The sequence below is a fragment of the Geodermatophilus ruber genome (assembly GCF_900114385.1).
GTDB classification, from domain to species: Bacteria; Actinomycetota; Actinomycetes; order Mycobacteriales; family Geodermatophilaceae; genus Geodermatophilus; species Geodermatophilus ruber.
Map to the genome: position 1 here is coordinate 1 of NZ_FOSW01000017.1, position 55670 is coordinate 55670.

The 55670-nt window shown below is 74.6% G+C and carries 56 protein-coding genes and 1 rRNA gene (1 of these 57 running past the window's edge); 26 read left to right on the plus strand and 31 right to left on the minus strand.

The window, feature by feature from the left end:
* Positions 1–59: 59 nt before the first annotated feature.
* Positions 60–176 (plus strand): 5S ribosomal RNA (gene rrf / locus BMZ50_RS20850).
* Between the two features lie 351 nt (positions 177–527).
* A complete protein-coding gene (locus BMZ50_RS24420) occupies positions 528–827 on the plus strand; it encodes a DUF4333 domain-containing protein (protein ID WP_177212919.1) in 300 nt (99 codons plus the stop codon).
* A 21-nt stretch (positions 828–848) separates the two neighbouring features.
* Here BMZ50_RS24420 and egtE read toward each other — a convergent pair whose 3' ends face one another.
* From egtE to egtA, 9 genes are all read right to left on the minus strand, one after another.
* Positions 849–1979: an ergothioneine biosynthesis PLP-dependent enzyme EgtE gene (egtE, locus tag BMZ50_RS20860; RefSeq protein ID WP_091329099.1), complete on the minus strand. Its 1131-nt coding sequence runs from the start codon at positions 1977–1979 to the stop codon at positions 849–851.
* A 23-nt stretch (positions 1980–2002) separates the two neighbouring features.
* Complete coding sequence (locus BMZ50_RS20865) at positions 2003–2740, minus strand: anti-sigma factor (RefSeq protein ID WP_091329101.1); 738 nt, start codon at positions 2738–2740, stop codon at positions 2003–2005.
* Positions 2721–3320, minus strand: a complete 600-nt coding sequence (locus tag BMZ50_RS20870) for an RNA polymerase sigma factor (RefSeq protein ID WP_245753777.1) — start codon at positions 3318–3320, stop codon at positions 2721–2723. The genes BMZ50_RS20865 and BMZ50_RS20870 overlap by 20 nt, the downstream gene beginning before the upstream one ends.
* 38 nt (positions 3321–3358) lie before the next feature.
* Positions 3359–4015: a class F sortase gene (locus BMZ50_RS20875; RefSeq protein WP_091329105.1), complete on the minus strand. Its 657-nt coding sequence runs from the start codon at positions 4013–4015 to the stop codon at positions 3359–3361.
* A 20-nt stretch (positions 4016–4035) separates the two neighbouring features.
* The gene (locus BMZ50_RS20880) at positions 4036–4851 is read right to left on the minus strand and encodes a DUF4397 domain-containing protein (RefSeq protein WP_091329107.1); all 816 of its coding nucleotides are present in this window, start codon (positions 4849–4851) and stop codon (positions 4036–4038) included.
* 193 nt (positions 4852–5044) lie between these two features.
* The gene (egtD, locus tag BMZ50_RS20885) at positions 5045–6013 is read right to left on the minus strand and encodes an L-histidine N(alpha)-methyltransferase (RefSeq protein WP_091329109.1); all 969 of its coding nucleotides are present in this window, start codon (positions 6011–6013) and stop codon (positions 5045–5047) included.
* Between the two features lie 33 nt (positions 6014–6046).
* Complete coding sequence (gene egtC, locus BMZ50_RS20890; RefSeq protein ID WP_091329112.1) at positions 6047–6736, minus strand: ergothioneine biosynthesis protein EgtC; 690 nt, start codon at positions 6734–6736, stop codon at positions 6047–6049.
* Positions 6736–8028, minus strand: coding sequence for an ergothioneine biosynthesis protein EgtB (egtB, locus tag BMZ50_RS20895; RefSeq protein ID WP_091329114.1), 1293 nt, complete (start codon positions 8026–8028; stop codon positions 6736–6738). The genes egtC and egtB overlap by 1 nt, the downstream gene beginning before the upstream one ends.
* Positions 8025–9296, minus strand: a complete 1272-nt coding sequence (gene egtA, locus BMZ50_RS20900) for an ergothioneine biosynthesis glutamate--cysteine ligase EgtA (RefSeq protein ID WP_245753778.1) — start codon at positions 9294–9296, stop codon at positions 8025–8027. Before egtA ends, egtB begins: the two co-directional genes overlap by 4 nt.
* Before the next feature lie 164 nt (positions 9297–9460).
* Between egtA and BMZ50_RS20905 the strand changes: the two genes are divergently transcribed.
* From BMZ50_RS20905 to BMZ50_RS20915, 3 genes are all read left to right on the plus strand, one after another.
* Positions 9461–9955, plus strand: a complete 495-nt coding sequence (locus BMZ50_RS20905; protein WP_091329118.1) for a DUF309 domain-containing protein — start codon at positions 9461–9463, stop codon at positions 9953–9955.
* A gap of 58 nt (positions 9956–10013) precedes the next feature.
* Positions 10014–10454 (plus strand): SRPBCC domain-containing protein, encoded by a 441-nt coding sequence (locus BMZ50_RS20910; protein ID WP_177212920.1) that lies wholly within the window; start codon positions 10014–10016, stop codon positions 10452–10454.
* Positions 10455–10569: 115 nt separating this feature from the next.
* Positions 10570–11424 carry an Fpg/Nei family DNA glycosylase gene (locus BMZ50_RS20915; protein WP_091329122.1) on the plus strand — a complete coding sequence of 285 codons (855 nt, stop codon included), beginning with the start codon at positions 10570–10572 and terminating at the stop codon, positions 11422–11424.
* A 5-nt stretch (positions 11425–11429) separates the two neighbouring features.
* Here the strand turns inward: BMZ50_RS20915 and BMZ50_RS20920 are convergent, their stop codons facing one another.
* Complete coding sequence (locus tag BMZ50_RS20920; RefSeq protein ID WP_245753779.1) at positions 11430–12644, minus strand: MBL fold metallo-hydrolase; 1215 nt, start codon at positions 12642–12644, stop codon at positions 11430–11432.
* A gap of 141 nt (positions 12645–12785) precedes the next feature.
* On the opposite strand from BMZ50_RS20920, the gene BMZ50_RS20925 reads away from it, so the two are divergent.
* The gene (locus BMZ50_RS20925) at positions 12786–12950 is read left to right on the plus strand and encodes a hypothetical protein (protein WP_177212921.1); all 165 of its coding nucleotides are present in this window, start codon (positions 12786–12788) and stop codon (positions 12948–12950) included.
* A 34-nt stretch (positions 12951–12984) separates the two neighbouring features.
* Here BMZ50_RS20925 and BMZ50_RS20930 read toward each other — a convergent pair whose 3' ends face one another.
* Entirely contained in the window at positions 12985–14160 is a 1176-nt protein-coding gene (locus BMZ50_RS20930) for a Rieske 2Fe-2S domain-containing protein (protein ID WP_245753780.1), read from the minus strand.
* Between the two features lie 185 nt (positions 14161–14345).
* Here BMZ50_RS20930 and BMZ50_RS20935 point away from each other — a divergent pair, with 185 nt between their 5' ends.
* The 3 genes from BMZ50_RS20935 to BMZ50_RS20945 all read left to right on the plus strand — a co-directional run bounded on the left by BMZ50_RS20935 (position 14346) and on the right by BMZ50_RS20945 (position 17776).
* Positions 14346–14741 carry a DUF485 domain-containing protein gene (locus tag BMZ50_RS20935; protein ID WP_091329130.1) on the plus strand — a complete coding sequence of 132 codons (396 nt, stop codon included), beginning with the start codon at positions 14346–14348 and terminating at the stop codon, positions 14739–14741.
* Entirely contained in the window at positions 14734–16353 is a 1620-nt protein-coding gene (locus tag BMZ50_RS20940) for a solute symporter family protein (RefSeq protein ID WP_177212922.1), read from the plus strand. Before BMZ50_RS20935 ends, BMZ50_RS20940 begins: the two co-directional genes overlap by 8 nt.
* 121 nt (positions 16354–16474) lie before the next feature.
* A complete protein-coding gene (locus BMZ50_RS20945; RefSeq protein ID WP_091329132.1) occupies positions 16475–17776 on the plus strand; it encodes a glutamate mutase L in 1302 nt (433 codons plus the stop codon).
* On the opposite strand, the gene BMZ50_RS20950 is transcribed toward BMZ50_RS20945, so the two are convergent.
* A complete protein-coding gene (locus tag BMZ50_RS20950; protein ID WP_245753781.1) occupies positions 17727–19151 on the minus strand; it encodes a PH domain-containing protein in 1425 nt (474 codons plus the stop codon). The genes BMZ50_RS20945 and BMZ50_RS20950 overlap by 50 nt on opposite strands.
* Positions 19152–19258: 107 nt before the next feature.
* Positions 19259–19768: a PH domain-containing protein gene (locus tag BMZ50_RS20955; protein ID WP_091329255.1), complete on the minus strand. Its 510-nt coding sequence runs from the start codon at positions 19766–19768 to the stop codon at positions 19259–19261.
* Between the two features lie 57 nt (positions 19769–19825).
* On the opposite strand from BMZ50_RS20955, the gene BMZ50_RS20960 reads away from it, so the two are divergent.
* Positions 19826–20155 carry a rhodanese-like domain-containing protein gene (locus BMZ50_RS20960; protein WP_245753791.1) on the plus strand — a complete coding sequence of 110 codons (330 nt, stop codon included), beginning with the start codon at positions 19826–19828 and terminating at the stop codon, positions 20153–20155.
* Positions 20156–20198: 43 nt separating this feature from the next.
* Here the strand turns inward: BMZ50_RS20960 and BMZ50_RS20965 are convergent, their stop codons facing one another.
* Positions 20199–21815 (minus strand): long-chain fatty acid--CoA ligase, encoded by a 1617-nt coding sequence (locus tag BMZ50_RS20965; protein WP_091329138.1) that lies wholly within the window; start codon positions 21813–21815, stop codon positions 20199–20201.
* Between the two features lie 262 nt (positions 21816–22077).
* Positions 22078–23289: a cytochrome P450 gene (locus tag BMZ50_RS20970; RefSeq protein WP_091329140.1), complete on the minus strand. Its 1212-nt coding sequence runs from the start codon at positions 23287–23289 to the stop codon at positions 22078–22080.
* Between the two features lie 47 nt (positions 23290–23336).
* Here BMZ50_RS20970 and BMZ50_RS20975 point away from each other — a divergent pair, with 47 nt between their 5' ends.
* Positions 23337–24272 (plus strand): DUF5926 family protein, encoded by a 936-nt coding sequence (locus tag BMZ50_RS20975; RefSeq protein ID WP_091329142.1) that lies wholly within the window; start codon positions 23337–23339, stop codon positions 24270–24272.
* A gap of 57 nt (positions 24273–24329) precedes the next feature.
* On the opposite strand, the gene BMZ50_RS20980 is transcribed toward BMZ50_RS20975, so the two are convergent.
* A complete protein-coding gene (locus BMZ50_RS20980) occupies positions 24330–25565 on the minus strand; it encodes an arginine deiminase (protein WP_091329144.1) in 1236 nt (411 codons plus the stop codon).
* 119 nt (positions 25566–25684) lie between these two features.
* Here BMZ50_RS20980 and BMZ50_RS20985 point away from each other — a divergent pair, with 119 nt between their 5' ends.
* A complete protein-coding gene (locus tag BMZ50_RS20985) occupies positions 25685–25975 on the plus strand; it encodes a hypothetical protein (RefSeq protein WP_218146368.1) in 291 nt (96 codons plus the stop codon).
* A gap of 75 nt (positions 25976–26050) precedes the next feature.
* Here the strand turns inward: BMZ50_RS20985 and BMZ50_RS20990 are convergent, their stop codons facing one another.
* Positions 26051–27757, minus strand: a complete 1707-nt coding sequence (locus BMZ50_RS20990) for an FAD-binding oxidoreductase (RefSeq protein ID WP_218146369.1) — start codon at positions 27755–27757, stop codon at positions 26051–26053.
* A gap of 16 nt (positions 27758–27773) precedes the next feature.
* On the opposite strand from BMZ50_RS20990, the gene BMZ50_RS20995 reads away from it, so the two are divergent.
* On the plus strand, positions 27774–29321 hold the full coding sequence (locus BMZ50_RS20995; protein ID WP_218146370.1) for a glycerol-3-phosphate dehydrogenase/oxidase: 1548 nt from the start codon (positions 27774–27776) through the stop codon (positions 29319–29321).
* 49 nt (positions 29322–29370) lie between these two features.
* Positions 29371–30165 (plus strand): class I SAM-dependent methyltransferase, encoded by a 795-nt coding sequence (locus tag BMZ50_RS21000; RefSeq protein ID WP_091329145.1) that lies wholly within the window; start codon positions 29371–29373, stop codon positions 30163–30165.
* A 5-nt stretch (positions 30166–30170) separates the two neighbouring features.
* On the opposite strand, the gene BMZ50_RS21005 is transcribed toward BMZ50_RS21000, so the two are convergent.
* Both BMZ50_RS21005 and BMZ50_RS21010 read right to left on the minus strand, forming a co-directional pair.
* Positions 30171–31262 carry an FUSC family protein gene (locus tag BMZ50_RS21005; protein ID WP_143087243.1) on the minus strand — a complete coding sequence of 364 codons (1092 nt, stop codon included), beginning with the start codon at positions 31260–31262 and terminating at the stop codon, positions 30171–30173.
* A gap of 47 nt (positions 31263–31309) precedes the next feature.
* The gene (locus BMZ50_RS21010; protein ID WP_218146371.1) at positions 31310–32065 is read right to left on the minus strand and encodes a MerR family transcriptional regulator; all 756 of its coding nucleotides are present in this window, start codon (positions 32063–32065) and stop codon (positions 31310–31312) included.
* 336 nt (positions 32066–32401) lie between these two features.
* Between BMZ50_RS21010 and BMZ50_RS21015 the strand changes: the two genes are divergently transcribed.
* The 6 genes from BMZ50_RS21015 to BMZ50_RS21040 are packed head-to-tail and all read left to right on the plus strand — an operon-like array spanning position 32402 to position 37567.
* Positions 32402–33043: an ABC transporter permease gene (locus BMZ50_RS21015; protein ID WP_091329149.1), complete on the plus strand. Its 642-nt coding sequence runs from the start codon at positions 32402–32404 to the stop codon at positions 33041–33043.
* On the plus strand, positions 33036–34217 hold the full coding sequence (locus tag BMZ50_RS21020) for an ABC transporter ATP-binding protein (RefSeq protein WP_218146372.1): 1182 nt from the start codon (positions 33036–33038) through the stop codon (positions 34215–34217). The genes BMZ50_RS21015 and BMZ50_RS21020 overlap by 8 nt, the downstream gene beginning before the upstream one ends.
* Positions 34214–35035, plus strand: a complete 822-nt coding sequence (locus tag BMZ50_RS21025) for an ABC transporter permease (RefSeq protein ID WP_218146373.1) — start codon at positions 34214–34216, stop codon at positions 35033–35035. Before BMZ50_RS21020 ends, BMZ50_RS21025 begins: the two co-directional genes overlap by 4 nt.
* Positions 35035–36021, plus strand: a complete 987-nt coding sequence (locus BMZ50_RS21030) for a glycine betaine ABC transporter substrate-binding protein (protein ID WP_091329265.1) — start codon at positions 35035–35037, stop codon at positions 36019–36021. Before BMZ50_RS21025 ends, BMZ50_RS21030 begins: the two co-directional genes overlap by 1 nt.
* Positions 36022–36074: 53 nt before the next feature.
* The gene (locus BMZ50_RS21035) at positions 36075–36650 is read left to right on the plus strand and encodes a DinB family protein (protein WP_218146374.1); all 576 of its coding nucleotides are present in this window, start codon (positions 36075–36077) and stop codon (positions 36648–36650) included.
* Between the two features lie 11 nt (positions 36651–36661).
* Entirely contained in the window at positions 36662–37567 is a 906-nt protein-coding gene (locus BMZ50_RS21040) for a haloalkane dehalogenase (protein ID WP_091329150.1), read from the plus strand.
* A 51-nt stretch (positions 37568–37618) separates the two neighbouring features.
* On the opposite strand, the gene BMZ50_RS21045 is transcribed toward BMZ50_RS21040, so the two are convergent.
* Genes BMZ50_RS21045 through BMZ50_RS21055 form a run of 3 tightly spaced genes read right to left on the minus strand, consistent with a single transcriptional unit; the run spans position 37619 to position 39835 of the window.
* Positions 37619–38452, minus strand: coding sequence for an ABC transporter permease (locus BMZ50_RS21045; RefSeq protein WP_091329152.1), 834 nt, complete (start codon positions 38450–38452; stop codon positions 37619–37621).
* The gene (locus BMZ50_RS21050; RefSeq protein WP_091329154.1) at positions 38449–39417 is read right to left on the minus strand and encodes an ABC transporter ATP-binding protein; all 969 of its coding nucleotides are present in this window, start codon (positions 39415–39417) and stop codon (positions 38449–38451) included. Before BMZ50_RS21050 ends, BMZ50_RS21045 begins: the two co-directional genes overlap by 4 nt.
* A gap of 40 nt (positions 39418–39457) precedes the next feature.
* Positions 39458–39835 (minus strand): antibiotic biosynthesis monooxygenase family protein, encoded by a 378-nt coding sequence (locus tag BMZ50_RS21055; RefSeq protein WP_091329156.1) that lies wholly within the window; start codon positions 39833–39835, stop codon positions 39458–39460.
* A gap of 86 nt (positions 39836–39921) precedes the next feature.
* Here BMZ50_RS21055 and BMZ50_RS21060 point away from each other — a divergent pair, with 86 nt between their 5' ends.
* Positions 39922–40536 carry a TetR/AcrR family transcriptional regulator gene (locus tag BMZ50_RS21060; RefSeq protein WP_091329158.1) on the plus strand — a complete coding sequence of 205 codons (615 nt, stop codon included), beginning with the start codon at positions 39922–39924 and terminating at the stop codon, positions 40534–40536.
* Here the strand turns inward: BMZ50_RS21060 and BMZ50_RS21065 are convergent.
* Entirely contained in the window at positions 40506–41768 is a 1263-nt protein-coding gene (locus BMZ50_RS21065; protein ID WP_091329160.1) for an Nramp family divalent metal transporter, read from the minus strand. The genes BMZ50_RS21060 and BMZ50_RS21065 overlap by 31 nt on opposite strands.
* 69 nt (positions 41769–41837) lie before the next feature.
* Here BMZ50_RS21065 and BMZ50_RS21070 point away from each other — a divergent pair, with 69 nt between their 5' ends.
* Positions 41838–42554, plus strand: a complete 717-nt coding sequence (locus BMZ50_RS21070; RefSeq protein WP_177212923.1) for a class I SAM-dependent methyltransferase — start codon at positions 41838–41840, stop codon at positions 42552–42554.
* An 85-nt stretch (positions 42555–42639) separates the two neighbouring features.
* Here BMZ50_RS21070 and BMZ50_RS21075 read toward each other — a convergent pair whose 3' ends face one another.
* The 8 genes from BMZ50_RS21075 to BMZ50_RS21110 form a co-directional block, all read right to left on the minus strand.
* Positions 42640–43320: an iron-sulfur cluster assembly protein gene (locus BMZ50_RS21075; RefSeq protein WP_091329162.1), complete on the minus strand. Its 681-nt coding sequence runs from the start codon at positions 43318–43320 to the stop codon at positions 42640–42642.
* Positions 43317–44384, minus strand: coding sequence for an amidohydrolase family protein (locus tag BMZ50_RS21080; protein WP_091329165.1), 1068 nt, complete (start codon positions 44382–44384; stop codon positions 43317–43319). Before BMZ50_RS21080 ends, BMZ50_RS21075 begins: the two co-directional genes overlap by 4 nt.
* 49 nt (positions 44385–44433) lie before the next feature.
* The gene (locus BMZ50_RS21085; RefSeq protein WP_091329166.1) at positions 44434–45459 is read right to left on the minus strand and encodes an NAD(P)-dependent alcohol dehydrogenase; all 1026 of its coding nucleotides are present in this window, start codon (positions 45457–45459) and stop codon (positions 44434–44436) included.
* A 182-nt stretch (positions 45460–45641) separates the two neighbouring features.
* Positions 45642–47327, minus strand: a complete 1686-nt coding sequence (gene groL / locus BMZ50_RS21090) for a chaperonin GroEL (RefSeq protein ID WP_091329168.1) — start codon at positions 47325–47327, stop codon at positions 45642–45644.
* 106 nt (positions 47328–47433) lie between these two features.
* Entirely contained in the window at positions 47434–47841 is a 408-nt protein-coding gene (gene mimD, locus BMZ50_RS21095; RefSeq protein ID WP_091329170.1) for a propane 2-monooxygenase effector subunit MimD, read from the minus strand.
* Positions 47838–49055 (minus strand): ferritin family protein, encoded by a 1218-nt coding sequence (locus BMZ50_RS21100; RefSeq protein WP_091329172.1) that lies wholly within the window; start codon positions 49053–49055, stop codon positions 47838–47840. The genes mimD and BMZ50_RS21100 overlap by 4 nt, the downstream gene beginning before the upstream one ends.
* A gap of 2 nt (positions 49056–49057) precedes the next feature.
* On the minus strand, positions 49058–50107 hold the full coding sequence (locus BMZ50_RS21105; protein WP_091329270.1) for an FAD-binding oxidoreductase: 1050 nt from the start codon (positions 50105–50107) through the stop codon (positions 49058–49060).
* A 151-nt stretch (positions 50108–50258) separates the two neighbouring features.
* Positions 50259–51911 (minus strand): ferritin family protein, encoded by a 1653-nt coding sequence (locus BMZ50_RS21110; RefSeq protein WP_091329174.1) that lies wholly within the window; start codon positions 51909–51911, stop codon positions 50259–50261.
* Positions 51912–52215: 304 nt separating this feature from the next.
* Here BMZ50_RS21110 and BMZ50_RS21115 point away from each other — a divergent pair, with 304 nt between their 5' ends.
* The 4 genes from BMZ50_RS21115 to BMZ50_RS21130 form a co-directional block, all read left to right on the plus strand.
* Positions 52216–54108, plus strand: coding sequence for a sigma-54-dependent Fis family transcriptional regulator (locus tag BMZ50_RS21115; RefSeq protein WP_091329176.1), 1893 nt, complete (start codon positions 52216–52218; stop codon positions 54106–54108).
* Positions 54105–54359 (plus strand): hypothetical protein, encoded by a 255-nt coding sequence (locus BMZ50_RS21120; protein WP_143087245.1) that lies wholly within the window; start codon positions 54105–54107, stop codon positions 54357–54359. Before BMZ50_RS21115 ends, BMZ50_RS21120 begins: the two co-directional genes overlap by 4 nt.
* A 271-nt stretch (positions 54360–54630) precedes the next feature.
* On the plus strand, positions 54631–55218 hold the full coding sequence (locus tag BMZ50_RS21125) for a TMEM165/GDT1 family protein (protein WP_091329179.1): 588 nt from the start codon (positions 54631–54633) through the stop codon (positions 55216–55218).
* Between the two features lie 130 nt (positions 55219–55348).
* A protein-coding gene (locus BMZ50_RS21130) for an MFS transporter (RefSeq protein ID WP_245753782.1) crosses the window boundary here: on the plus strand, positions 55349–55670 show its start. The gene runs 818 nt beyond the window's last position; only the first 322 of its 1140 coding nucleotides appear in the window; it begins with the start codon at positions 55349–55351; the stop codon falls past the right edge of the window.

Sequence of the window (55670 nt, forward strand, 5' to 3'; positions counted from 1 at the left end):
CGTCCACTGTGCGGTTCTGAACGCACGAACCGGTCTTCGGTTCGACATGTTCACAGCGTTACGGCGGCCATGGCGAGAGGGAAACGCCCGGTCTCATTCCGAACCCGGAAGCTAAGCCTCTCAGCGCCGATGGTACTGCCCCGGAGACGGGGTGGGAGAGTAGGACGCCGCCGGACAACCATTCCCCACGGGCCCCAGCCATCCGGCTGGGGCCCGTGGCGTTTGTCCGCATCCCGCCCAGCCCGTTGCCCCGCGCAACCGCGCGCCCGGGCTCTCGGCCCCGGAGGTCCGCCCGGCAACCCGGTCCCGTACCCGGGACGGGCCGGCAGACAGGCCTCCGCGCGGACGGGTGGGTGGCTGGTGAGTGCACACGCACGCGGCCCTCTTCGTCACCTGACGAAGAGGGCCGCGTGCGTCCGGGCTACGTCACCACTCTGCGAAGAGGGGAACCCCCGCTGTCGGGGCCGGGCACGCACGGCACGGCTAGGGTCGGGAGCGCGTTTCCTCCCACTTCGCAGGAGTCTGCTTTGTCCGGTCTCGGCCGTCGTCTCCCCCTCCTCGCTGCCGCTCCCGCCCTCGCGCTGGCCCTGACCTCCTGCTCGGCCATCGAGCAGGGTGAGCTGGAGTCGCAGGTGGCCGCCGCCCTCGAGTCAGAGTTCGGCGACGCCCCCGAGGTCACCTGCCAGGAGGACCTGGACGCGAAGGTCGACGCGCGCACCGAGTGCACTGCCGTCGACCCCGACACCGGCGAGGACATCCCCCTCACGATCACGGTGACCTCGGTCGAGGGGGACACCGCGCAGTTCGAGATCGAGCGGGCCGGCTGACGGTTCGCGCGATCCCCGCCGTCAGAGGGCGGAGGCGAGGGCTTCCAGGTCCTCCAGGGTGGCGTCCAGGTGCGGGGAGACCCGCAGCACCGGGCCGGTCATCTCCCCCGGGGCGCGTTCCCGGCCGATCGCGGTGGTCACGATGCCGTGCTCGGTGAGCAGCCGCGCCCGGGTGCCCACGACGTCGACGCCGTCCGGCGGGCGCAGCGTGGTCGTGGCGGTGGGCTCGTCGAGCGGCTCGACCACCCGCCAGCCGGCCGTTCCCTCCAGCACCTCGCGGGCGGCCCGCCCGAGCGCGGCCAGGCGTTCCCGCACGCGCACCGGACCCGCCGCCAGGTGCTCGCCGACGGCCAGCACCAGTCCCACCCGGCCGGCCACATGCGCCTCACCGGACTCGAACGCGCGCAACGGAGGGGCGTCGCCCGGCTCGCGCAGCAGCGGCGTGAGCTCGGCGGTGAGCGCCGGCCGCACGCACAGCACGCCCACGCCGCGCGGGCCGGCCAGCCACTTCCGGGAGGTGCCGTAGACGACGTCTGCGCCCACATCGGTGTCGACGTGGCCGAGGGCCTGGGCCGCGTCGAGCACCAGGGGGACGCCGGCCGCCCGGCACAGCGCGGCGATCTCCGCGGCCGGCTGCACGATGCCCCGGTGGCTGCCGATGTGCGTCAGGTGCACGAACCGCGGCGGGTCGGCGGCCAGCAGAGCGGCCACGCCGTCGAGGTCGGCCCGCCCCAGGTCGTCGACCGGCAGGGGCTCGGGCACCAGGCCCGCCGCCCGCAGCTGGGCCGCGTTCGGCGCGTACTCCCCGGGCAGGCAGGCCACCCGCGCGCCCGCCGGCAGCCGCCAGCCGGTCAGGAGCGTCACGAGGGCGGCCTGGGCCGACTCCACGAACGCCACGTCCGCCGCGGCCATCCCGACCAATCCGCCGAGCACCGAGCGGCCCTGCTGCAGCAGGTCACCGGCCGCCGCCTCGGCCACGTAGCCGCCGAGCTCGGCCTCGTGCCGGGCGTGGTGGGCGACGGCCTCCAGCACCCGGTGGCTCTGCCGGCTGCACGCGGCGCTGTCGAGGTGCCGGCCGGCCGGGCGCGGGCGGCCGGCGCGCCACGAGGTGCCGAGGTCCTCGTGGACGAGAGCGGGTTCGAGCGTGGTCACGGCACCACGCTAGGCGAGCGGGCTCAGCTGTCGAGGACGCCGCGGGCGACCGAGTCGCCGGAGTGGGACGGATCCCCGTCCAGCGGTTCGACCGAGACGTCGACCACCCGGTACTCGCCGAGGTCCAGGCCGGGAGGCAGTGCCAGCGTCACCTCGCCGCCGCCCCGGACGACGCCGAGCGACACGAGGTTCTCGACCGCCTCGTCCAGCAGCCACACCTCGTAGTAGCCGTCCTCCAGGTCGGCCGCGGTCAGGTCCAGCTCGAGCACGCGGGACCCGTCCGCCCGCTCCACGACCCGGGCCTCGCCGGACGCGCCGCTGTCGCCCAGCGGGGCCAGGGCGGCCGCGGCCACGGCCGGGCCGTCGTCGTCCCGGTTGCCGAGCGCGACCGCCCCGGCGCCGATCCCGGCCCCGACCACCAGGGCGGCAGCCGCGGCCAGCAGCAACCGGGACCGGCGCGGTCGCGCCGGGACCGGCGCCGGGGGGACGGCGGCAAGCGGCGCGGGGGCCGCGGGGGCCTCCGGGCGGGGTGCGGCCGTGACCCCGGTGGCCGCGGCGATGGCGTCCCACACCCGCGGTGGCGGGGGGACGGGGGTGCTGGGCGCGGCCAGCTGCGGCACGGCCAGCAGATCGACGCTGCGCTGCAGGGAGGCGACCTCCGCCCGGCACTGCGCGCAGGCCAGGAGGTGGGCGGCGTCGGTCGCGGGCAGCAGCTCGCGCAGCGCCGCCAGGGCCAGCTGCTCAGGCGTGCAGTGCTGCACCGTCCACCTCCAACCGGTTGCGAAGACGCTCGAGCGTGCGCCGGATGTGGCTCTTGACCGTGCCGAGGGGCAGCCCGGTGCGGTCGGCGATCTGGGCGTGGGTGAGGTCCTCGAAGAAAGCCAGCTCGATGATGCCCCGCTGCGGCTGGCCCAGTTGCTCCAGCTCGCCGAGCAGCAGCACCCGGTCCGCGACGGCGGCGTCGATCTGTGGGCCGCGGGTCTCCGGCGCGGCCCGCGCCTCGGCGGCGACCGCCTCCGCGGCCCGGCGCTGCCGGTCGCGGCGCACCCACGTGTCGGCGATCTTGTGCCGGCACACGCCGACCAGCCAGGCCGGCAGCGGCCCCTGGTCGGGGCGGAAGCTCTCCCGGCCGGCCCAGGCCGAGACGAAGGTCTGCTGGGTGACGTCCTCGGCGTCCGGGCCGGGACCGAAGGCGCGCACCGCCATGCCGTGCACCTGCCCGGCCCAGCGCTCGTAGGCCCAGGCGAGGGCCTGCTCGTCGCCGGCGGCGAACCGGCGGCCCACCTCGGCGTCGTCCGGCTCGGGGCCGCTTCCCGGCCGCGGGACGACGTCCGTGGTCACGGTGCCGACCCTATCCGGGCGCCGCTCCAGCACGCCCGTCATCGCTCGGGCTCGGCGACGACGACCAGGTTGTCCCGGTAGCCGCCGTGCTCCGGCAGGAAGGGGCCGCCGCAGGTGACCAGCACCAGGCGGGGCGGGCCCGCGCGGGAGAAGAGGCGGTCGAGCGGGAGCGCCTGCTTCGCGATCAGCTCGCGGGACACCACACGCCAGTGGGTCGCCGCACCGGTCACGTCGGTCACCACGATCTCGTCCCCGACCGCGGCCTCCCGCAGCGGGGCGAGCACGCCGAGGCCCTGGTCGCGATCGTCGACGTGGCCGGCGACGACGGCGGACCCGTCGGCGCCCGGCACCGGCCCGAACCGGTACCAGCCCACCCGGTCGACGTCGTCCGGGAGCTGCATCAGGCCGTCGGCGCGGACCCCGACCGGGTCGACCGGAGCGTCGACGCCCAGCGCCGGCACGGCCAGCCGCACCGGTGCGGGGACCGCCGCCGCAGTGGGCGCGGCGGCGCGGGTGGGCACCGCGGTCGGGGGGCCCGCCGACGAGGGGGGTCGCCCCGGCGAGACCGGTGCGGGAAGCACCTGCCCGACCGGTGCGCCCACCGCCGCCGGTTCCCTGGTCAGCTGCCAGGCGGCCGGGACGCCGAGCGCCAGCGCCAGCCCCAGGACGGCACCGGCGGCGGCGGGTCGCACCATCGTCGTTCGCTGCGTGCCCGTCAGGCCCGGGTGGTGACCAGCCGACGGGCGGCGACGCCCGCGGCGACCAGCCCGGCGAGCGACAGGGCCATCAGCGGGGCGGGGAACCCGTCCTCGTCGGCCAGGCCGGCGGACCCGCCGGGGACCCCGGAGGGCGCCGAGTGCGATCCGGAGATCGTCTGGACGGCGAGGTCGTAGCCGGCCTCCTGGGAGCCCCAGGCGTGGACGATCGTCGTCGCGCCCTCGGGCAGGGCCAGGTCGGCCGGGCCGATCGCCACGGTGCCGGTGCCGGCGACGACGACGTCGGCGCTGACCGTGCCGGCGGGCACGGTCAGGGCGGCCTCGTCCGGGTTGGCCAGGCCGGGGGCGACGACCTGGCCGCCGGCCCGGACGTCGACCGCGGGGGCCGCGGCAGTGTGCCGGACGACCACCCGGGCCTGGCCGGCGGGAACGGCGGAGGTGTCGTTGACGAACGGTGTCAGGGCGGGCTGGCCCGCCGCGGTGAGGTGGGCGACCACCGTGGCGTTCGCGCCTGCGGGGACGGAGACGCCGCTGGCGGACAGGAGTGCCTCCCCGGAGCCGTCGGTGGCGTCGGCGGGGAAGAGGGCGAGGTCGTAGCTGCCGGCGGGCAGCTCCAGCGGGTCGGTGAGGGTGCCGGGCTGGAAGTCGTCGATCAGCCGCTCGCCGTTGGCGTAGACGTCGACCGGGGTGTCGGGCACGCCGTGGAGGATCGAGACGGTGGCGGTGTGGTTGTCCGCCAGTGCAGGGGAGACGCCGAGGACGAGCAGGGTGACGGCGCCGGTGGCGGCGAGCCCGAGGGTGCGGGTCCTGGTCACGGGAGTCCCTTCCGGGGAGGTGGGGTGTGCCTGGCACGCCTCCTTCCGCGCGGCTGTCCGCCCTGGATGCAGCCCCGCCCCTTGTCCGCCCAGTAGTCCCCTGCGGATGCTCGTGCTCTGCCCACCCACGTGGGCAGAGCCCGAGGTGGTGGGAAGGAGGCCGGGCGCCCGGCCTCGTGCCGGCGGCCCCGGATCAGGCGGGGACGGAGAGCGACAGGCCGAAGTCACCGTCCGGGTCGGTCCACCAGTGCGTCATCGCCAGGCCGGCGGCGGACAGCTCGGCCTCGACCCGCGCCCGGCGGAACTTCGCCGAGATCTCGGTGAGCAGCTCCTCCCCGGCCTCGAACGCGACGTCGAGGTCCAGGGCGCGAACCCGCACCACCTGGTGGGTGCGCGCACGCAGCCGCATCTCGATCCACTCGTTCGCGGCATCCCACAGCGCGACGTGCTCGAAGTCGCCGAGGTCGAAGTCGGCGTCCAGCTCCCGGTTCAGCACGGCGAGCACGTTCCGGTTGAACTCCGCGGTCACCCCGGCGGCATCGTCGTAGGCACGCACCAGCCGGTCGGGGTCCTTCACCAGGTCGGTGCCGAGCAGGAACGAGTCGCCGGGCCGCAGCGTGCCGGCGAGCTCGTCCAGGAACCGGGCGCGCTGTTCCGGCTCGAGGTTGCCGATCGTCGACCCGAGGAAGGCCACCAGCCGCCGTCCGGACCGGGGCAGCTCACCGAGGTGCCGGGTGAAGTCACCGACCACCGCATCCACCGCGACGCCCGGGTACTCCTCGGTGATCGCGGCACCGGCGGCGCGCAGCACCGAGGAGTCGACGTCGCAGGGCACGAACCGGCGCAGCGTGCCGGCCGCGCGCAGCGCGGTGAGCAGCAGCCGGGTCTTCTCCGACGTGCCGCTGCCCAGCTCGACGAGCACGTCGGCACCGGAGGCCGCGGCCACCTCCCCGGCGCGCTCGGTCAGGATCGCCCGCTCGGCGCGGGTCGGGTAGTACTCCGGCAACCGGGTGATCCCGTCGAACAGCTCGCTGCCGCGCTCGTCGTAGAACCACCGCGGCGGCAGCGACTTCGGCATCGTGGTCAGCCCGGCCAGGGCGTCGGCACGCAGCGCGGCCGCGGCGTCGTCGGGGGCGAGGTGGCTGGTCAGCGTGACGGTCACGGAACTCCTCGGCTCGGGTGGGCAGGGTGCGGGTCAGGTCAGGGGCGTCACGGTCAGGCCGTCGGGGGTCACCTCGACCAGGGAGCGGTCGGGCACGTCGGTCCACCCCGGGGCGTCGTCCCACGGCTCGCTGGCCAGCGCGGTGCCCTCGGGGGTGGTCAGCGCCGAGAGCGTGTCGCCCCAGGTGGTGGCCAGCAGGCGGGTGCCGTCGGCGGCGAGCAGGTTGAGCCGGGCGGCCGGATCGGCGGCGCCGACCTCCCGCACCGTCGCCCCCAGGGTCTCCGGTCCGCGGTCGAGCACGAGCGCGGCGAGCAGGGCGCTGTCGACGGTGGACTCCGCGTCCCGCACCGGCGGCAGCACGGCCCGGTCGACCCGGCCGTTGTGCGACAGCAGCCAGCGGCCGTCGGTGAACGGGGCCACCGCGCTCTCCTCCAGCGGCATGCCCACCGTCGCCGAGCGGACGGCGGCCACCACGCACCCCGACGACAGCACCGGCGCGACCGAGGCGAACGACGGGTCGGCCCACAGCGGCCGGGACGAACGCCAACGGGCGGGCTCGGGCCGGCCGGGCGCGAAGAAGCCCACGCCCCAGCCGTCGGCGTTGACCGTGCCGTACCGCTGCCGGCGGGGCGCCCAGGACTGCACCAGCAGCGAGGACGGCGGGTCGAGGACCAGCTCGGCGAGCGTGCGCGGACGGCCCAGCCAGGCGAGGTGCCGGCACATCAGGCGTCCGGCTCGTCGACGGACCAGGCCAGCCGGAAACCGCTGAAGACCTGCCGCCGGTAGGGGTGGTCCCAGTTGCGGAAGCTCGGCCGCAGGATCGAGGGCCCGACCGCCCACGACCCGCCGCGCAGCACCCGGTAGTCGCCGCCGAAGAAGGGCGCGGAGTAGTCGGCGTAGAGCATCGGCCGGAACCCCGGCCACGGGCCGAACGCCGACGACGTCCACTCCCAGACCTCGCCCATCAGCTGCTCGACCCCGTACGCCGACGCCCCGGCCGGATAGGCGCCCACCGGCGCGGGGCGCAGCGCGGCGCCGCCCAGGTTCGCCAGCGCCGGGGACGGTTCGGCCGCGCCCCACGGGAAGCGACGCCGGCGGCCGGTCGCGGGGTCCCACACCGCGGCCTTCTCCCACTCCACCTCGGTCGGCAGCCGGGCCCCCGCCCAGGCCGCGTAGGCCTCCGCCTCGAAGAACGTGACGTGCTGGACCGGTTCGTCCGGAGGCAGCTCCTCCACGACGCCGAAGCGGGTGCGGGTGCCGTCGGCGCCCCAGAACTGCGGTCGCGACAGGGCCGCCTCGACCCGGTGCGCCCAGCCGCGCGGCGACCACCAGCGCGGGTCGGCGTACCCGCCGTCGGCCACGAACGCCGCGTACCCGGCGTTGGTGACCGGCACCCGGCCGATGCGGAACGCCGGGACGTCGACGACGTGCGCCGGCCGCTCGTTGTCCAGCGAGAACGGCTCGTCGGCGGCGTCCACCCCGAGCACGAACGGCCCGCCGGGCACCAGCACCGAGGTGCCCGCCAGCCCGGCCCGCCCCGGCGGCAGCGGCGCCCCGGCGCCCAGCAGCGGCGGGCCGGAGCGCAGATTGAGCGCCTGCAGCATCGTCTCGTCGTGCTGCTGCTCGTGGCTGACGACCATCGCGAAGTCGAACGGGTCGTCGTCGGCACCGAGGAGGTCCAGCCGGTCGAGCACCCGGCCGCGCACCTCGCCGCAGAACGCCCGCGCCGCCACCGGCGGCAGCAGCGGCAGCCGGGAGCGGACGGCGCGCGGCTGGCTGAACGCGTCGTAGAGCGCCTCGACGTCGGCGGGCAGCAGGCCCTCCCGGCGGGCGTCGCCGCGGCGCAGCAGCCAGAGGTCCTCCTGCTGGCCGATGTGTGCGAGGTCCCACACGAGCGGGCTGAGCAGCGGGGAGTGCTGGCGCAGCAGCTCGGGCTCGTCGTGGTCGGTGAGCAGCAGCGTCCGGTCGCGCGCGGCGGTCAGCTCGCGGGCGAGCAGCTCGCGCGGGTCGTTCATCGGTCGGCACCTCCCCAGGTCGGCGTCGTGGCGGTGAGCAGGGCACCCGCGGGCCCGGCGGCGCGGGCGGTCTCGAGCAGGTCGTCCCCCGGGCTGCGGCCGCGCTCGACCAGCTCGGCCAGCGCCTCGACCTCGGAGCGCAGCGCGGCGGGCACCGCGTCGACCGCGGCCGCCAGGCACGCCCGCGCCGCGGTGCGCAGCGCCGGATCGGCCAGGCCCAGGCGCGCGGCCCGGTCCCAGGCACCGGCCACGGGGGCGCTCGCCGCCGCGGCGTGCCTGGCCGCGACCGGGTCGTCGAGCAGCGTCGTCGTCACCGCCGCGAGCGCCGGCCACCAGGGCTCGGGTGCCGCGTCCAGGTAGCGGATCTCCAGGTAGCCGCGCAGCCGGACCGGGGGGAACAGCGTCGTGAGGTGGTAGTCGACGTCACCGCGGGTGGGCCGGCGGCCGCCGAGCGGGGTGGCGCCGGAGATCCAGTCGACGAACGGGACGCGGGCCCGCGCCGGTGACGCCCGGCCGGTGCGCGGGTCGCGGACCAGCATCACCGGAGCGGCCAGGGCGTACTCGGCCCACTCGCCCGCCGGGTCCGCCCCGCCCAGGAGCGGGCCGCACCGGGCCTGGTCGAGATCCCCCCACACCCGCTGCCGGGTCGACACCCACCCGGTGGCCCGGCCGGCGGCCACCGGCGAGCAGGCGGAGACGGCCACGAGCACCGGGCCCAGCTGGTGGGCCAGCGCGACCCGTTCGCTCCACCCCGCGCACGGCCCGGCCTCCAGGTTGACCTGCAGCGACGCGGTCGCGGCCATCATCGCCGCCCCCGCCGCGGCGCAGCCCACGGCGGCGAAGTGCTCCTCCATCGCCGTGTACCGAGCGGCGGGGCTGACCCGCTGCGGCCGGCGCAGCGGATCGACTCCCACCGGGGCCAGCGCGAGCCGGTCGGCGGCCAGCGCGGCGGCCAGCGCGTCCCGGTCGGCCCGCAGGGCCGCGACCGCGGCGGCGACGTCCGGCCGGGGGAGGCCCGACAGCTCCACCTGTCCGCCGGGCTCGAGGGTGACCCGGCTGCCGCCGGGCAGCGCGGGCAGGGCGTCGACGAGTGCGGTGATCCGCGCCCAGGGCACCCGGGACGGCGGGGCGTCGAGGTCGACCAGGTGGGCCTCCAGCTCCAGGCCGACGGTGCCGACCGCCCCGGGGCGCAGGGCGGCCTCGGCGATGTGCGCGACCGCGTCGGACACGGCGAGCTCGGGCGTGTGTTGCGTGATGGCCGGGGCCACGGGCCCCACCCCCTCCAGGTCCGGACCGGTCGACGTCGACCGCGGGTCGGTGCGGGGGCGGCCCGGTGTGCGGCCGTCCTCTGCACCCATCCTCCACCCGACCACCGACAGGGCAACCCCTGCGGCGCAGGCCGCGCAGAACGCGCAGGGGTGAGGATCGGGACATGGACACCGACCGGGACCGCGATCCCCGCGGTCACGCCCGCAACGCCCGCCCCCGGGACGCGCTGGGCCGGCCACTGCCCTATGGCGCCGTCGGTGAGGAGCGCGCACCCGAGGGCGTGGTCCGCGCGCCGGCCGAGGCCCTCGCCGAGGCGCAGCGGCTGCTCGACGCGGAGCGGCCCTTCCACGCCCACGAGGTGCTCGAGGACGCGTGGAAGTCCGCACCGGAGGCGGAGCGGCAGCTGTGGCGCGGGCTGGCGCAACTCGCCGTCGGCCTCACCCACGCCGCGCGCGGGAACCCCCGCGGCGCCGCGACGCTGCTGGACCGGGGGGCGGGGAACATCAGCGGCTACGCGGCGGACCCGCCGCACGGCGTGGACGTGCCCGGGCTCGTCGCCTGGGCCCGGGCGCGGGCTGCGGACGCGACGGCCGGGCGGGAGCCGGGCGCGGCGGGCCCGCGGCTGACCGGAGGGCCGTCCCCTACCGGCTCGAGGTGACCCGGAGCACACTGAGCATGCAGCTCACGGCGGTGCGGGCCGGATGCGGGGAGGAACGATGAGGAGCTTCGAGGCCGCGACGCGGATCGACGCGAGCCCGGAGCAGGTGTGGGACCTGCTGGTCGACGTCGGCGGCTGGCGCGACTGGGACTCCGGCGTCGACCGGGTGGAGGGCCGGGTCGCGCTGGGGGAGCAGCTGACCATCTACGCCACGATGATCCGCAACCGGCCCTTCCCGATCACCGTCACCGACATCCGGCCGCACGAGGCGATGCGCTGGCAGGGCGGGCTGCCGTTCGGGCTGGCGGTCATCGACCGGACCTACCGCCTCGACGGCCAGGCCGACGGCAGCACCGTGCTCACCGTGCGGGAGGACCACACCGGCCCGCTGGCCGGCCTGCTCGGTCGCACGACGCCGGACCTCAACCCCTCCTTCCGCCAGTTCTGCGAGGGACTCAAGGCCCGCGCCGAGGGGCGCACCAGCCGCCCCGCGAGCTGAACGCCCGGCACGAGCCGGCGCGACCGTCCCGGTCGGCGGCACCAACGGCGTTCCCTCCTGAAACCGCCCGGATCGGGGACGGCGGGAGGAGGCGGGGCCGGGGCATCATGGCCGGGTGCCCGAGTTGCCCGAGGTGGAGGCGCTGGCCGCGTTCCTGCAGCAGAACGCGGTCGGCCGGATCGTGACGCGGGTCGACCTGGCCGCCGTCCAGGCGATCAAGACCTTCGACCCGCCGTTGTCCTCGCTCGGCGGCCTGGAGATCACCGGCGCCGGCCGGTACGGCAAGTTCCTCGACCTGGACGTCTCCGGGCTGCACCTGGTCGTCCACCTGGCGCGGGCCGGCTGGCTGCACTGGCGCACCGGCCTCCCGCCCGCCCCGCCGAAGCCGGGCAAGGGGCCGCTGGCGCTGCGGGTGCACCTGGATGACGGGAACGGCTTCGACCTCACCGAGGCCGGCACCCGCAAGGGGCTGGCGGTCTACGTCGTCCGCGACCCGTCGGAGGTGCCCGGCATCGCGCGGCTCGGCCCGGACGCCCTGGAGGTCGACGGCGAGACCTTCGCCCGGCTGATGGCCGGCCGCAGCGGCCAGCTCAAGGGCGCGCTCACCGACCAGACCCTGATCGCCGGGATCGGCAACGCCTACTCCGACGAGATCCTGCACGCCGCGCGGCTCTCGCCGTTCAAGATGGCCGACCGGCTGGGCGACGACGAGGTCCTCCGCCTCCACGGCGCTGTGCGCGCCACGCTCACCGACGCCCTGGAGCGCCAGGTGGGCCAGCGGGCGGCCACGATGAAGGGCGAGAAGCGCTCGGGGCTGCAGGTGCACGCCCGCACCGGGCTGCCGTGCCCGGTCTGCGGCGACACCGTGCGCGAGGTCAGCTTCGCCGACACCTCGCTGCAGTACTGCCCGACCTGCCAGACCGGCGGCAAGCCGCTGGCCGACCGGCGGCTGTCCAAGCTGCTGCGCTGATCCGGTCAGTCCATCTGGCGGCGGGCCACCAGCCAGGACGCCGCCCGCGCCAGCACCGAGCTGCCGACGCCGCCGTCCCCCTGCTCGCCCGGCTCGACGGCCGAGCCGACCGCGGTCCACCAGTCCTCGGCCGGCGGCGGGGCCAGGGCGTCGACGCGCTCGCCCGGCCGCGGTACGGCCACCCGCACCCCGGACCGCTCGGCGGCCGTGCACATCCGCTGCACCGGCTCGGCCCAGCGGTGGAACGCCAGGTTGAACGTGGCCCAGTGCACCGGCACCAGCAGCCCGCCACCGAGGTCACCGTGCGCCCGCACGGCCTCCTCGGGGGTCATGTGGATGTCGGCCCAGGCATCGTTGTAGGCGCCGATCGGCAGCAGGGTCAGGTCGAAGGGGCCCACCCGGGCACCGATGCCGGCGAAGGCCGGGGTGTACCCGGTGTCGCCGCCGAAGAAGACCCGGTGCCGCGGCCCGGCGATGGCCCAGGACGCCCACAGCGTGGTGTCCCGGGCGAAGAACCGGCCGGAGAAGTGCCGGGCCTCGGTGCAGGTGACGGTGAGCCCGGCGACGTCCACCGCGTCGTCCCAGTCCAGCTCGACGATCCGGTCCTCGGGGACGCCCCAGCCGGCCAGGTGGGAGCCGATGCCCAGCGGCACGAGGAACGGCGCCTCCTGCGTGCGCAGCAGCGCACGCACCGTGGGCAGGTCGAGGTGGTCGTAGTGGTCGTGGGAGATGAGAACGGCGTCGACGGGGGGCAGGTCGGCCAGCGGCACCGGCACCGGGTGCAGCCGGGTGGGCCCGAGCAGCGGGGACGGCGAGACGCGCTCGCCCCACACCGGGTCGACGAGCACCCGGCGGCCGTCGACCTCGATCAGCGCGCTGGAGTGGCCGAACCAGGTGACGGCCAGGTCGGCGGCCGCGGCGGGTAGCTCCGGCCGGGCCAGCGGCACCGGCCGCGCCGGCAGACCGGTGAGCCGCTCGTCGTGCATCTGGCGGAGCAGGCCCCGGCGGGCGCTGGCCGGCGGCAGGGCGGGGGTGGTCAGCCGGTTGTGGAAGCGGCCCTCGGCGAACTGCGGCGAGCCCGCGGCGGAGCGGGCCACCGTCCGGCGGCTCGCCCCGAGGGCGGTGGGCAGCCCCCAGGCGGCGCGGGCGACCCATGCGGCGGGTCCGGCGAGGGTGGCGGCGAGGGCGAGGGCGGTGCGGGTTGATGCGAGGGACGGCACGCCCACCAGCATCCCAGCGTCCGGCCGGGGGCAGTTCCGCACGTCCGGGTCCGGGTCGGGGAGGTCCAACGGCGGGGCCGGCGTCTGCCCCCCGGCCGCCGACTGTTGCTGTACTGCAAGGTCCGGCGCAGCATCGTCGGCGTGGGCACGACCCCTGGTGCGGACGACGAGGCGGCGCTGCCGGCGTCCGAGGGCGGTGACCCGGCGTGCTGGCTGGCCCGGGTCTGCCCCGGCTGCGGCCGCCTGGCGGACACGGACCCGCCCACTCGCTGCGCCGCGTGCGGGGAGCTCGTTCCCGTGGACTGACCGGCGCGACCGGTCCGCTCACCGTCCGATCGGATCAGCGTCCAGCGGCGAAATCGGCCAGCGCCCGCCGCAGGGCCACGCCCAGCCGGTCGCACGGCAGGTGCAGCTCCTCGCGCAGGCTCAGCGGCAGCCCGCCGGCGTCTCCCCGGGCCTGCAGCGCGAGGGCCCGGGCGAGCGCCTCCTGCGCGTCGGCGGCCGCCCTCCCCACGTCGGCCGGACCCGGCAGCGGCGCGCCGGGGCCGGCCGACAGCAGCAGCCGGGTGTAGAGGCGGGTGGAGTCCGGGTCCTCCGGCTGGAGCAGGAAGAGCACCGTGGTGACCGCGTCCGCGGACTCCAGCCGCAACCGCAGCCGGAACGGGGCCCGATGGACGTAGCCGGCGCGGCACCCGTCGTCGGTCTCGCGCACGCCGCGGAAGCCGCCGGGCTCGCTGTCCACCCGCCACTCACCGCCTGCGTGCGCGGGCACGAGGACGTGGTCGGCGGCGTCGAGCACGGCGTCGGCCAGCGAGCCGGCCGCACCTGGCGACCGCAGGGGCGGCAGCCAGCCGGTCACGAACCGCCGGTCGCCGTCCTCGGGGACGTCGAAGGGCGGGTCGCGTGGCTTCTCGGGGGCCAGCCAGACCAGCCCGAGGTGTTCCCGGACGCCGTAGGCGGGCTGGTCGGCCAGCAGGCCCGCGGCGCCGCGGCGGAGGGTCCAGGTGCCTCCCAGCAGCCGCACCTGCAGCCAGCCGCCCGGGCGCAGCTCGCGGGAGAGGGCCACCGGGTGCCAGGCGTGCCGGAGCGAGCGGTCGAGGTTGCCGAGCACCGGGCCCCGGGGTGCTGGCGGCACGGGGACCGGTTCGACCGCCGGCTCGGCGAGCGGCCGGGGCGGTCGCGGGGCGGCGGTGCGGTCGGGGGCCAGCCAGATCCAGCCGTGCCGCTCCTCCACCGCCCAGGGCACGGGGAGGTCGGCCCGGGGCGGCGGCGTCCCCTCCGGGCCGAGCGCCGGGATGGCGACGCAGCGACCCTCGCCGTTGAACCGCCACGCGTGCTGCGCGCACTCCAGCCGCTCGTCGACGACCGTGGCCCTCGCCAGGGGTGCGAGTCGGTGCGGGCACCGGGCCGGGAAGGCGCTCACCTCCCCTCCGGGCCGCAGCCGGACCACGACGTACGCCCGGCCGCCGGCACCCACCGGCACCGGCGTCGTCCCGACCTCGGCGGCGCGAGCCACCGGGAACCATCCCGTCGACGTCCTCGCAAGCACGGCCATGACCCATTGCAGCGCCGCCGGGTTCCGCGCCGGTTACGAGTGACGGAAGGTCCTGCAACACGGAAGGGGCACGGGTAACGGGTCGACTCGCACAGTGACCGCGATCACTTCATGCTTATCGGGCCAGTTCTACAGGGGAGGGCACCGTGACACCACCCGCCGAACGCAGGTCGCTGACGCCGGAGGAGTACCTGCAGGCCCAGGCATCACCGGAGTTCCAGGAGTTGAGGCGTCGGTTCCGCCGCTTCGCCTTCCCGATGACCGTGGCCTTCCTGGCCTGGTACCTGCTCTACGTGCTGCTCTCGACCTACGCGCCCGACTTCATGGCCACCCCGGTCTTCGGGAACGTGAACCTGGGCCTGCTGCTGGGCCTCGCGCAGTTCGTGACGACGTTCGCCATCACCCACCTCTACGTCTGGCACGCCGACCGGCGGACCGACCCGATCGCCGACGAGATGCGCGAGCGGCTGGAACACCACGAGTACGCGGCGGGTCATCGCCACGGTGGCTCCTCGATGACCGAGGGGGCGCCCCGTGCCTGACCTGCTCGCGGCCGACAGCGCGACCATCGGCAACCCGATCATCAACATCTCGATCTTCGGCGTATTCGTCCTGATCACGCTGGTCATCACCTTCCGGGCCAGCCGCACCAACAAGAGCGCCGCGGACTACTACGCGGCCGGGCGCAACATCAGCGGCACGCAGAACGGGCTGGCGATCGCGGGGGACTACCTGTCGGCCGCCTCCTTCCTGGGCATCGCCGGCGCCATCGCCCTCTACGGCTACGACGGCTTCCTCTACTCCATCGGCTTCCTCGTCGCCTGGCTGGTGGCGCTGCTGCTGGTCGCCGAGCTGATGCGCAACACCGCGCGGTTCACGATGGCCGACGTCCTGGCGTTCCGGATGCGGCAGGGGCCGGTGCGCACCGCCGCGGCGATCTCCACGCTCGCGGTCTCGCTGTTCTACCTGCTGGCGCAGATGGCGGGTGCCGGCGGCCTGGTCACCCTGTTGCTGGGGGTCACCGGGGAGGCGGCGCAGGCGCTGGTCGTCGTCCTCGTCGGCGCATTGATGATCATCTACGTCCTGGTCGGCGGCATGCGCGGTACGACCTACGTGCAGATCATCAAGGCGTCGCTGCTCATCGCCGGCGCGCTGGTCATGACGCTGTGGGTGCTGGCGAAGTTCGGGTTCAACCTGTCGGCGCTGCTCGGCGGCGCGGCGGCCAACGCCCAGCCCGGTGTCGACGTCCTCGCTCCCGGCGCGCAGTACGGCGCGACCGACACCTCGAAGCTGGACTTCGTGTCGCTCGGCCTGGCCCTGGTGCTCGGGACGGCGGGCCTGCCGCACGTGCTGATGCGCTTCTACACCGTGCCGACGGCGAAGGACGCCCGCCGCTCGGTGGTCTGGGCGATCTGGCTGATCGGCATCTTCTACCTGTTCAGCCTGGTCATCGGCTACGGCGCCGGTGCGCTCGTGGGCCCGGAGGCGATCCTCGGCGCGCCCGGCGCGGTCAATGCCGCCGCACCGCTGCTGGCCTTCGAGCTGGGCGGCACGGTGCTGCTGGGGATCATCGCCGGCGTCGCGTTCGCGACGATCCTCGCCGTCGTCGCCGGGCTGACGATCACCGCGTCGGCGTCGTTCGCGCACGACGTCTACGCCTCGGTGATCAAGAAGGGCAACGTGCCGCCCAACGGCGAGGTGCGGATCGCCCGGATCACCGCCGTGGTCATCGGCGCGATCTCCATCGGGCTGGGCATCCTGGCGCTGCAGGCGGGCCTGAACATCGCCTTCCTGGTGGCGCTGGCCTTCGCCGTCGCCGCCTCGGCGAACCTGCCGACCATCCTCTACACGCTGTTCTGGAAGCGGTTCACCACCCAGGGCGCGCTGTGGTCGATGTACGGCGGGCTGATCGCCTGCATCGGGCTGATCATCTTCTCGCCGGTCGTGTCGGGCGCGGAGACGTCGATGTTCCCCGACGTCGACTTCGCCTGGTTCCCGCTGAACAACCCGGGCCTGGTCTCCATCCCGCTGTCGTTCTTCCTCGGCTGGCTGGGCACCGTGCTGTCCAAGGAGCGCCCGGACGAGGCCAAGTGGGCCGAGCTCGAGGTGCGGGCGCTCACCGGGATCGGGGCGGAGAAGGCCGTCCAGCACTGAACGGACCCCCTGCCCCCGCCACTCGCAGGCTCGCGGCGGGACCTGCAGGGGCCGCCGTCGAGGCGCGCGTCCCCGCGGTGGGGGCGCGCGCCGCGGCGCGGACCGCGGATACGGTCCGGCGGTGGCCCTCCTCGCCTGCGTCGACATCGGCTCCACCTGGACCAAGGCCGCGCTCGTCGAGCTGCCGGCCGGCGTGCTGGTGGCCCGGGCGCAGGCGCCGACCGACCCGGCCGACGTCGTCCGCGGGGTGCTGGCCGCCACCTCCGGGTTCCCCGACGTGCCGGTGCTCGCCTGCTCCAGCGCCGGCGGGGGGCTGCGGCTGGCGGTGGTCGGCTACGAGGAGCTGATCAGCGCGGAGGCCGGCCACCGCGCGGCGCTGTCGGCCGGGGCCCGGGTGGTGCACGTGGCCGCCGGCCCGCTGGACGCGGCAGGGCTCGCGGCCCTGGCCGCCGCCGCGCCGGACGTCGTCCTGCTGGTCGGCGGCACCGACGGCGGGGAGGCCTCGGTGCTGCGGCACAACGCGGCCGCCCTGGCCTCGTCGGCTGCGCTGCAGGGTCCCAGCGGAGTCCTTCGTCGGCCCGTCCCGGTCGTCCTGGCCGGCAACGCCGCCGTCCGCGACGAGGTGGCCGCCGTGCTGCGGGACGGCGGCGTGCCGGTGACCGCGGCCGGCAACGTGCTGCCCGACATCGGCCGGCTGGCGCCGGAGCCGGCGCGGGCGGCGATCCGCGAGGTGTTCCTCCGGCACGTGATCGGCGGCGACCGGCTGTCCACCGACCCGCGGCTGCGGCAGTGGGTGCGCACGGTGACGCCGGACGCCGTCCTGTCCGGCGTCACCGTGCTCGCGGCGGGCCGGGCCGGCGCCGGGGCCCCGGGCGTGGTCGTGGTCGACGTGGGCGGTGCGACCACCGACGTGTACTGCGTGCCCGATCCGGACGCCGAGCAGGCGTCGCTGGGCCGGGAGGCGGTCGGCGTCCCGGCAGCCCGCCGCACCGTGGAGGGCGATCTCGGCGTCGAGGCCAGCGCCGGTGCGCTGCACCGGGCCGCCGCCGCGGAGGACGTGCCGGTGCCCGACGACCCGCTCGGCCTGGGCGCGGCCGCGGCGACGATCGCGCTGCGCCGGCACCTGCGCGCCGAGGCGGCCTACGGGCCCGGCGGCGCGGGGGCGCGGACGGCGGGGCTGGTCGTCCTCTCCGGCGGGGTGTTCCGGCACGGCGACCCCGAGGCGGTGGCGGCCGCCGTCGGCCGGATCGCCGCCGACCGCGGCGGCGCCGGGGCCGTGCTGGCCGACGCCGACGTGCTGGTCGACTCCCGCTACGTGCTCGCGGCCGCCGGGCTGCTGGCCGCCGTGCACCCGGCCGCGGCGGCCGGCCTGCTCAGCGGGGGGCGAGCGTTCGCGCCCACGACCCCGACGCGTTCGCGGTGAACCCGGCGACGTCGGCGGCAGCCACGTCCACCGCCGCGTAGCCGCCGCTGCCGGCGCCCACGCAGGCCACCACGGTGGCCAGCCCGGCCCGGCGCTGGAACGGGCTCTGCCGCACCCGCCAGCCGACGACGGCGCGGCGCTGCAGCACCGCCTGCTCGCGGACCAGCCAGCCGCTGCGCACGGTGAACGAGCGGGGCCCGGCCCGGTGCCCGAGCGCGGCGTACCGGCCCAGCCCCACCGGCACGCCCAGGGCGGCAAGCACGCCTCCCGCGACGAGCACCCACCACCCGCCGGAGGTCGCGGTCACGACCCCGCCGAGGGCGGTGACGAGCAGGCCGGCGGCCACGGCCCGGAGGATCCGCCGGCGGCGCGCGGCCGGCGGGTGGTGCAGGAGCGGCCCGGGGTCCTCGACCAGCCGGCGCAGCAGCGCCCGCGCCTCCTCCCGCGGGCCCAGCGGCAGCAGCTGGCCCCGCCGGTTGGCCTGCCCCAGCCCGGTGACCAGCGCGTTCACCCGGGCCGCGCCGACCAGGCGCATGCCCAGGCCCTCGCTGAGCGTGCCGCCGCGGATCCGGTCGATCTCCAGCTCGGTGTGCCGCCGGGTGAGCAGGCCCCGGACGGCGACCAGCGAGCCGTCCCGGCGGACCAGCCGGAACCCCCAGTTGACCAGCGCCGCGCCCAGCACCGACCCGGCGACGAGCAGCACCAGCCCGACGACGCCGGCGAGCACCAGCACCCGGACGTCGGAGAGGTCGGGGCCGTCGAGATCGGGCAGCACGCTGTCGGGCAGCTCGTCGACGAACCGGAACAGCGCGCCGACCGCGGCCAGCGGGACGACCAGGTAGCTGCCGACCAGCGGCGCGTAGAGCAGCCAGCGGTTGTCGAAGCGGGCGAACTCCTCCTCGGAGGGAGCGGGTGCGCCTCCGGCCGCGGTCTCCGCGCGGGGCGCCGGGGCCGGCCGGCGGGCGAGGAGGTGGGTGCGGAGCCGGTCGCCCTCGGCGCGGGGCACGCCGTCGACGACCACCTCCTCCTCGCCCGGGCCCACCGAGCCCGCGGCCGCGTCGATGCGCACCCGGACCAGGCCGAGCAGCCGGTGCAGCGGTGGCGTCTCGACCTCCACGCCGCGGATGCGGTCGTTGGGCACGGTGCGCACCGACCGCGCCAGCAGCCCGCGGGTGACGACCACCGCCGTCGGCCCGTCGGCGTAGCTGAACCGCCACCAGGACAGCGCCGCCGCGGCCAGGGACAGCACGGTGATCGCGACGGCGAGGACGACGACCGTCGTGGCGCCGTCGTCGAGGCCGGTGATCGCGGCGACCGGGATGAGCATCGGCACCAGCTGTCGGGCCTGCCGGAAGGTGGCGGTGTGCACCAGCACGACCAGCGGGGAGGTGCGCCGGGCGCCGTCGTCCCCTCGCCCTTGTGGCCACGAAGGCCCGGTTCCCGGCGGACTCTGCGGCCACGAAGGCCCGTCGGTGGGGCCGGTCATGTCGCCTCGTCGCGGACCAGCTCGGCGCGGCGGGCGAGGTCGTCGGCGACCCGCCGGGCCACGTCGGCCTCCAGGTGCGGCACCCGCACGGTGCCCTGGGAGGAGGCGGTCAGCACCGCCACCGTGGCCAGCCCGAAGGCCTGCTGCAGCACGCCGCGGGTGACGTCGACGGTCTGGATGCGCGAGACGGGGACGAGGACCCAGGTGCGGGTCAACCAGCCGGTGAGGGTGTAGACCGCCTCGTCGGTGACCTCCCAGCGGTGCACCCGGTAGCGGATCCACGGCCGGACGCCGATCGCCACCACCGCGTACGCGACGACCAGCACCGGCAGCAGCCAGCGCAGCACCGGCACCGGCCCGGCGGGCGGGACGAAGAGCACGAACGCCGCCGTCAGGACGCCGTAGACCAGCGCCCCCAGCACCCCCTCGGCGACCCACAGGCCGATCGCGGAGCGGGACAGCGGCCAGGCCGGGTCGCGCACCGGAGAGGGCGGGTCGGGGAGCATCGGGCCCATCCTCGCAGCAGGGCACGGGGCCTCCGGCGTGCCACGATGGGGTGCGTGATGCCGCAGCAGGTTCCGACCGTGCCCGCCAGCCAGCTCCCCGAGGAGGCCGTCGTCCTCGACGTCCGTGAGGACGACGAATGGGTGGCCGGCCACATCGAGGGTGCCACCCACATCGCGATGGGCGAGGTCCCCGCCCGGCTGGACGACCTGCCCGAGGGCGACCCGCTCTACGTCACCTGCCGCAGCGGCGGCCGCTCGGCGCGGGTGGCCGCCTGGCTGAACGCCAACGGCTACGACGCGGTGAACGTCGGCGGCGGCATGGGCGAGTGGGAGGCCGCCGGCCGCCCGATGGTCAGCGAGACCGGCCAGCCCCCCTTCGTGCGCTGAGCGGAGTGGATCCGTGCGGGTGACCCGCACGGATCCACTCCGCTCACCCTCGGGCGGGGAACTCGGTGAACCGCGCGCGCAGGTCCTTCTTGGAGAACTTGCCGACGCTGGTCTTGGGCACCTCGTCGATGAACGCCACCGCGTCCGGCAGCCACCACTTGGCGACCAGCGGCCGCAGGTGCTCGAGGATCTCCTCCTCGGACGCGGTCTCCCCGTCCTTGAGGACGACGCAGGCCAGCGGGCGCTCGTCCCACTTCGGGTGCGGGACGCCGACGACCGCGGCCTCCTTCACCTTCGGGTGGCTCATGATCGCGTTCTCCAGGTCCACCGAGCTGATCCACTCGCCGCCGGACTTGATCAGGTCCTTGGTGCGGTCGGCGATGCGGATCGAGCCGAAGGCGTCCATCGCGGCGACGTCGCCGGTGCGCATCCAGCCGTCCGGGGTCGACAGCTCCACGCCGGCGTCGGGGTGGTAGTAGTCCTGGGCGCACCAGGGCCCGCGGACCTGCAGCTCGCCGGTCGCCTTGTCGTCCCACGGCTGCGGCTCGAGGGTCTCGGCGTCGACGATCCGCGCCTCCACGCCGAGGAAGGGGATGCCGGCGCGGGCCCGCTGGGCGGCCCTGGTCTCCTCGTCGGCGCCGTCGTAGCGGGGCGGCAGGATGCCGGAGGAGGCGACCGGGTGGGTCTCGGTCATCCCCCAGGCCTGCAGGATCGCCAGGCCGACCTGCTCGCGGTAGGCCTCCGACAGCGCCTTGGGCACCGCCGAGCCGCCGCAGCCGATCTCGCGCAGCTTGTGCGGGCGGCCGGCCAGGTGCGGCAGCACGCCCTGCCAGATGGTCGGGACGCCGGCGGTGAAGGTGACCCCCTCGTTCACGATCAGGTCGGCCAGGGCCTGCGGCTGCATCATCGGGCCGGGCATGACCAGCGACGCCCCGGCGGCCGGCGCGGCCTGGGCGATGCCCCAGGCGTTGGCGTGGAACATCGGCACGACCGGCATCGCGACGTCCCGGACGCCCAGCCCGAACGCGTTGGGCGCCATCACCCCCATGGTGTGCAGCCACGTGGAGCGGTGGGAGTAGACGACCCCCTTGGGGTGGCCGGTGGTGCCGCTCGTGTAGCACATGGAGGCGGCCGAGTTCTCGTCCTCGACGTGGAACTCCACCGGCGAGGCGTCGGCCAGCAGCGTCTCGTAGTCGAGCACCCGCGGGTCGTCGGGGATCTCGTTGTCCCCGCCGTCGTCCATGACCACGACGTGCCGGATGGTCTTCATCGTGTCGATCAGCGGCCACAGCAGCGGCAGGACGGTGCGGTCGACGAAGACCACCTCGTCCTCGGCGTGGTTGGCGATGTAGGTCAGCTGCTCGGGGAACAGCCGGATGTTGAGGGTGTGCAGCACCCGCCCGGACGACGGCGCGGCGAAGTAGAGCTCCAGGTGGCGCGCGGAGTTCCAGGCGAAGGTGGCCACCCGCCCGTCGGCGCTGATGCCGAGGGTGTCGAGCACGCCGCCCAGCTTCCGGGTGCGCTCTGCCCACTCTCCGTAGGTCATCCGCGTGGTCCCGCCGGGCCCGGCGGTGGCGATGGTGCCGTCGCGGTAGTGCTGCTCGACGTGCCGGAAGATCGCATCGATGGTCAGGGGGTAGTCCTGCATCAGGCCGCGCATGGCGAGATCGTGCCAGTGACGGCCCTCACCTTCTACCCGGGCGCGGGCGGTCGCCGTAGGTGGCCCGCAGGCCCGCGACCAGCACCGTCAGCGCCCCGGCCGTCCACGAGGACCACCGAGGTCCGCCGTCGGGTGCCGACGCCGAGCCGGGGCACCCTCGCGCCGCACCCGCTCACGCCACGCCGACCACCGGCGACGGGCGTCGCGGCGGACCGCGGTCGAGGCAAGAACCTTGTCGACGTTCCCGCGGGAACGGCCGCGATCAGGGCGTGAGGACGACGGGCAGCTCGGCCAGGCCGCGGATGACGAACTCCGGTCGGCGCACCGGCTCCCCGCCCAGCTCCAGCCGGGAGGTGCGGCCCAGCAGCGCCCCGAAGGAGGCCTGCAGCTCCACCCGGGCCAGCGGGGCGCCGATGCAGAAGTGGACGCCGGCGCCGAAGGTGATGTGCGGGTTGTCGGCGCGCCCGACGTCGAAGGTCTCCGGGGCGTCGAACGCGGCCGGGTCGTGGTTGGCCGCCCCGAGCAGCGCGGCGATCTTCTGCCCCTCCCGCACGGTCACGCCGCCGATCTCGACGTCGGTGGTGGCGGTGCGCTCGAACAGCTGCAGCGGCGAGTCGAACCGCATGAACTCCTCGATCGCCGTGGGCAGCAGGCCGGCGTCCTGCCGTAGCCGCTGCATCTGGCCGGGGTGGCGCAGCAGGGCGAGCAGGCCGTTGCCGCTGACGTTCACCGTCGCCTCGTGGCCGGCGTTGAGCAGCAGGATGCAGGTGGTGACCAGCTCGTCCTCGGTCAGCCGGCCGCCGTCGGAGTCGCGCACGGCCACCAGGTGGGAGAGCAGGTCCTCGCCGGGGGTGCGGCGGCGCTCCGCGGTCAGCGCGCGCAGATAGGCGACGAACTCGTCGGCGGCCCGCTCGGCGGCGTCCTCGACCGCCGTCGTCCGGCCGTACTCGTACATCTTCACGATCGCGTTGGACCACGGCCGCAGCAGCGGCCGGTCGGCCTCCGGCACGCCCAGCAGCTCGGCGATGACGTCGACCGGCAGCTGCTCGGCCATGCCGGACAGGACGTCGACCGGCTCGCTGCCGCCGGAGCGCTCGACCAGGTCGTCGACCAGCCGGCCGGCCAGCTCCTCCACCCACGGGCGCAGCCGCTCCACGTGGCCGCGCGCGAACGCCGAGCTGATCAGCTGCCGCAGCCGGGTGTGCTCGGGCGGCTCCATCTCGAGGATCGCGTTGCGGTGGATCAGGTTGAAGCTCCCGAACCGCTCCGCGGGCGCCTTGTCCTTCCAGATCCGCCCGAGCCGCCGGTCGCGCAGCACCGCGTTGGACTCGGCGTGGGTGAACGCCAGCCACAGGTTCATGCCCTCGTGCCACTGCACCGGCGCCTGGGCGCGCGCTGCGGCGAAGGACGGGTACGGGTCGGCGACGACGGCCGGATCGGTGAGGTCGAGCGGTGCGGGCGGTGCCTGGGTCACGGGAAGGAGCCTAAGTCGGGGGCCCGCGCGCTCCGTAGGCTCGTGCCATGGCTCGCTCCTCGACCCGCCGCCGTCCCGCCGCCCCCACTGCCGACGGTGGGGTGAACCCGAAGGCGCCGTGCCCGTGCGGCTCGGGCCGCCGCTACAAGCACTGCCACGGCTCGGGCTACGCCCCGCAGGTGGCCCGGCCCTTCGAGGGCCTGCCGGGGGAGCCGCACTGGGTGGCGCTGCGCGAGCTGGTGCCGGCGGCGACCGTCGCGCTCCGGACGGCGGACGGCCGCGACGTCACCCTCGCCAGCGTGCTGCCCGGCGGCGTGCCGGCGCTGGTTCGGGCGAACGGGGAGATCCTGCTCGGCGTCCAGCTGCCGGCCTCCTCCGACGACGTCAGCCGCGACCTCGGCACCGCGCTGGCCGCGGCGCTGGAGGCACCGGCCGGTGCGCCGGTGGACCCGGGCCCGGTCGGCGGCGCGGGATCGGCCGGGCCGCGGCTGCAGGAGCTGCTGGACCTCGAGGCGCCGTTCGCGGTGACCGTGCACCCCGACTTCGGGTTCTGGCTCGAGGGCGCCGACACCGGGCCCGCCGCCCAGGCCGGGCTCGAGCAGGCCAACCAGGCGATCCTCCCCACCGAGGCGCTCGAGGGCCTCGGTGCCGCCTACTGGGTGCGGCCCGGCAGCGAGCGCGCGCACCTGCGCTGGGTGCGCCCGGAACCCGAGGAGCGGCTGCTCGACGCGCTGGCCCGGCTCTCGGCGAGCGGGGAGATCCTGCTCGGCGAGGGCACCCGCTACGCCGGCGCATTCCGGGCCCACGGCCTCGTCGTCCCCGTGTGGGACCTGCCCGCCGACACCCCGGCCGCCGACTGGGTCGGGCCGGCCACCGCGTTCCAGGAGCGCCTGGAGCGGGCGCTGGCCGCCACCGAGCCGTTGAACGCCGACGAGCGCCGCGCCCGCGCCGGCCTGATCTCCCGCCAGATCACCCTGCGCTGACGAAGGACCCCCTCCTGGCCACCCCTCCCACGCTCGGGGCGGGGCCCGGGACGGGGCCTACAGGGGGGCGCGGCTGATCGGGCAGGACATGCACCGCGGCCCGCCGCGGCCGCTGCCCAGCTCGGAGCCGGCGATCCGGATCACCTCGATGCCGGCGGCCTCCAGCGCGGCGTTGGTCACCGTGTTGCGCTCGTAGGCGACGGTCAGCCGCGGCGCGAGCGCCAGGGTGTTGTTGCCGTCGTCCCACTGCTCGCGCTCGGCGGTGACCGGGTCGAGGCCGGTGTCGATGACCCGCAGCCGGTCGATGCCCATCGCCGCCGCGGCGGCCTCCACGAACGGCTCCGGGCCGCGGACGGTGAGGTCGACGACCCCGTCGTCGTCCGGGGGGTGGTCCCCGGCGGTGACCGTCCAGGCGACCAGCGAGTCGGCGACGGCGGGGTACATCACCAGCGCGTCGACGTCGACCATCGTGGCGATGGTGTCCAGGTGCATGGTGGCCCGCTGCTGGGCGATGGGCACGACGAGCACCGTGTGCGCCAGGCCGCGGGCGAACACCCGCCGGGCCAGCCGCTCGGCGCCGCCGGGCGTCGTCCGCTCGCCGACGCCGACGGCCACCACCCCGGGGGCCAGCAGCAGGACGTCGCCGCCCTCCAGGTGCTCCAGCGAGGCGTCGTAGAGCTGCTCGGCGCCGGCGAACCGCGGGTGGTGGGCGTAGATCGCCGCGGTGATGGTGCTCTCCCGGTGCCGGGCCGGCATCGCCAGCGAGGTGACGGCGACCTCGTCACCGACCCACACCGAGGAGTCGCGGGTGAACAGCAGGTTGGGCAGCGGCGGGACGACGAAGTCGCGGCGGTCCATCAGCTCGTAGGCCACCCCGCGGCCACCGCGCAGCTCGTCGTGCGCCAGCCCGGCGATCAGCGTGCCGGCCAGATCGGCGGGTGCGAGGTCGGCCAGGTGCGCGGCGGCCGCCCGCTTGAGCGAGGCACCCAGGCGGGGGTCGTCCACCGCCGCGGTGATCAGCTCCGTGCGGGCCGTCGGGTACGCCAGCACCTCGGCCAGCAACCGGTCCACGTAGAGCACCTCGACGCCGCGGGAGGTCAGCTCGGCCGCGAAGGCGTCGTGCTCCGCCTGCGCCCGCGGGACCCACGGCACGCCGTCGAACAGCAGCTGGTCGTTGTTGCGCGGGGTCAGCCGGCGCAGCTCGGAGCCGGGCCGGTGCAGCAGCACCGTCTGCAGCCTGCCGACCTCGCTGGTCGCACCGAGCGGAGCGGGTTCCGGAGCAGGGAGGGCCATGGTCGAAGGCTGGCACACCGGCGGCCTGCGGGCCGTCGCGCGCCTCATGCGGAACGGGTGAGGTGCCCACCCCTGGCCGTCGGCAGCATCGGCGGGGAACGAGCCGGCAGGAGGCGGACATGACGGCGATCACAGCAGCCCCACCCGCGGGCACGCCCCTGCGCATCGGGCACGGAGCGGTGCTCCGGGCCATCGAGCGCAACACGGTGCGGGTGGTGATCCCCGCCGTGGGCACGATGCACCTGCCGCCGGTCGAGGACCTGGCGTGGTTCGGCGGGCTGGCGACGCTGGCGGTGGTGGGCCTCGTGGAGTGGCCGGTCGCCCTGGCCATCGGCGCCGGCCACCTGCTGGCCCACCAGAACCACCTGCGGCTCCTGCGCGACTTCGGGCAGGGGCTGGAGCAGGCCTGAGCCGAGCTCGTCGCAGGCGCCGGATGCGCGTGCGGAGTGGATCCGTGCGGGTGATGCGCACGGATCCACTCCGCATCAGTCGGGGAGGAGGACGCCGGGGTTGCAGATCCCCCGGGGGTCCAGGCGCTCCTTGACCGCGCGCAGCACCTCGACGCCGAGCGGGCCGATCTCCCGCTCCAGCCACGGCCGGTGGTCGGCGCCGACCGCGTGGTGGTGGGTGAGCGTCCCCCCGGCGGCCACCAGCGCGTCGGTCGCCGCCCGCTTCGCCGACAGCCACTGCTGGATGGGCAGGGCGTCGTCGCGGTCGGCCAGCACGGTCACGTACAGCGAGGCGCCGGTGGCGTAGCCGTGCGAGACGTGGCTCATCACCAGCGGGGTCCGGCCGCCCCGGCCCAGCGACTCGCGCAGCGCCTTCCGGACGGCGTCGTACACGGCCGGCAGCGCCGTCCAGGTGGCCGCCGTCTCCAGGGTCTCGACCAGCAGGCCGGCGTCGAGGAGGCTGTCGCGGGTGTAGGGCGCGGCGAACCGGTGCTTGCGCCAGGACTCGCCGACCCGCCGCCCGACCCGGATCGCCCCGCCGTCGCGCAGCACCGAGGCCGCCGCCCGCATGCGGGCCCGCACCAGCGTGGGCAGCCCCTCCCAGCCGACGACCAGCAGGCAGCCCTGCCCGTGCCGGCGCCCGCGCAGGCTGGCCCGCAGCGCCCGCGCGCCCGGGCCGGACGCCATGAGCAGGTTGGCGCGGGTCTCGTCGGGGTCCGACAGCCGCACGACGTCGGGCAGCAGGTCGTGCCGGGCCAGCCGCTGCAGCCCGGCCAGCCCCGCGGCCCACGACCGGAAGGACCACCCCTCGTACTCGAGGGCCCGCGGCTTCGGGCGGACCCGCAACCGCAGCTCGGTGATGATCCCCAGCGCGCCCTCGGAGCCCAGCGCGAGCCCGAGCAGGTCCGGCCCGGCCGCCGACGCCGGCGGGTGCCCGAGCTCCAGCACGCCGGACGGCGTCGCCATGGTCACCCCCGCCACCAGGTCGTCGAACCGGCCGACCCCGGTCGAGGCCTGCCCCGCCGAGCGGGTGGCCGCGTACCCGCCGAGCGTCGCGAACTCCCAGCTCTGCGGCAGGTGCCCGAGCGTCAGGTCGTGCCGCTCCAGGTGTGCCTCCAGCGCGGGGCCGCGCATGCCCGGCCCCACGGTGACCAGGGAGGAGGGCACGTCGAGGGCGCGGACCCGGGCCATGCGGCCCATGTCCACCGAGATCGACGGCCGGTCGTCGGCGTCGATGCCGGCCAGCCCGCCGACGACGCTGGTGCCGCCGCCGAAGGGCACGACCACGACGCCCATCTCGCTGCACAGGGCCAGCAGCTCGGCGGTCTCCTCGGTGCTGCCGGGGGTGACGACGGCGTCCGGCGCGTCGGAGGCGTCACCTTCCCGCCGCCGCAGCAGGTCCAGGTAGCTCTTGCCGCCGGCGTGCCTGAGCCGGGCGGCGCGGTCGGTGCGGACGTGCTCCTCGCCCAGCAGCAGCGCCAGCCGTAACCGGCACTCCTCGGAGAGCCGGGAAGGCGCCAGCCGGATGTCGGCCACGGCCACCGGCGGGGTGGGGCGCGGGGTCCAGCCGAGCTCCCGGGACAGGTGCTTGCGCGCCACCTTCGGCAGCACCTCGGCCAGATCGGGGAACGGCGCGAGCTGCAGGCTGCCATCGGCGCCGTCGTCCCCCCCGGCCACCGTGGCGTCGCGGGGGCGGGTGGGGTCACCCCAACCCTGGATCGTCAGTTCCGGCTGCTCGGGCACGGCTACAGTCTGCCGGGTGCTCTCCGCGGGACCTGCCGACGGCGGGAGCGCCGGCGCGCTCTCGCCCGCCCGGCGGGTCGCTGACCTGGATCTCGTCGCCGGGAGCGCGGTGGACGTGGTGGTCGTCGGCGGCGGGGTGACCGGGGCCGGCGTGGCCCTGGACGCCGCTTCGCGGGGCCTGTCGGTGGTGCTGCTGGAGCGCGCCGACCTGGCCGCCGGGACCAGCCGGTGGTCGTCGAAGCTGGTGCACGGCGGGCTCCGCTACCTGGCCCACGGGGAGTTCGGCCTGGCACGGGAGAGCGCCCGGGAGCGCGCCGTCCTCATGGGGGCGACGGCGCCGCACCTGGTCCGGCCGCTGCCCTTCCTGGTTCCCGACGTGGCCGGCCGCGACGTCAGCGCGCTCGCCGAGGCCGGCGGCCGCCTGGGGGACGCCGTCCGCGCCTCGGTGCCCGGGGGGCGGCGGTCGCTGCCGGTCACCCGCCGGGTCGGGGCCGCCGAGGTCGCCCGGCTGACGCCGGGTGTCCGTGGCGCCCGCGGCGGGGTGGTGTTCTGGGACGGTCAGCTGACCGACGACGCCCGGCTGGTGGTCGCCCTGGCCCGCTCCGCGGTAGCCGCCGGGGCGCGGGTGCTGACCGGTGCGGCGGTGCGGGCGGTGGACGGCGCCGACGTGCACGTGGAGCTGGACAACGGGGAGGCGCTGGCGCTGCGCGCGGGCGTCGTGGTCAACGCGGCGGGGGTGTGGGCGCAGCGGCTGGCGCCCGCCGTCCGGCTGGTGCCCTCGCGGGGGTCGCACCTGGTGGTACGGGCGGAGCGGCTGGGCGGCCCGACGGCGGCGCTGACCGTGCCGCTGCCCGGGTCGCGGTCCCGGTACGTGTTCGCGCTGCCGCAGCCGGGCGGCCTGGTCTACCTCGGCCTGACCGACGAGCCGGTGCCCGGGCCGGTGCCGGAGGAGGACCCCGAGCCGAGCGAGGCCGAGGTGCAGCAGCTGCTCGACACGGTCAACCGGGTGCTGGCCCACCCGCTGACCCGGGCCGACGTGATCGGCTCCTACGCGGGCCTGCGGCCGCTGGTGCTGCCCGCCGCAGCCGGTGCCGGCCCCGGTGACGCGACCGCGGACCTCTCCCGCAGGCACCTGCTGCGCTGGGACGGACCTGTTCTCACCGTGGTGGGGGGCAAGCTCACCACCTACCGGGCGATGGCCGAGGAGGCCGTCGACGCGGCGGTGGCCCGTCTCGGCCGGGGCGCGCCGCGGTCCCGTACCGACCGGCTGCCGCTGGTCGGGGCGGCGCCGCGGGTCGCGCTGGAGCGGGTGGACGCCCCGCGGCGGCTGGTGGAGCGGTACGGCACCGAGGCGCCGGCCGTCGTCGCACTGGGCGTCGAGCCGGTCGTGGAGGGGCGCCCGGAGACGGTGGGGGAGCTGCGGTTCGCCGTCCGAGCCGAGGGGGCGCGGTCGGTGGCCGACCTGCTCGACCGGCGGGTGCGGATCGGCCTGGTGCCCGCCGACCGGGAGCGGGCCGTCCCGGTCGCCGAGCGGGTGCTCACCGAGGAGCTCACGTCCTATTGAGTGGGAAGGAGAGTTCACTCTCTGGGACGAGTGGCGTAGAACCGAGGGCGTGGACATCTACACGCACGGCCATGCCGACCCGGTCCTGCAGTCCCACCGCTGGCGCACCGCCGAGAACTCGGCCGGGTACCTGCTGCCGACCCTGCGCCCGGGGCTGGACCTGCTCGACGTCGGGTGCGGGCCGGGCACGATCACGGTCGACCTGGCCGCGCGGGTCGCCCCCGGCCGCGTCGTGGGGATCGACGTCTCGCCCGACCCGCTGGACGAGGCCCGGGCGGCCGCCGCCCGGGCCGGCGTGGAGATGTCCTTCGCCGTCGGGGACGTCTACGCGCTGGACATGCCCGACGACTGCTTCGACGTCGTCCACGCCCACCAGGTGCTGCAGCACCTGACCGATCCGGTGGCCGCGCTGCGCGAGATGGCCCGCGTGTGCCGGCCGGGTGGTGTGATCGCGGTGCGGGACGTCGACTACGGGGCGATCAGCTGGTTCCCGGCCGACGAGGGCCTGGACCGCTGGCTGGAGCTGTACTACCGGGTCGCCCGGTCCAACCGCGGGGAGCCGGATGCCGGCCGGTGGCTGTTGTCGTGGGCGCACGCGGCCGGGTTGCGTGACGTGGTCGCGACCACCGGTTCCTGGTGCTACGCCACGCCCGAGGAGCGGCGCTGGTGGGGGCGGTCCTGGGCGGGGCGGGCGACCGCGTCGTCCTTCGCCGAGCAGGCCCGGGCCTACGGGCTGGCGACGGCGGAGGAGCTCGAGTCGATCGCCGCGGCCTGGCTGCGCTGGTCGGAGGCGGACGACGGCTGGCTGGGGATGCTGCACGGGGAGCTGCTCATCCGCGCCTGAGCGGATCAGGCGGCCGGTTTCTGCTGCCCGGTCGCGTCCAGCGCCAGCAGGCCGCGCCGGACGCCGACCGCGACCGCCCCCAGGGCGAAGAAGCCCTCCTCGTCGGCGACCCTGGCGCTGCGCAGCAGGCCGACCAGCCGGTCGAGCGCGACGACGGCGGCGGTGACCGACTCCTCGCGTCCGTCGGGGATCGTCCCGTCCACGTGGTCGTGCGGCGTGCGGACGACGCCGGCCAGGCCGTCCAGGGCATCGGCGAGCACCCAGCCGGTGCCGGCGTCCACGAGGTCCACCCCGCGCCGGTGCGGCTGGAACTCCACGACCAGCGACACGAGGTCGTCGACGAGGACGGCGACGCGGTCGACCGCCCGGGATTCCGCCCGGATCCCCGCCGCCCGGCCCTGCCAGCGGCGGGCGCGGGGATTGGCCCGGCGGGCCCGCTCCACCCGGTTCTCGGCGGCCCGCATGCGGTCCAGCTCGCGGTCCAGGCGCCGGCCGCGGCCGGCCCACTCGGCGGGGTCGGGCACGTGCCCCTCCCGCAGCGTCGCGGCGATGTCGCCCAGGTGCGCGGCGAGGACGGCCCGGGTGCGGCCGATCTGCTCGACGGCCTGGGTGAGCTGCATCGGGGGGAACAGCACGGTGGTGACCAGGACGCCGACCAGCGCACCCAGCAGCGTCAGCCCGGCGTAGCGCAGCACGTAGGTGTTGGGGTCGTCGAGGCCGACGGTGATCATCAGGACGGCGGCGAAGCTCACCCAGCTGGCCTGCTCGCGCCACAGCTGCCACTGCTCGACGGCGACGGCCAGGGCGACGATGAGCGCGATGGTGAGCGCGTTCGGCACCTGCCGGGTCAGTTCGTACACGGCGACGGCCAGGCCGAAGCCGGTCAGGATGGCCAGCACGCTGCGCCAGGCCGCGCTGGCGGAGTCGGCGACGGTGGGGTGGACGGCGATGACCGCGCCCAGCGGGGCGTAGTACGCGTACTCGGACAGCAGCGGCGGCAGCAGCACGGCGACCTGCCAGGCCAGCCCCGCCGCGATCGCCGCGCGCACACCCCGCTGCACCGGCGTCCGGCGCAGCAGGGCCCACAGGGAGGTCACGGGGACCCAGGGTGACCGATGACTCCGCTCACCGCGCGCCCGGGGTCTCAGCCCGCCCGGCGGGCGGCGTTGGCCTGGACGGCGGCGCTCACGTACTCCGCCAGGCCGGGGGCGACCCGCTCGTAGTGGCCGGTGAAGCGCGGGTCCTCGACATACATCCGGCCGAGCCCGGCGTGCACCTCGGGCGGGCAGTCGTAGAAGTTCCGGCTGATCTGCTGCCGGTGCGCCTCCGCGATGTCCATGGCCTGCTCCGAGTCGGCGGCCGCCCCGGCCTGCAGCGCCGACACGAACCGCCGCTCGACGTCCTCGCCCTCGGCCTTGATCCGCAGCCAGTCCTCCTTGGAGTAGCCGCGGGTCCTGCGCTTCGACTCCTTCCAGGCGTCGGTGTCGCCCCAGCGCTCCTCGGCCTCGGCCTCGTACTGCGCCGGGTCCTGCTCGCCGAACACCTCGAAGCGTTCCTCGGGGGTCAGGTCGATCCCCATCGCCCGTGCCTCCATCTCCTTCTCGACGGCCGCGACCATCGCCGACGTCCGCTCCAGCCGGTCCCGCAGCAGCCGGTGCTGCCGGCGCAGGTGCTCGGCCGGGTCGGCGGACGGGTCGTCCAGCAGGGTCGCGACCTCCTCCAGGGGGAAGCCGAGCGCGCGGTAGAGCAGCACCCGGTGCAGCCGCTCGAGATCCGCCGCCGAGTACCGGCGGTAGCCCGCCGGCGTGCGCCCCGACGGCGACAGCAGCCCGATCCGGTCGTAGTGGTGCAGCGTGCGCACGGTGACGCCGGCCAGGGACGCCACCTCCCCCACGTTCACGGCCTCCTCCTCTCTGACGCTCCCGAGTGCACAGCCTGACGTCGCGTCAGGGTCAAGCAGCTCTCCGGGCGCCGCGGCGGGGGCGCGTCGCCGCATGATCGTCATGGCATCGCAACGCGGTTGAAGTCGCGGTCCCCCGAGCGCTGTGACAGCGTTGTCGGGGAGAGCGGCGCTGCGGCACGTGCAGCTACGGCGAGCAGCGATCCGCAGGTCGCCCGGTGGCGTGTCGGCCGTCCGCGAGCTCCGGTCATGGATGCGCGGAAAGCGGGCTGCCTGCTCGATCCACGGAAGACTGCCCGGCCCCGAGCGGCCGGGTGCGGAGAGGACCTGCCCCCGATGTGGGATTTCCTGGTCGACCGTCGCGGGCAGATCGCCTACCAGGCGTTCCAGCACGTGAGCCTGGTCGTTCAGTGCGTGCTGCTGGGCACCCTGATCGCGCTGGTGCTGGCGGCGCTGGTGTACCGGAACCCGGTCGCCACCTCCCTGGCCAACGGGCTGTCGGCGGTGGGGCTGACCATCCCGGCGTTCGCGCTGCTGGGCATCCTGCTCGCGCCGTTCGGCTTCGGCATCGCCCCGGCGGTCATCGCGGTGACCTTCTACGCGACCCTGCCGGTGCTGCGCAACGCCGTCGTCGGGCTCGCCGGGGTCGACCGCTCGGTGATCGAGTCCGCCCGCGGCATCGGGATGAGCCGGCCGGCCACCCTGCTGCGGATCGAGCTGCCCCTGGCCTGGCCGGTGATCCTCGCGGGGATCCGGATCTCGACCCAGATGGTCATGGGGATCGCGGCCATCGCCGCCTACGTGCTCGGCCCCGGTCTCGGCGGGTTCATCTTCACCGGGCTGGCCCGGCTGGGCGGCGCCAACGCCCTGGAGTCCGCCCTGGTCGGGACGATCGCGATCGTCGTCCTGGCCCTCGTCCTCGATCTGCTGCTCCTGGTCGTGGGGCGCCTGACCACCCCGAGGGGGATCCGTGTCTGACCCCGTGCCCACCCCGGTGGCGCCGGCCGCTCCGGAGCGGCGCGTCAGCGGCGTGCCGATCCGCCTGGAGCACGTCACCAAGCGCTACCCGGGCCAGGACCGGCCGGCCGTGGACGACGTCTCCCTGGAGATCGCCGCGGGCGAGACCGTCATGTTCGTCGGCCCGTCCGGCTGTGGGAAGACGACGCTGCTCAAGATGATCAACCGGCTGATCGAGCCGACCAGCGGGCGCATCTTCCTCGGCGACGAGGACGTCACCAACCAGGACCCCGACCGGCTGCGGCGGCGGATCGGCTACGTCATCCAGGCCGGCGGCCTCTTCCCGCACATGACGGTGGCCACCAACGTCGGGATGGTGCCGAGGATGCTCGGCTGGGAGAAGCCTCGGATCGCCGAGCGCATCGACGAGCTGCTGGATCTGGTGGGGCTCGACCCCGACGTCTATCGCGACCGCTACCCGCGAGAGCTCTCCGGCGGGCAGCAGCAGCGGGTCGGCGTCGCCCGGGCGCTGGCCGCCGATCCGCCGGTGCTGCTGATGGACGAGCCGTTCGGGGCGGTCGACCCGATCACCCGCCACCGGCTGCAGGACGAGCTGATCGCGATCCAGGGCGAGATCGGCAAGACGATCGTGTTCGTGACCCACGACTTCGACGAGGCGCTGAAGCTCGGGGACAGGATCGTGGTCTTCGACGTCGGCGCGCGGATCGTCCAGTACGACACCCCGGAGGCGATCCTGGCCGACCCGGCCGAGGAGTACGTCGCCAAGTTCGTCGGAGCCGGCGCCACGCTCAAGCAGCTCACTCTCACCCGGGTGAACAGCCTCGAGCTGCGGCCGGCGACGACGGCGACGGTCGGGGAGGCCGCGGCTGCCGCCGTGGCGCGGGCCCGCGCGGCCGGGGACGAGCTGATCGTCGTCCTGGACCGCCGCGGCCGGCCGATCAGCTGGCCGACCGTGGCCGAGGTGAGCCGGATGACGACCATCCCGGCCACCGTCGACGAGAAGCTGCCGGTGGTCGGCCTCGGCTCCACCCTCAGCGACGCCCTCGACACCATGCTCGCCGCCAGCCAGGGCGGTGCCGTGGTGCTGGGCCGGCGGGACCGGCTGGCCGGCGTGGTCACCGTCGAGATGATCATGGACGTCGTCCAGCGCACCCGGCAGGAGGCGGCCGGGTGAGCGCGACGCAGATCCGGCGGGACGCCGCCGAGGAAGTCCCGGATGAGGCCGCCCTCGGTCCGGGTGCGTCCCGCGCCGGCCGTCCCAGCAGGCGGAGCGGGGAATGGCGTGCCCTGGTCATCCAGCCGGTGCTGGTCGTCCTCGGCGTCCTCGCCTTCGTGCTGTGGCGGGCCACCGCCACCCTCAGCGAGACCGAGGCCCGCCAGCTCGGCGCCGCCGCGTTGTGGGACAGCACGCTGCGCCACCTGTCGCTGACCGCCGTCGCGGCGGCGATCGTCCTGCTGATCGCGATCCCGCTGGGCGTCGCCCTGACCCGGCCGGCGCTGCGCCGCTTCACGCCCGTGGTGATCGGCCTGGCCAACGTCGGGCAGGCCGCGCCGGCGATCGGCCTGTTCGTGCTGCTGGCCATGTGGCTGGGCTTCGGCTTCTGGACCACGGTCGTCGCGCTGGTCGTGTACTCGGCCCTGCCGGTGCTGCGCAACACGATGGTCGGGATCCAGGGTGTGGACCCCCGCCTGGTGGAGGCCGGCCGGGGGATGGGCATGAGTGGGCTCGCCGTCCTGCTCCGGGTCGAGCTGCCGCTGGCCGCGCCGGTGATCCTCGCCGGCGTGCGGACCGCGCTGGTCCTGCTCGTCGGCACCGCCACCCTCGCCACCTTCATCGCCGGCGGCGGGCTCGGCGTGCTGATCAACACCGGGATCACCCTGTCGCTGGACTCGCTGCTGATCAGCGGGGCGGTGCTCGTCGCGCTGCTGGCCCTTGCCGTCGACTGGCTCGGCCGCGTCGTGGAGTACGTCGCCCGGCCGAAGGGGCTGTGATGCGCTCCCTTCGTCGACGTGCGGCCGCGCTGGCGGCGTCCGGCGCGGTACTGGCCGGCTGCGGGCTGACCAGCGCCACCACGTTCGTCCCCGACGCCGGGCCGGCCGCGATCGAGCCGATCGCCGCGGTGGAGGGCGAGCCGATCGCGGTCGGCGCCAAGAACTTCACCGAGCAGCTGATCCTGGGCAAGATCGCGGTGATCGCGCTGCAGGTGGCCGGGTTCGACGTCACCGACCGCAGCGGCATCCCCGGCGCGGCGCCGGCGCGGGCGGCGATGGTCGAGGGCGAGACCGACATGCAGTGGGAGTACACCGGCACCGGCTGGATCAACTACCTGGGCATGCCCAAGGGGATCCCGGACCAGCAGGAGCAGTGGCGCGCGGTCCGGGACGCCGACGCGAAGAACGGGATCACCTGGCTGCCGCCCGCCGAGGCGAACAACACCTACGCCTTCGCGGTGCGCAGCGAGGCCGTCGACGACCTCGGCGGGGTGGCCACGCTCTCCGACATCGCCGCGCTACCGGTCGAGGAGCGGACCTTCTGCGTGGAGTCGGAGTTCGCCACCCGGCCCGACGGCTTCGAGCCGATGCTCGAGACCTACGGCATCCCGCTGGGGGATCCCCAGGGGGTCCCGCGGGACAACGTGAGCATCCTGGACACCGGCGCCGTCTACACCGCCACCGACAGCGGCGAGCTCTGCAACTTCGGCGAGGTGTTCACGACCGACGGCCGGATCGCCTCCCTGGACCTCACCGTGCTCGAGGACGACCGCGGCTACTTCCCCGCCTACAACATCGCCCCGATCGTGCGCACCGAGACGCTGGAGGAGTACCCGGAGATCGCCGACGTCTTCGCCCGGATCACCCCGCTGCTCACCGACGAGGTGATGATCGAGCTGAACGGCCGGGTGGACGTCGCCGGCGAGGATCCCGCCGACGTGGCGCTGGACTGGATGGTGTCGGAGGGGCTGGTCTCCCGCGGCTGACCCCGCCCTTTCCGCTGACCCGCCTGCAGGGGCCCGCGCCGAGCTCGCGAGGCGTGGGGGGCAGGCGGGTCCTTCTACTGCTGGCCAAGCTCGACGGCCTCGACGAGTACGCGATCCGCCGGCCGATGACGCCGACCGGTACGAGCCTGCTGGGCCTGGTCAAGCACGTGGCCTACGTGCAGCTCGGGTACTTCGGCGAGGTGTTCGGCCGGCCCAGCGGGCGGGCCTACCCCTGGGAGGGCGAGGGTGCCGCGCCCGACGCCGACATGTGGGCGACCGCGGAGGAGTCCCGCGAGGAGATCGTCGGGCTGTACCGGTTCTCCGCCGCGCACGCCGACGCCACGATCGCGGCGCTGCCGCTCGATGCCGTCGGTGAGGTGCCGTGGTGGTCACCGGAGCGCCGCCACCCGACCCTGCACACGCTGCTCGTGCACATGGGCATCGAGACCGCGCGGCACGCCGGGCACGCCGACATCCTCCGGGAGATGCTCGACGGCAGCGTCGGCATGAGCCCGGACAACGCGAACCTCCCGGAGCGCGGGGCGGCGGAGTGGGCGGCCTTCCGGGACCGCGTCGAGACCGCGGCCCGGGCGGCAGGCCGGGCAGGTGCGCCCGTGGTGGATGGGTGAGGATCCTCGGCATGGCCGCCGACTCCGTCTCCCCCGAGGACCCGTTCCCCCGTAGGCGCGTCCGGGTCGACCGGCGGGCGGACGGGAACCTCGAGATGGCCTACGTCGAGGTCGGGGAGGGGGATCCGATCGTCTTCCTGCACGGCAACCCGACGTCGTCCTACCTGTGGCGCAACGTCCTGCCGCACGTGCAGCACCTGGGCCGCTGCCTCGCCCCCGACCTGATCGGCATGGGGGAGTCCGACAAGCTGCCCGACCCGGGCCCGGGCACGTACTCCTTCGCCGCCCACGCCGGGTTCCTCGACCGGTTCCTGGAGGAGGTCGGCGCGACCGAGCGGGTCACCCTCGTGCTGCACGACTGGGGCTCCGCGCTGGGCTTCGACTGGGCCCGCAGGCATCCCGGCGCCGTCCGCGGGATCGCGTTCGCCGAGGCGATCGTCACCCCGCTGACCTGGGCGGACTGGCCGACCGACGCCCGTGGGATCTTCCGCGCCATGCGCGGGCCCGACGGCGAGGCGGCGGTGCTGGAGAAGAACGTCTTCGTCGAGCGGATCCTCCCGGCGTCGGTGGCCCGGGGGCTGAGCCCGGAGGCGCACGAGCGCTACCGCCGGCCCTTCGCCACCCCCGAGGAGCGCTGGCCGACCCTCGAGTGGCCGCGGCAGATCCCGATCGAGAACGTGCCGCCGACGGTCCGCGACGTCGTCTCGCGCTACGGGCAGTGGCTGCGCACCAGCGACGTCCCGAAGCTGTTCATCGACGCCGACCCCGGCTCGATCCTCGTGGGCCGGCAGCGGGCGTTCGTCCGGAAGTGGGCCGCGCTCACCGAGGTCACCGTGCCCGGGGCGCATTTCGTGCCGGAGGACTCCCCGCACGAGATCGGCCGCGCGCTGGCCGGCTGGATCCCGACGCTGCGCTGACGCGTCTCTGCCCCGCGCAGCGACTCCGCTGTCCGGGCGATCCGCGCGGTGTCAGTCCAGGGCGCGGCGGCGGAACCCGACCAGGCTGGCCGCCGCGAAGACCGAGAGAAACCCGGCCAGCGCCACCGCGCACAGCCACAGGGGCAGGTGGGGCACACCCGGGGCCATCTGCGAGCGCAGGGCCTCGCTGACGTAGGTCAGCGGGTTGAGCGCGCAGACCACCTGGAACCAGCGGAGGGAGTCCAGCTGCTGCCACGGGAACTGGGTGGAGCCGGTGAACAACAGCGGGGTGAGGACGACGGCGAAGACCACGTTGATCCGGTTGGGCGTCACGAAGGTGCCCACGGTCATCCCCACCGCCGCGCCGACCAGCGAGCCGAGCACCAGGAACAGGGTGAGGAACGGCAGGTCCGACCAGGTCAGGGGCAGCGAACCCAGCACCCACCAGCTGATCGGGAACATGACCGCCGCCGCGACCAGCGCGCGCAGCACCGCGAACACGATCTTCTCCACCGCCACCAGCGCCGTGGGCAGCGGCGCGAGCAGCCGGTCCTCGATCTCCTTGGTGTAGGAGAAGTCGATGACCAGCGGGAAAGCGGTGTTCTGCAGCGCGGTGAGGAACGCGGTGAGCGCGATCACCCCGGGCAGCAGGACGTCGGAGTACCCGTCGGAGGCGAACCCGAGCTCGACGAGGACCTTGCCGAAGACGAACAGCAGGAACACCGGCTGCAGCACCACCTGCAGCAGGAAGGGCACCAGCTCCCGGCCGGTGACGAAGACGTCCCGCCACAGCAGGGCACGGAAGGCGCGGGCGACGTCCGGGCGGCCCGCGGGCGGGACGCCGGCCCCGCGGAGCAGTCCCGGGGTGGCCGTGTCGGCGCTCATCGCAGCTCCCGTCCGGTGAGGCTGAGGAAGACGTCCTCGAGGCTCGGCTCGCCGATGCGCACGCCGGTCAGGTGTGCCCCCCGCGCGGAGAGCGCATCCGAGACCGGCCCGACCAGCGCGGCGGCGTCGCCGGAGAGGTAGAGGCGGGCGCGCAGCCCGGCCGCGTCGGTCACCCGCTCGACGCGCTCGGCCTGCGGCAGCGCCGAGAGCGCGGCGAGCACGGCCTCGTCGGTGTCCTCGGCGGCGCGCCCGACGTCGATGTCCAGCGTCGCGCTGCCGGGCAGCGACCGGGTGAGCGCGGCCGGGGTGTCCAGGGCGAGCAGCCGGCCGTGGTCCATGATCCCGACCCGGTCGCTGAGCGCGGCCGCCTCGTCCATGTCGTGGGTGGTGATCACCACCGTGACCCCGCCGTCGCGCAGCTCGCGGACGCGGTCCCACACGAACAGCCGCGCCGCCGGGTCCAGCCCGGTGCTGGGCTCGTCGAGGAAGACCACCTGCGGGGCGTGCATGAGCGCACGGGCGATGAGCAGCCGCTGCGCCATGCCACCGGAGTAGGCGTCCACCTTGTCCCCACCCCGGTCCGCCAGCCCCAGCTGGTCGAGCAGGGCATCGGCCCGGCGGTTGCGCTCGGCGCGCCCGATGCCGTGGTAGGCGGCGTGGAACACCAGGTTCTGCCGGGCGGTCAGCGCCCGGTCGAGGTTGGGGCGCTGCGGCACGACCGACAGGCGGCTGCGCGCGGTCACCGGGTCGGCGGCGACGTCCACCCCCGCCACCTCCGCGCGGCCGGAGGTGGGCAGCACGCGGGTGGTGAGGACGCCGATCGTGGTGGTCTTGCCTGCCCCGTTCGGGCCGAGCAGGCCGAAGATCTCGCCGCGGCGCACGGTGAAGGAGAGGCCGTCGACGGCGTTGGCGGATCGCCCGGGATAGCGCTTGACCAGGTCGGTCACCTGCACGGCCGCGTCCATCGGGCGCCATGCTTCCACCGGGGCCGGGCAGGCAACGGCATTACGCCGACGGCGCAGCCGCCGCGAGGGTGGGGGCGACGCCCTCGGTTCCGGGGCGCGTGACGTTCGAGAAGTCCACCAGCCGGCCGTGCCAGTGCTGCATCACACCCCGGTGCGGCTCGGAGCGGGCGAACCGGGCGACCGCCGCCTCGTCGTCCCACCACGACACGGTGGTGAACGTGCGGGCCAGCGGCCGCGCGCGCAGGATCAGTGACCGGGCGCCGGGGGAGGCCTGCGCCTGCCGGCGGATCGCCAGGGCGGCGCGGAGAAAGGCCGGCACGTCGCGCAGCCGGCGCAGGCGCAACCGGGTCACGACCAGGACACCGGGGCCCGGGCCGGGGCGGGCGGCGGTCCAGGGCAGGTCCGGGATGAGCGGCACGACGTCCTCCTCTGCATTCAGCTGCACGGACTTTACAGCTGTAAAGCACACAGTAGGAGGCCCATTTACACCTGTAAAGTGGTCGCGTGCCCCCGCGGACCCCCGGCCGGCTGCGCGCCGAGCTCGTCGCCGCGGGTGCTGCGCTGCTGGAGCGGACCGGCTCGCCGGAGGCGGTGACCCTGCGGGCGGTCGCCCGGGAGGCCGGCGTCACCGCGCCGGCGGTCTACGGGCATTTTCCCGACCTCGATGCGCTCGTCGATGCGGTTCTCGACGAGGGGTTCACCGAGCTCCGGGCGGCGATCGCCGAGGCCGTCGCCGGCCATCCCGATCCCGTGGACCGGCTGCTCGCCGGCTGCCGTGCGTACGTGCTCGCGGGGCTGGCCGCCCCGGCGCGCTACCGGGCGATGTTCGGGCCCCGTCGGCTGCCCGGCGGTCCGGTCGCCTTCGATGTCCTGGTCGACGCCATCGCCGCCTGCGTCGCCGCCGGTCGGTCGGCCAGCCGCGATCCCCGCGCCGACGCGACGCTGGTCTGGACGGCGCTGCACGGGATGGTCACCCTGCGGGCGGCCGCCCCGGACGAGGACCGGCCCGCCGTCGACGGTCAGCTGCAGGCGGTCGTCGGTCGGCTGGCCCTCCTCGACGACGCGACGGCGGATCCCGGCGGAGGACCTCACCCCGCCACCAGATCGACGAGCAGGTAGGCGTTCAGCCCGATGATCACCGACGCCACCGTCGCCGCGGCGGCGGTCGTGCGCCGCCGGTTGACCAGCTCGCCCATGACGTCCCGGCGGCGGGTGAGCAGCAGCAGGGGCACCAGGGCGAACGGGATGCCGAAGGACAGCACCACCTGGGAGCTGACCAGCGCCATGGTCGGGTCCACCCCGAGCGCCAGGATCGCGATCGCGGGGCAGAGGGTCAGCGCCCGCCGGAGCAGCAGCGGGATCCGGCGCCGGAGGAAGCCCTGCATGATCACCTGGCCGGCGTAGGTGCCCACCCCCGCGGAGGCGAAGCCGGAGGCGAGCAGGGCCAGGGCGAACATCAGCGCGGCGGACTCGTCGAGCCGGAGGCCGATCCCCGCGTGGGCGCCCTCCAGCGTGTGCGTGCCGGCCAGCCCCGAGCCGGAGAACAGGGCCGCGGCGACGACCAGCATCGCGGCGTTGACCAGGCCGGCCAGGCTCATCGCGGTCAGCACGTCGATCCGCTGGGTGCGGAGCAGCCCCCGGCGCTGCCCGGCGGACAGGGTCGCCACCCGGCGCGGGACGAGCGCGGAGTGCAGGTAGATGGCGTGCGGCATGACCGTGGCGCCGAGGATCCCGGTCGCGAGCAGCACGCTGCCCGCGCCCTCGAACCGCGGCACCAGGCCGGCTGCGGCGGCGGCCGGCTCGGCGGGCACCCGCAGCAGCATCACCAGGAAGCCGATGAGGATGACCGCGAACAGGCCGATGATCGCGTTGACGAACCGCCGATCCCCGCGGCTCTGCAGGGCCAGCAGCCCGAAGGCGACCGCGCCGGTGATCAGCCCGCCGGTCACCAGGTCCAGCCCGAAGAGCAGGTTCAGCGCGATCGCGCCGCCCACCACCTCGGCCAGGTCGGTGGCGATGGCCACCGCCTCGGCCTGGACCCACAGGCCCAGCACCACCGGCCGCCGGTAGTGCTCCCGGCACAGCTCGGGCAGGTTCGCGCCGGTGGCCAGGCCGAGCTTGGCCGACAGGCTCTGCACGAACATCGCCATGACGTTGGCCGCCACGATCACCCACAGCAGCAGGTAGCCGTAGCCCGCGCCGCCGGCGAAGTTGGTGGCGAAGTTGCCCGGGTCGACGTAGGCGATCGCCGCGACGAACGCCGGCCCGAACAGCGCCAGCCGGGCCCGGCGGGTGCGGTCACCCTCGGTCGGCTGCAGCGGAGCGGGCGTCCTGGCCCCAGCGCGGAACATCGCTCACCCTCCCCGGGGCGCGGTCGTGAGCGGCCGGCGGCCCCCGGGCCTGCGGATAGGCTCGGGCGGGTGAGCGGCGAGGGCCCGCGTGGCTGGGGAGCGCCGCTGCACGCCGCCGTGCTCGACGCGGCCGCCGTCGGTCCGGGCACGCGCCTGCTCGACCTGGGGTGCGGGGCGGGGCGCTTCGCCCGCGCGGCGGCCGACCGCGGAGCCCGGGTCACCGGCATCGACACCGACCCGGCGGCCGTCGCCCGCGCCGCCGCCGAGGTGCCCGGGGGCGCGTTCGCCGTCCGGGACGCCCACGACCCGCCGGCCGGCCCGTTCGACGTCGTGGCCGCGGTGCAGCTGCTCATGCACGTCGCCGACCCGGCCGGGGTGCTGGCGGGTGCGGCGAGGTCGGGCCCGCTCGTGGTGGCCACGGTGTGGGGCCGGGAGCAGGAGTGCGACGTCCGCGCCTTCGGCGAGGCGCTGGCCCCATGGCTCGGGCCGCGCCGGCCATCTCCCGCTCCGCCGGTCACCGAGCCCGGCCGGCTGCGCGCGCTCGCCGAGCGGGCCGGCCTGCGGGTGGCGCGTCTCGACGAGGTGGTCTGCCCGTTCGAGTACGCCGACGAGGACGAGCTGCTCGGACCGCTGTTCGCCTCCGCCCTGGGCCGCGCGGCCGGTCGCCGGGCCGGCCCGGTCGCGGTGCGCGCGGCCGTGCTGCAGCGGTGCGAGCCGTACCGCACCGAGGCCGGGGGTTACCGGCTGCTGAACCTGTTCCGGGTGCTCGTCGCGCGCACCTCCTGACGACGGCCCCGGGAGCATCGCAGCGAGGAGCGAGCGAGCAGCGGACCGGGGCGCGGAGTCAGGCCGGAGAATGCGGCGTGACGGTTCACCCCGCCGTGTCGGCATACCGGGTCTTGAGGAAGCTCCGGCAGAACTCCCCGTTGGTCTCGATCCCGAGCCGGGTGAGCCGGGCCCGCCGCAGGTGCAGCGGGACCTGCGCCGAGGTGACCCGGCTGCCGTCGGGATGGACGAGCAGGGGCGCGGCGTCGTCGTCCCGGAGCCCCAGCGCGGCCCGGCGCCGGCGGAGCCGGTCCAGCGCCGGGGAGGCCGGGACCGCCCCGAGGGTCAGCTCGGCCAGCTCGTCGGGACCGGCGCCGGCGTCCACCAGCGGCCGCGCCACCCGGTCCTGACCGGCGATCACCGCCTTCTCCAGGAAGTACCGCCGCAGCTCGGCGAGGTCGGCCTCGGCTTCGCCGGTGAACGTCTCGGCGAAGCCGGCGGCCGCGGCGACCCCGCCGTTGATCTCCTGCGAGGCGTGGTGGTCCTCCAGGACGATCTCCGCGCGCGTCACCCCCTCGACCGCCGACACGGCGTCGTGGGCGTCGGCGACCATGAGGAAGGAGAAGTTCGGCGCGCAGAAGAACGTCGGCAGCCGCAGGCGGACGGCGGCGACGCCCTCGCCGGAGACGGTGCACGAGGCCACGAAGTCGAGATCCGTGATCGGCTCGTCGAGCTCGGGATCGAGCACCGTCCCCAGCGCGCGCCAGACGTCGTCCCGCAAGCTCACGCCTGCGCCCCCGCGATGTCCTCGACCAGCTCCTGCCCGGGCTGCAGCGTCTCGCCCGCCGTGGTGGGCAGCTGGCACTCGGCCGGCACCTCGATGTCGTAGAGCTTGGCCGCGTTGAGGCCGAGGATCTTCTTCTTGGTGGCGGTGGTGAGCCGGGGGTAGTCGGCGAACGCCTCGTCGTCGGGCATCTGCCAGTCGACGAACTGCTCGATCTGCCACTTGGGCGTCCAGATGTTGTAGTCGCTGCCGAAGGTCATCCGGTCCTCACCGACCCAGAACAGCAGCTCACCCATCACCCGGGCGAAGAACTTCGGCCGGGCGTGCATCAGCGCGCCGAGCACGACCGAGCAGCCCGCGTAGACGTTGGGCTCCTGCACCGCGATGTAGGCGAAGTCGTCGATCCGCGGGATGCCGGAGTGCTCGACGATGAAGTTGAGGTCGCGGAAGTCGGTGGCCGCCTGGTCGATGTCGTCGACGGCGAAGGCGTCCTTGTTCAGCGGCCAGATCGTCGGGCCCTTGTGGGCGTGGACGTTCTTGATCCCGAGCTCGCGGCACTTCTCCAGGAACCGGTAGGACTCCTTGTCGCTGAGCTTCCAGCCGCGGGAGCCGTTCTCGTGCCACTCGGCGGTGTAGACCTTGACGCCCTTGAGGTTCCAGCGCCGGGCGTCCTCCTCGAGCTGCTTCAGCCCGGCCTCGCCGTCCCGGGGGTCGAAGCGCCCGTTGACGATGAACTTGTCCGGGTTCCCCTCCAGCATCGAGCCGTTCTGCTCGGTGGTGTTGAAGCCGTCCCGGTACCAGTACTTCAGGTAGGTGGACTGGAAGATCGCCTTGTCCACGTGGCCGTCCTCGAAGACGTCCTTCATGAGGTCCTCGGGGGAGACCTTCAGGTAGTGCTCGTAGTCCCAGTGGGTCTCCGGCGGGCCGAGCTGGTGGTAGCCGTAGAAGCAGTCGATCCAGCCCTTGGCGTACTCCTCGCGGCCCTGGACCCAGTTCTCCCGGCTGGCGTCCCAGAAGTGCATGTGGGAGTCCACGACGAAGTACTTCTCGCCATCCTTCTCATACATGGGCTGGCACCTCTCGCGTCGATTTCGGAGATTTCTCGGTGGCGTGGTGTTAGGGGACGAGAATGGCGCGACCGCGGACCATTCCGGCGTCGAGGTCGTGCAGGGCCTGCACGGCCTCGGCGAGGCCGTACTGTCGCGTGTGCAGGGTGACCTTCCCGGCCTGCGCGAGCACCATGAGCTCGGCCAGGTCGGTGTAGGTACCGACGAGGTTGCCGATGACGTTGCGCTCGGTGGCGACGATGTCCAGGGTGGGGATGCGCAGCTCCCCGCCGTAGCCGATGACGAAGTACGAGCCGTCCGGCCCGGTCATGTTCCAGCCGTCCATCTCGGCGCCCTGCTCGGCGACGAAGTCGAGGACCACCTTCGCCCCGCCGCCGGTGAGCTCCTGGACGGCGGCCACGTGGTTGCCGTCGGCCGGCACCGTCTCGTCCGCGCCGATCTGCCGGGCCAGCTCGAGGGCGGCGGGGTTCCGGTCGACGACGACGATCCGCGCCCCCGACAGCGCGCGCAGGCACTGGATGCCGATGTGCCCCAGCCCGCCGGCGCCCTGGACCACCGCGGTCGTCCCCGGCGGGAGGAGGGGCAGCGCCTTGCGCACCGCGTGGTAGGCGGTGATCCCGGCGTCGGCGAGCGCCGCGACGTCGGCGGGGTTGGTCGAGGGGTCGAGTTTCACGCAGGCGCGGGCAGTGGTGCGCATGTACTCGGCCATGCCGCCGTCGTGCCCGTCCAGGCCGGGGAAGAAGGCGTTCTCGCACTGCATGTCCTTGCCGGCGCGGCAGGCCAGGCACAGCCCGCAGCTGGGCTGCGGGTGCAGGATCACGGTGTCGCCGACCGCCACGTTCGTGACGCCCTCGCCGACCTCCTGCACCCAGCCGGCGTTCTCGTGCCCGATCACGTAGGGGAGCTGGGGGTTCATCCGCTCCGCCCACTGGCCCTCGATGATGTGCAGGTCGGTCCGGCACACCCCTGCCCCGCCGATCCTGACGATGACGTCGAGGGGCCCGGTCAGCTTCGGTTCCTCGATCTCGTCGAGCCGGGGGTCCTCGTGGTAGCGGTGCACACGGACGGCTCTCATGCCGTGGTCTCCTCAGGCGTCGACGGGGGTCGACGGAGGCCCGCCCGGGGGATGCGGGCCGTCGACGGGTACGGACGGGAACCTAGGGACGGGGTGGCCCGGCGCGTGTCCCAAATTGAGACGGCCGGCGGCGGGCAGGCCGGAGCGGCCGGGCGGACACTCCCGCCCGGCCGCGGCCGCGCTCAGCCCATCGACGGCCCCAGCCCCAACGACTGCGGGGTGCTCGCGTCCGGGGAGGGCTGGGGGAGCCCCTCGTCCAGCGGGCCGAACTCGGTCATCAGGGACTTGTTCCAGGGGGTCTGCTCCTCGGCCACCAGGGAATCGGTGGTCAGGACCAGACCGGCCACCGAGGCGCCGTTCTGCAGGGCGGAGCGCACCACCCGCAGCGGGTCGATGACCCCGAGGTCGATCATGTTGCCGAACCGCCCCTCCAGGGCGTCGAACCCGTCGTCGACGGCCATCATCCCGACCTGCTTCACCACCTCCTCGGCGTCGTGCCCGGCATTGGCGGCGATCAGGTGCACCGGTCCGGTGAGCGCGCTGCGCACGATCTCCACGCCGACCCGGTAGTCGCCCTGCACGTCGAGGCCGTCCAGGGCCGGTTCGGCGTGCAGCAGGGCCGCCCCGCCGCCGGCGACGATGCCCTCGGCCATCGCCGCCCGGGTCGCCTGCAGGGAGTCGTCCACGCGGTGTCGGATCTCCTTGGCCTCGGCGTTGGTCGGTGCGCCCACCCGGATGACGGCGGCCTTGCCGGAGAGGCGGGCGATCCGCTCGGAGAGGAAGTCCTGGTCGGTGCCGATCGTGGCCCGCTCCAGCTCGGCGTGCAGCTGGGTCAGCCGGCGCTCCCGGGCCGCCGGGTCGCCGTGCCCGCCGATGATCGTGGTGTGGTCACCGGTCACCCGGACCTGGTCGGCGCGGCCGAGGTGGGCGGTGGTCATCTGTTCCAGGGCGAACGACGACGCCCGCGAGTGCACCCGCCCGCCGGTCAGGGCGGCCATGTCCTCGAGCAGGTGGATCCGCTTCTCGCCGAAGCCGGGCGCCTGGATCGCCACGCACTGGAAGATGCCGGTCACGTGGTTGTGCACCAGCATCTGCAGGGCCGTCCCCTCGACCCCCTCGGCGATGATCACCAGCGGCCGGGGCTCCCGCATGATGCTGTCGAGCACCGGCATCAGGGTCTTGATGTCGGTGATCTTGTGCGCGGTGAGCAGCACGTAGCAGTCGTCGACGATCGCCTCCAGCCGCCCGGGGTCGGTGACCATGTAGGGCGAGACGTAGCCGTTGTCGAACTCGAAGTCCTCGACGAAGTCGACGTCGATCCCGAGCACGGGGGAGTCCTCCACGGTGACGACGCCGCCGTCACCGACCGCGTACAGCGCGCCGGCCACCGCGGTGCCGATCGTGTCGTCGTCGTTGGCCGAGATCGAGGCCACCCGGCGGAAGTCCTCCTCGGTCCGCAGGGGGTGGGCGACGCCGGCCAGGTGCTCGACCAGCCGGGCGACCGCGACGTCGATCCCGCGCTTGACCAGGACCGGGTTGCCGCCGCTCTCGATGGCGGCCATCCCCTGGCGGACGATGGCCTCGGCCAGCACGATCGCGGTGGTGGTGCCGTCGCCCACGGTGTCGTTGGTCTTGATCGCGGCTTCCTTGACCAGCTGGGCGCCCATGTTCTCGAACTGGTCCCGCAGGTGGATCTCCCGGGCGATGGTCACCCCGTCGTTGGTGACCTCCGGGGAGCCGGTGATCCGTTCCAGGATCACGTTGCGGCCCTTGGGTCCCAGCGTGCTCTTCACCGAGGCGGCGAGCTGTTCGACACCGCTCTGCAGCAGCCGGCGCGCGTCGCCGCCGAATCGCAGTTCCTTGGCCATGGGTCCTCCTGGGTGCGCGGGTGGGGAGGGAGGAACACGAACCCCGTCCCGGGAGGGCCGAAATGGCCATTTCGGCCCTCCCGGGACGGGAGACGGGGAGGAGGGGTCAGCCGGTGGACGACCGGGCGGCGGGGACGTCGGTCTCCGGGCGGGCGACCGGCAGGTCGAAGCCCAGGTACTCCGCCGCGTCCTCGGGGTTGGCGAACATGATGGTCCGGTCGTCCTCGTGGACCATCCGCCCGTAGTGGGTGGACATGCTCTCCTCGAGGTCGGCGGAGGTGAACGACCCCGCCTCCTCGCCGAGCGCCTCGGCCAGCTCGTCGTAGACGAAGTCCATCCGGGTGTCGGCGTCGACACGGATCATCGACGGCAGGTAGGTGACCGTGACGCCGGCCTTGTCCCGCATGGTCTCGGCGATGACGTGACCCACCTGGTCGTTCATCAGGGTGATGCCGGCGCGGTTCGACGAGGTCTTGTTGACGGCGCCGAACGTGCTCGTAGCCGTGGTGGTCACTGGGCCAGCTCCTTCGGGGTCTCCAGGCCGAGGTCGCTGACGATCCCGGCGAAGCGGTTCTTGGCGTGGTCGAGGGAGTCCTCGAAGCGGGGCGGCCGCGCGTCGGGCTGCGACCACAGCGGCTGCAGGGTGCGGGCCGCGTCGAGGCAGCGCGGCACCCAGGACGACAGCCAGCCCTGCATCAGCTGCCGGTTGTGGTCGGCGAACTCCCGGTCCTGCACCAGCGGCCCGAAGCAGGCCTGGGTCCACCGCAGGTCGCGCTGCGCGTAGTCGTACTCGCCGGCCCCGACCACGGTCGGGGTGACGAAGTCCCCGTTGCCGGGGGCGGCCTGCATGACCAGGCCGCTGCGGAACAGCTCACCGATCAGCGGCTCGAAGACGACGTTGGTCGCGAAGATCGCCTCGCCCCAGTCGTCCTCGATCGCCGGCAGCGCTTCGGCGACCTCACGGACGCCCTGCCACTCCGCGTCGTCGTTCCACGCCGAGAGGTGCGCGGTGCCGTCGAAGCCGGGGACCTCCTCGGTGAGGGTGAGGTTGTACAGCGCGAGGTCCTGGGCGAAGCGGATCTTGTGCGCGCTGTTCACCGCCATGGCGGTGTTGTGCATGTTGGTCGGGCCCGAGCGCTCGTTGGCGGCGAAGACGTAGAGCCCCAGCAGATGTTCCACGTGCATCCAGGCGCCGACGCTGCGCTCCACGAAGGTCACCCAGTTCCGGCTCCACTGGTCGAAGGCCTTCGCGTTGCGGGCGTTCTCGATGTTCTGGTTGACCTGCCGGACGACGTTGGCGTTGTACCGGTAGATCGTCTGTTCCCACTCCTCGTTGGGGTCGCGGAACTCGTGCCAGCCGTGCGCCGGCCAGTTCAGACCGCGGCCGCCGCCACCGGTGCCCACGCCGCGCTCGGGCTCGGGCTCGTCGACGCCCCAGGCCTTCAGCTTCGTCCAGGTCAGGGGGTAGCCCCGCTCGCCGTCGGCGAAGCCGTAGATCCAGCCCTGGCTGAGGTAGTGCCGCGGGTCCGGCTGCACCTCGACGGTGACGTCCTCGTAGTGCGTCTGCTTGCGCTTGGCCGGCGTGTAGTAGTTGTAGCGCCGGGCGCTGGCGCCGGAGTCGGGGAACTCCTTGGCGCCCGCCTCGGCGTCGGTGAAGGCCGGCTTGGGGACGCTGCGCGGCGGGCGCTCCGAGGTGCTCTCGGCTGGACGGGGGGTGGTTGTGGTCATGGTCAGTCCTCGCCTTCCGGCTCACCGGTGGTGGTGAACTTGTCGTAGAAGATGTGGTCCTCGCTGCGTCCGAGCCGGGTGAGCGTGGCGATCGCCGCCTCGACCATCGGTGGGGGGCCGCAGACGTAGGCGTCCACCCCGCCCAGCCCGGTCTCCCGGCGCGCGACGACATCGGTGATCAGACCCGTCTCCCCCTCCCAGCCGTCGTCCCCGGACGGCTCGGACAGTGCGGGGACGTACGTGAGGCCGGGCAGTTCCTCCTGCAGCCGGGTGAGCTCCTCCCCGAAGCACAGGTCGCCCCGGGTCCGCGCTCCGTAGTAGAAGGTGACCGTGCGTTCGATGCCCCGCTCGGCCATGGAGCGGAGCAGGGCGAGCAGCGGCGCGAGGCCGGCCCCTCCTCCGATGAACAGGAGGTCTGCGCTGGTGCTCTCCCGGAGCCGGAAGGCGCCGAAGGGCCCCTCCACGCTGAGCCGATCGCCCATCTGCAGCTTCTCCGCGAGATGGCCGGAGAACAGCCCCCCGGGATAGACCTTGATGACGAACTCGAACAGTCCCTCCCGGTTCGGGGTGTTCGCCATCGAGAACGAGCGGGTCGCATGGTGGCCGGGTACCTGGAAGTCCATGTACTGGCCGGGGAAGTACTTGATCTCCTCGGGTTCCAGGAGCCGGACCACCAGGTGTCGCATGTCGTGGGTCACCGGCTCGTTCGCGACGACCTCGACCGTGCCCTGCCGGAGGGGGAGCCCGGAGGCGATCATCTCCTCGTCGTAGTTCAGGAGCTCGATGACGAGGTCCTCGTAGGCGTGCGCCCGGCAGAGCAGGGTCGAACCCTCCTCCCGCTCGAAGTCGGGCAGGGCGAAGGTGGAGTAGCTGTCCAGCTCGATGTCCTCGCCCTCGAGGACGAAGGACTTGCAGGAGGCGCACTGGCCCTCCTTGCAGCCGTGCATGAGCGCGACCCCCTGCTCGGCCGCGGCTCGCAGGATGGTCTGGTCCGAGTCGACCTCGATCTCGATGCCGACCGGCTCGAACCGGACGGAGTGCTTCTCCCCCACGACGATCACCTCTCCGTCGGCGGTTGCTCCCGCGGCCGGGCGCGCGGCAGCCCGGGGCGTCCCGCGCCGGGACGCCGAGCCGGTGCGTGGACGGCCGGGCCCGCGGGGGAGGGCCGGGAGCACCCGACCCTCCCCCTCGCCTGACCCGCGCTCAGGCGCCTGCGGGTGCCGGACGGCCGGCCGGGCCCTGGCGGTTGTAGTCCGCCACGTAGGCCGCCCGTTCCTCGTCGGTCATCTGGTTGAACAGGACGTTCGGGCTCTGCAGCGGGGGCAGCCGCCGCAGGTGGTCGAGGGTCCACATCTTCTTCGGGTCGAGGTTCAGGTGCGGCTGCGCCGTCATCGTCTTCCCGTCGTCCCGGACGTAGCCCATGTCGCTGACGACCTCGTCCCAGGTCCAGCCGTGGTACAGCGTCTCCCACTCGCGGTGGCCGACCAGCTGGCCCATGTTCGGGGTCTCGCGGCCCTGGTAGACCGGCCGGAATGCCTCGACGTCGGTCCACCGGCAGGTCTGGCTGCAGTACGTGCGGTGGTGGCCGTCGACCTCGGCGGTGCACATGTCCTCACGGATGAGGCAGGGCACCATGCAGGTCCAGCAGCGCTGCGGGTACACGTAGTCGACGTCCTCGCCGACGATCGGCTTGTGGCCGTTGGGGATGGCGAGCCGGCTGTAGTTCTCCCACCACTTGCCGTACTTGTCGTACCAGCCCGGGTACTTGTGCTCGAACCACTCGAAGTCCTCGTCGGTCATGCCGTCGATGCGCCAGTAGTTCGCCAGCCACCCGGTGGCGAAGAACTGCGCCACCTCGTGCACGTAGCCCTTGTTCCAGATCCGGTTCCAGGCCTCCTCCACCAGGTCGTGCGGCACGGTGAGGCCGTACTTCTCCAGCGGGACGAGGTAGCTGCGGTAGTAGTCGTCGTAGATCCAGCGGCGCCACATCTCGGCGTAGGACTCGCGGTCCTTGCGGCGGTCCTTCGTGCCGTACTCGATGAAGGTGCCGATGGCGGCGTCGACCACCGCGTGGTTGTTCCACCAGGCGTAGCGCAGGTCGCGCTCGAGCAGCTGCCGGTTGCTCTCGTCCGACAGCGCCATGAGCAGGGTCGCGTACCCGTTGGAGATGTGCCGGGACTCGTCGGACTGCACCGAGTGGAACACGGTCGGCAGCAGGTAGTCGCCGTTGGCCGCCGCCTCGGCCGGCATCGCCACGAACAGGGTGTTGGTGAACGCGGTCTCGGCCACGATGGTCAGGTAGATGCTGGCCGCGGTGATGGCGTCCCCGGTGATGAACCCCTCGGCGAACTGGCGGCCGATCGTGCCCGCGTAGTCGTTGTGGAAGTTCCGCAGGCTGTTGTTGAAGCCGGCCGGGTCGATGTAGTTGTTCATGTACAGGCGCTTGAGGTTCTGCTGGATCGTCGAGTGCCGGACCTCGTCGATCATCTGGATCGCCTGACCGTTGTGCAGTTCCGGATTGGGCACCGCCTGGAACAGCATCGGCATCGAGCGGGCCGCGGAGATCTCCGGCAGCGGGATGATCGACAGGAACAGCTTCTGCCACTCCAGCCAACGCTCCTGCACCTGGCGGAACATGTTGCCGCGGATCGCGCCGTCCTCAGCGCCGTAGACCCGGTTGTCTTTCTCCTCCTCCATCGGGAAGTACGAGCGCAGGATCTGCTTGAGCGGGTCCTTCTTCTGCGCCTTCCGGAAGGTGTAGTCGGTGCCGTACTTCATGTACGGCTCGTGGTACACGGGGTCCCAGGCCAGTTCCTGGATCTTCTGGTGGGCCTTGGCCAGGCTCTGCCGACTCACGTCGTCTCCTCACGGTTGTGGTCGGGGGACTCGGTCGGTGCCGGCCGGCCCGGACGACGGTCGGGCCGGTGCGGCACCGCGCCTTCCTCTCCAGGAGTCCTGACGGGCGTCGGCGCCCCCGGAGGTGTGCGAGCCGGCGACGGAGGGTTCCCGCGTCGTCTCGTGGTGAGGATCACACCGCGTGGGCGCGTGTCGGGTCGTCTAAATATGAGACATTGCTTGGCTCGTCGTGCTCTAAGGTCGCTCCTGTCGCGCCCGAGGGGACGGCGTTCCGCGCCTCCCCCTCCCCGACGGGAGGTCGACGATGACCGAGCCCATCGCCCTCGAACCGGGGCGGCTCCTGGCAGGCCGCGCGGCCGCGCTCGACCTGGAGTGGACGTCGCTGCGCGGCGGGCCGGAACCCGGTGGCCCGCAGGTCGCGCGGGCCCGGATGTCCTTCCTCGGTGGCGAGACGGTGGGCCAGGGCGTGGTGCGCCAGCCGATCCTCGCCTCCTGGACGCGCTCCCGGCTGTGGGAGGTCGACCCCGACCGCCTCGACCTGCTGCTCGATGCCGACCTGGAACGGGACACCCTGCTCACCCGGGCGGCCGAGCCCGTGCTGCGCGACATCGCCGACCTGTTCGCCACCGAGCCGGTCAGCGTCATCCTCTGCGACGCGAAGGGCGTGGTCCTCAGCCGGCGCACCGGTGACTCCGGGCTGGAGCAGCACCTCGACCGAGTCTGGCTCGCCCCCGGCTTCAGCTACGCCGAGGAGTACGTCGGCACCAACGGCATCGGCACCGCGCTGGAGGGCCGCCGCCCGGCGCAGGTCTTCGGGCACGAGCACTACGTCGAGCACCTGGAGGACCTCGCCTGCGCCGGTGTCCCGATCCGGCACCCCATGTCGGGGAAGGTGCTCGGGGTCGTCGACCTGACCTGCTGGCGGCGGGACGCCGGCCCGCTGATGGTGGCCACCGCCGGGACGCTGGCGCAGCGGGTCGAGCAGGTGCTGCTGCGCCAGTCGGGGCGCGGCGAGCTCGCGGTCCTCAACGACTACCTGGTGGCCTGCCGGCGCAATCGCGGGCCGGTGCTCGCGCTCGGCGAGGACCTGCTGATGCTCAACGACCGGGCGCGCGAGCTGCTCGACCCCGCCGACCAGGAGCCGCTGCTCGCCGAGGCGTGGGAGGCGCTGGGCGCCCGCCGGCGGCACCCGCTCGTGCTGGACCTGCCCAGCGGCCGGACCGCCCGGGTGTACTGCCGGCCGACGGTGACCGACCGCGGGGTCGTCGGCGGCGTCCTCGACATCCACCTGACCAGCCCGGGGAGCAACGCGGGCCGGCCGTCGATCCCCCGCCCGCGTGCCCCGCTGGCCACGGCCGTCGGGTCGAGCCCGGCCTGGACCAAGTGCTGGCAGGCGGTCGACCGGCACCTGCAGGCGCGGGAGTGGCTGGTGCTGGCCGGCGAGGCGGGCAGCGGGAAGACGACGCTGGTCCGCGGCGTGCACCAGGGGCGCTCCCCGGCCGCGAGCCTGCGGGTGCTCTCGGCCGAGGACTTCGGGCCCCGCTGGAGCGCCGAGATCGAGGAGGAGCTGGCGACCAGCGGGGGGACGCTGGTGATCCGGCACGTCGACCGGCTCTCCGCCCGGGACGTCGACGAGCTCGCCGAGGTGCTCGAGCCCTGTCGCGAGTCCGCCGACGCGGACCGGCCCTGGGTGGTGGCCACGGTCACCACGACCGCGCGGGAGCCGGCGGTCGACCTGTCCCGCCTGCTCGCCTGCTTCCCGCGGACGATCGACGTCCCCCCGCTGCGGCACCACGTGGAGGACGTCGCCGAGCTGGTGCCGCACCTGCTCGCCCGGCTGGCGCACGGCCCGGGGCCGACCTGCCCGCCGGAGATCCTGCGGGTGCTCATGCACAACCGCTGGCCGGGCAACGTCGAACAGCTGGTGCAGGTGCTGCGCAAGGTGGTCGCGAAGCGGCGGGCCGGGCCGATCGAGCTCCGCGACCTGCCGACCGAGTGCCTGCTCAAGACCCGTCGGCTGCTGAGCCCCCTGGAGCTGCTCGAGTGCGACGCGATCGTGGGTGCGCTCGTGGAGACCGGCGGGAGCAAGGTGGAGGCCGCCCGCCGGCTGGCGATGTCGCGGGCGACCATCTACCGCAAGATCCGGGACTACGGCATCGCCGTCCTCCCCTCCGGCGCCGTCGGGCAGGGGGGATGAGCGCCGTGGCGGCCGGGCCCCTGCCCGCCGGGGGTGGTGGGCTGCGCCGGATCCCGGGGGCCGTGACCGGGCGGACGGTCTGCATCGCCACCTGGCTGGTGGTCCTCGCGCTGGTCGGGGAGCCCGCCTGGCTCGCGGTGCTGTTGGCACTGGGCCTGGCGGGGGTGTGGGCCGCGCCCCTGGTCGTCGCGCGCCGGCGACCGTCCGGGCCGGCCCAGGCGCCCGGCCCCCCGGCCCGGCCGGGCCCCTGACGCGGACTGCGTGCGCCCGGTGAGGCGACGATCACACGGAGGATGCGGGGCCTTCCGTGCCCCTGGCCGGGTATAGTTCAACGTTGGCGAAGGGGAGTAGCCCCCAACGACGCGGTCGACACGCTGACGAACGCCGGTTCTCCGGTAGACGTCCGGCCGCGCGGCCCCGCTCCGGCGAGGCGGGCGAGACCTTCGGCCCAGGCAGCAGCAGACTGCCGGGCCGAGGTTTCATGCCCCGGTCCCGGCCGGACCAGAGAGGCCCACCCGCTCCGTGGACGCAGTCCTCCTCAGCACACTCGTCTCCTTCGGCGTCATCTTCGTCGCCGAGCTGGGGGACAAGTCCCAGCTCATGGCGCTGACCTTCGCCACCCGCTTCCGGCCGTGGCCGGTCATCGCCGGTATCACCATCGCCACCGCCATCGTGCACCTGGCCTCGGTCGGCCTCGGCTACGGGCTCGGTGCCGCCCTGCCCACCGGCTGGATCGGGCTGACCGCCGCGATCGCCTTCTTCGCCTTCGGTTTCTGGACCCTGCGCGGCGACGTCCTCACCGACGACGAGAAGGAGAAGGCCAACCGGGCCGTGAAGTCGGTCGTCATCGCCGTCGGCACCGCCTTCTTCCTGGCCGAGCTGGGCGACAAGACCATGCTGGCCACCATCACGCTGGCCACCGACTACGGCTGGTTCGGCGTGTGGCTCGGCTCCACCCTCGGCATGGTCGCCGCCGACGCGCTCGCGATCGTCGTCGGCCGGGCGCTGGGCAAGCGGCTCCCCGAGCGCGTCATCGCCTACGGCGCCGCGGCGCTGTTCTTCCTGTTCGGCATCTGGCTGGCCATCGAAGCGGTCGTCGAGCTGACCTGACCGGTCGTGGGCCGCCTCCTGCCGACCAGCAGCGGGGCGGCCCACACCGGAAAACCGGCTGCGGCGGCGCCGGGCTGCGGGCTACGGTCCCCGCATGCCGTTCCGTTGACCCACGTCCCCGGACGCACTGATGCCCGCGGCCCGGCGGTTCACCCGGCTGGCCGTGGGGTGGGCCGCGCTCTCGGAGCTGGTGCCCTACTACCCGCTCTACGCGCTGCTGTTCCTCGACACCGGCCTCGACGCGGCCGAGGTGTCCGCGCTGTTCGCCGTCTGGTCGATCGCCGGCCTGCTCACCGAGGTGCCCGCAGGTGTGCTGGCCGACCGCTGGTCCCGCCGCGGCGCGGTGGTGCTCGCCGGCGTGCTGCAGGCGGCCGGTTTCGCGCTGTGGACGGCGGCGCCCGGGACGGTGGCCTTCGCGGTCGGCTTCGCCGTCTGGGGCGTGGCCGGGGCAC

Excerpts from the sequence above, each read along its gene's own strand:
- BMZ50_RS20875 (WP_091329105.1), bottom strand. The coding sequence starts at position 4,015 with ATGGTGCGACCCGCCGCCGCCGGTGCCGTCCTGGGGCTGGCGCTGGCG.
- egtC (WP_091329112.1), bottom strand. The coding sequence starts at position 6,736 with ATGTGCCGGCACCTCGCCTGGCTGGGCCGTCCGCGCACGCTCGCCGAG.
- egtB (WP_091329114.1), bottom strand. The coding sequence starts at position 8,028 with ATGAACGACCCGCGCGAGCTGCTCGCCCGCGAGCTGACCGCCGCGCGC.
- BMZ50_RS20905 (WP_091329118.1), top strand. The coding sequence starts at position 9,461 with ATGGACACCGACCGGGACCGCGATCCCCGCGGTCACGCCCGCAACGCC.
- BMZ50_RS20910 (WP_177212920.1), top strand. The coding sequence starts at position 10,014 with ATGAGGAGCTTCGAGGCCGCGACGCGGATCGACGCGAGCCCGGAGCAG.
- BMZ50_RS20955 (WP_091329255.1), bottom strand. The coding sequence starts at position 19,768 with ATGCTCCCCGACCCGCCCTCTCCGGTGCGCGACCCGGCCTGGCCGCTG.
- BMZ50_RS20960 (WP_245753791.1), top strand. The coding sequence starts at position 19,826 with ATGCCGCAGCAGGTTCCGACCGTGCCCGCCAGCCAGCTCCCCGAGGAG.
- BMZ50_RS20965 (WP_091329138.1), bottom strand. The coding sequence starts at position 21,815 with ATGCGCGGCCTGATGCAGGACTACCCCCTGACCATCGATGCGATCTTC.
- BMZ50_RS20975 (WP_091329142.1), top strand. The coding sequence starts at position 23,337 with ATGGCTCGCTCCTCGACCCGCCGCCGTCCCGCCGCCCCCACTGCCGAC.
- BMZ50_RS20980 (WP_091329144.1), bottom strand. The coding sequence starts at position 25,565 with ATGGCCCTCCCTGCTCCGGAACCCGCTCCGCTCGGTGCGACCAGCGAG.
- BMZ50_RS20985 (WP_218146368.1), top strand. The coding sequence starts at position 25,685 with ATGACGGCGATCACAGCAGCCCCACCCGCGGGCACGCCCCTGCGCATC.
- BMZ50_RS21015 (WP_091329149.1), top strand. The coding sequence starts at position 32,402 with ATGTGGGATTTCCTGGTCGACCGTCGCGGGCAGATCGCCTACCAGGCG.
- BMZ50_RS21030 (WP_091329265.1), top strand. The coding sequence starts at position 35,035 with ATGCGCTCCCTTCGTCGACGTGCGGCCGCGCTGGCGGCGTCCGGCGCG.
- BMZ50_RS21040 (WP_091329150.1), top strand. The coding sequence starts at position 36,662 with ATGGCCGCCGACTCCGTCTCCCCCGAGGACCCGTTCCCCCGTAGGCGC.
- BMZ50_RS21045 (WP_091329152.1), bottom strand. The coding sequence starts at position 38,452 with ATGAGCGCCGACACGGCCACCCCGGGACTGCTCCGCGGGGCCGGCGTC.
- BMZ50_RS21050 (WP_091329154.1), bottom strand. The coding sequence starts at position 39,417 with ATGGACGCGGCCGTGCAGGTGACCGACCTGGTCAAGCGCTATCCCGGG.
- BMZ50_RS21065 (WP_091329160.1), bottom strand. The coding sequence starts at position 41,768 with ATGTTCCGCGCTGGGGCCAGGACGCCCGCTCCGCTGCAGCCGACCGAG.
- BMZ50_RS21080 (WP_091329165.1), bottom strand. The coding sequence starts at position 44,384 with ATGTATGAGAAGGATGGCGAGAAGTACTTCGTCGTGGACTCCCACATG.
- BMZ50_RS21085 (WP_091329166.1), bottom strand. The coding sequence starts at position 45,459 with ATGAGAGCCGTCCGTGTGCACCGCTACCACGAGGACCCCCGGCTCGAC.
- groL (WP_091329168.1), bottom strand. The coding sequence starts at position 47,327 with ATGGCCAAGGAACTGCGATTCGGCGGCGACGCGCGCCGGCTGCTGCAG.
- BMZ50_RS21100 (WP_091329172.1), bottom strand. The coding sequence starts at position 49,055 with ATGACCACAACCACCCCCCGTCCAGCCGAGAGCACCTCGGAGCGCCCG.
- BMZ50_RS21115 (WP_091329176.1), top strand. The coding sequence starts at position 52,216 with ATGACCGAGCCCATCGCCCTCGAACCGGGGCGGCTCCTGGCAGGCCGC.
- BMZ50_RS21120 (WP_143087245.1), top strand. The coding sequence starts at position 54,105 with ATGAGCGCCGTGGCGGCCGGGCCCCTGCCCGCCGGGGGTGGTGGGCTG.